A 57,671-nucleotide genomic window follows, 5' to 3' on the forward strand; every position below is an offset into this window, starting at 1 on the left:
TCAATGGTCAGGCCGATACGCTTGAGGGCTTTCTTACTGCTGGGAACCGGTCCATAACCCATAATGGAAGGGTCAACTCCGGCAACTGCCATGGCCCTGACCACCGCCATGGGCTGCAGACCAAGATCCTTGGCCCGCTGGGCAGACATCACGATCATACAGGAAGCGCCATCGGTAATCTGTGAAGATGTTCCTGCGGTCACTGTCCCCTTGGGGTTAAATGCAGGCTTAAGCTGTGACAGGGCTTCTACCGTTGTTTCCGGACGAATGGTTTCGTCCTGAGTGAAAAGACGAAGGTTGCCGTCTGCATCATGCCCCTGCATCGGGATAATTTCATCTTTGAAGTTACCCGCTTCGGTGGCAGCCCAGGCCCGCTGGTGTGACCGGGCACCAAATTCATCCTGTGCCTGGCGGCTGATGCCGTGCATACTGCCCAGCATTTCTGCGGTCAGGCCCATCATACCGGCAGCCTTGGCACCGTATTTGGACAACCTTGGATTCGGGTCAACCCCGTGCATCATGCCCACATGCCCCATGTGCTCGACACCACCGACCACAAAGACATCACCGTTATTGGTCTGAATTGCCTGAACGGCTGTCTGCAGGGCACTCATGGAGGATCCGCACAAACGGCTGACCGTCTGGCCTGCGGAAGTATTGGGAATGGGTGACATCAGCGATGCCATTCGGGCGATATTCCAACCCTGCTCCAGGGTCTGGTTGACGCAACCCCAGATGACATCTTCCACCTCAGCCGGGTTCAGTTCAGGATTGCGGTTAAGTACGCCGGTAATCAACTCGGCAGACAGGTTGTCAGCACGGACATTACGATACATGCCGCCCTTGGAACGACCCATGGGGGTACGCCCGTAGTCAACAATTACAGCATCTCTTGGATTCAGGCTCATGATATTCTCTCTTTTATAGTCCCTGAAAATGGTTCAATAACGTAAGACAGACCCATCAACCGTAGAAGGTCTTACCTTCACGAGCCATTTCCCGAAGTTTGTCAGTGGGCGCATACAGTGGGCTGATATGAGCGTACTTGTCGGCAAGCTCGACAAACTCCGCCACACCTATGGTGTCAATATACTTCAGGGCACCACCACGGAAGAGAGGGAAGCCAATACCCATAATCAGTGCCATATCCGCTTCAGCGACGGAATCAACAATGCCATCTTCCAGGGTACGAACGGTTTCCATGCACAGTGGGACCATCATGCGGGCGATGATTTCCTCATCGTCAAAAGGTTTTTGCTCAGCACACACCTCACTGAACAGGCCATAAACCGCCTCATCGACCACCTTCTTCGGCTTGCCTTTTTTATCCTGTTCGTACTTATAGAAACCGGCACCGTTTTTCTGGCCATAGCGCTGGTTTTCATACAACACATCAACAGCGGTTTTGAAGTCGCGCTTCATGCGATCCGGATACCCGTCAGTCATGACGCTTTGACCATGGTTACCGGTATCAATACCCACCACATCCATAAGATAGGCAGGGCCCATTGGCCAGCCAAAGCGCTCCATGACCTTATCCACCTGCTGGAAATCGGCACCATCACGGAGCAAGCCAGCGAAGCCACCAAAGTAGGGGAACAGGACACGGTTCACCATAAACCCAGGGCAGTCATTAACCACCACCGGCGTTTTACCCATCTTGCGGGCGTACTCAACCACGGTGGCTACGGTGGCATCACTGGTCTTCTCGCCACGGATAACCTCAACCAATGGCATCGCATGAACAGGGTTAAAGAAGTGCATGCCACAGAACTGTTCCGGACGTTTCAGGTCCCTGGCCAGTTCATTGATGGAAATAGTGGAGGTGTTGGACGTCAGAACAGCGTTCTCTGACACCTGGTTTTCTACGTCGGCCAGAACGGCTTTCTTGACCTTGGGATTTTCCACAACGGCTTCAACAACAACATCGACGCCCTCGAAATCACCATAGGACAGCGTAGGTACAATCTTATTCAGTACACTGCCCATTTTGCCGGCATCCATCCGCCCCCGGGAAACCCGCTTGGAGAGGAGTTTGGTGGCTTCGGAAAGACCAAGGTCCAGACCTTCCTGATTGATATCTTTCATCAGGATGGGCGTACCTTTCAGGGCAGACTGATAGGCGATACCACCACCCATAATGCCCGCACCCAACACCGCAGCCTTATTGGTTTCAGCGGCAATACTGGCGGACTCTTTGGCTTTTTTCTTAAGGAACTGATCGTTCAGGAACAGGCCAACCAGGGCATTACACACTGAAGACTTGGCCAGTTTAAGAAACCCTTTGGCTTCTACTTCAAGGGCCTTGTCACGGTCCATGAAGGCATGTTTCTGGATGGTTTTGACGGCCGCTATCGGTGCCAGCATGTGTGGCCCGGCCTGCTGTTTTACCACGGCAGATGAGGTTTCAAACACCATCATCGATTCAATCGGCGGCAGTTTCAGCTTGCCTTTCTTCTCCTGCTTTCTGGCCTGATAATCCAGTTCACCATCCAGGCAGCGACGCACCAGGGCTACCGCGGAATCTTTCAGCTTCTCAGGCGCAACCACTGCATCAACGGCTCCTGCTTTCAGCGCGGCATCGGGGCGATACTCTTTGCCACTGGCAATCCACTCAACGGCATTATCCGCACCAATCAACCTTGGCAACCTGACGGTACCACCCCAGCCCGGATAGATACCCAGCTTGACTTCCGGCAAGCCAACCTTGGCCGCTGTGGAAAGAACCCGGTAATCGGCACACAGGCAGATCTCAAAACCGCCTCCCAGGGCAATGCCATTCACGGCAGCGACTGTTGGTATGTCAAGATCTTCAAAACCGGAGAAGACCTTATTGACCGCCATCACTCCGGCCAATAATGTCTCATCATCCTGCTTGAAGGTCTGGGTGAATTCATTGATATCAGCACCAACGATAAATACATCCTTACCACTGGTGAGAATAAGGCCTTTAACCGTTTCGTCAGCACGGATGGCCTCCAGCGCAGCATCCAGATCCTCAATAGCAGAGTGACTGAACTTATTGACACTTTCGCCTTCGAGATTGAACTGCAGTTCGGCGATACCATCTTCCACAGGCAAAACCCTGAATGCCTTCCCCTGGTAGATCATGAACTTCTCCTTTCGGATTGAAGATAGACAGGCTAACCATACTGCGGCGACCAACCTTTCACAGGGCTGATGCGAGTGTTACATGAACTATGGCAGCTATCTGATTATTATTGCTTTACTTCCTGACTTGACCCTGGTCTTTACCAAGTGCATCCCAGCAAATTCATACGACTGTTTGAATTTAGTGCCTACCTTCTGTGAATTAGTATTTAAAGTCAAGCCTGAAACACCATGAAGATGCCACCTTTGTCACACAGTTACACAAGATTACTCATCCAGAAAATAGCCACTTCCGAATCCGGATCATGGCTGATGGAAAATTACCGGACAGACAGCTAATAAAACGATGAATAAAACCAGGATAGGCCTTACAATGGAAATGCCATGACTTTAGAAGCATTCATGCCCTCCATGAACTCCTCAATCCATCTTATTGATGATCCTGAGGAATCGCGACAGCGGTCTGGCCATCCAGATGTTACAGGGCGGATCACTTTTTGCATCTATTCAAGAAGGAAGACAGCTTATGAGCCTCTACAAGCATATTCTGGTTGCGATCGATTTGTCCGACGAAGCCGATGAGGTGCTCGAGAAAGCCAAATCCATTGCCGAAAAACACCAGGCGAGACTGACCATGGTTCATGTTGTCGAGCCACTCAGCGTTGCCTATGGCAGCGATATACCTCTCGACCTCACCACCTTGCAGGATGAAATCACCGAACAGGCAAGAGAACGCATCGCCCGCCTGGCCGATTCCATCCAGCTGAAGAAAGGTGAACAGCATGTGGTCTATGGCCGACCCGAGCGTGAGGTTCACCGGATTGCCGAAGAGTCAGACGTTGACCTGATTGTGGTTGGCAGCCACGGCCGTCATGGACTGGCACTGATTTTAGGTTCTACATCAACCAGCATCCTTCATGGTGCCGGTTGTGATGTACTGGCAGTGAGAGTCGGTAAAAACAGTTAATCCTGTTATCAAAAGAGCCACATTCAACATCTGTGGCTCTAGTGCAGCTAAGCGCTGTTACCCATACCGTTCGTCCTGAGCTTGTCGAAGGGCGGAAACTCCGGACTCTGATAGATCGTGCCAAGCACCCTTCGACTCCGCTCAGGGTGAACGTGGTGTACGGGTAATAACGCTTAGCTGCACTAGGAGTCTGACCGAGAATACCTACATATTATCCAACTCTTCCCACCGTTCCATTTTCTGTTCTATCAGCTCATTAAGCTCAGCCAGCCTGTTAAGCACAGTCTGGACTTCGGACTGATCTCCCTGATAAAAACTCGACTCAGCGGTTTGAGCTTCCAGCTGACCCAGCTCTTCTTCAAGTGCCTCAATCTCCTCCGGCAAAGCATCAAGCTCACGCTGCAGTTTGTAGCTGAGTTTCTTTTTCACCGGCTTGCTGGTGGCTTCAGGCTGACTGGGTGGCGCTTTCGCCTTTTCCTCTTTTTTCACCACCTGCGGTTCCGCTACCAGGCTGGAGATCGAACCGCCCTGGTGCAACCAGTCATCAAATCCACCCACATACTCACTGATATGACCACCTGGTTCAAACACCAGAGTACTCGATACCACATTATCCAGGAATGTCCGGTCGTGACTGACCAGCAGAATAGTGCCAGTGAAATCCACCAGCAAGGATTCCAGAAGCTCCAGAGTCTCAACATCAAGGTCGTTGGTAGGCTCGTCCATTACCAGCAAATTGGCGGGTTTACTGAACAAACGCGCAAGCAACAATCGGTTTCGCTCCCCACCGGAGAGCGCCTTGACCGGCACACGACAACGACCGGGTGGAAACAGGAAGTCTCCCAGGTAGCCAATCACATGTCGGCTTGAGCCATTAATTGTGATGCTCTCACGACCTTCAGCCACGTTATCAATCACGGTTTTTTCAAGGCCCAGCTGATTACGCAGCTGGTCAAAATAAGCCACCTCAAGCCTGGTCCCCATTTTGACAGACCCCGCTTCCGGCTTGAGATTGCCCAGAAGGATACTGAGCAGCGTTGACTTCCCTGCCCCGTTGGCACCAATCAAGCCAATCTTGTCACCGCGCATCAACCGGAGATTGAAGTCGTTGATGACGGTATGCTGATCAAACGACTGGGCAATATGCTTGGCCTCCAGCACCAGCTTGCCTGACGCTTCGCCCTGCTCCAGTCCAAAGCTGGCATTGCCCTGCACCTCACGGCGCTGACGACGCTCCTCCCGGAGTTTTTTCAGGTCCCGAACCCGCCCTTCGTTACGGGTACGGCGAGCTTTAATCCCCTGGCGAATCCACACCTCTTCCTGCGCCAGTTTTTTATCGAACAGGGCATTTTGCTCAGTCTCTACTTCAAGAGCATGAGCTTTACGCTCCAGGAAGGTTTTATAGTCACACTCCCAGCTGGTGAGCTGCCCGCGATCCAGCTCAATAATGCGGGTCGCCAGCGACTGGAGAAATGATCGGTCGTGGGTAATAAACAGCAAGGCTCCGGAGAAATCTTTCAGCTGTTTCTCAAGCCAGTCAATGGCAATAATATCAAGATGGTTCGTAGGCTCATCCAGCAACAGAAGATCAGGGTCGCCCACCAGCGCCCTGGCCAGTTCCACCCGCCGACGCCAGCCACCGGACAGTTCTTTCATCTGTTTTTCCGCCGGAAGCCCCAGCTTCTGAATAACCGTATCCACCTTCTGGCTGAGGCTCCAGCCATCCACGGACTCCAGCTGCTGCTGGACTTTCTCCAGTGCTTTCATATCCGCGTCAGTGCTGATATTCATGGATAGGGTGTGGTAACGACTGATCAGTTCACCAACCGCCTCAAGGCCTGAGGCGACCACATCATAAACTTTCTTTTCATCCTGGTCAGGAAGGTCCTGATTCAAAACCCCTACCTTCAGACCAGGCTTACGCCAGAGGGTGCCATCATCAGGCAGGATTGTGCCAGACACCAGCTTCATCAAGGTAGATTTGCCTGCGCCATTGCGGCCCAATAAGCAGACTCTCTCACCTTTTCGAATCTGAAACTCGGTATGATCCAGCAGGGGTTGGTCACCATAAGCCAGGCTGACCTTTTCGAATCTAAGTAACGGCATTATCCATCCAGGAGGTGAAGTCCTTTGCCAGCTATCCGCACCTGCAAAGGTTTAACAACCGAAAGTGTTGAAAAAAACAAACTAGAATAACGCCAACCACCGGCAATGGGTAGCATGTATCACTGTTTTTTCAGACAAATCGCGACAATCAAAGCCATCAACTGACAAAGCAATAACGGCACAAAAGCCAGCTGGTAGTCCTCAATGGACAAGGCACCCAGGCCATCATGCCCGAGCCCTTCCAGGATAAACCCGATAATCAGCTGCATAACCGGACCTGCCAGCAGCATGGAACCATTGGTAATCGCCAGCAGGACGCCAATCCGTTCCGGCGGACTGATGCTTTTCACCACAGAGAATGCCAGCATATAGCCAACACTGCTGATCCCTGCCATAAAGCAGATCATGGCCATAAGCATCATGGAACATGGGCAGAAGATCAGCAAACTGAACAACACAGGAGAAGCGATAGCGCAAACCACCATCACTTTACGCATTGACCCAACCAGGCAGGCCAGCCAGCCCAGCAGAGGAGCACCAATAGCGGCACCGACAAAAATCAAAGCAACCATATCAGCCACCGCTTCCTGCTCGCCGGGAAAACGCTCATAGAAGAAAGGGATCCCCCATAAACCAGCAAAACTGGTGATGACGGCAAACAGGCCAAAACCATACAAACAACACAGAATTAAAGAAGCCCGATCAAATGGCGTCTTTTTGCCGGGGTCAGTCTCAGAACCACCTCCACAGGTCACATCGTGTAACCTGGCATCACTGACGGAGACCGGCGGCGTACTTTTCACAAACACGGCAATCAGGGCAGCAAGTACAGCTCCAAAAATGGCGGCGGCCTGCATGGCACCCTGCCACCCATAGGCTTCCATAAGATTTGGCAGTATCAGTGGGCCAAGCCCACCGCCGGCCAGACCAAACGCTTCAATAGCCCCCGCAAGGGTTGGAAAATAACGCTCGGGAAACCAGCGACTGGCCAGATTCATGCATACCACAATCACCGGGGAGGTCATCACGCCCATAAACGCCCGGGATGCACTGGCTGACAACAGGGTTTCAGAAACGCTGAACCAGTAACAGCCAATCGCCATAAATACACAGCAAACCACCAGCAATAGCCGGGCATTGCAATGATCTGCCAGGTAGCCTCCCGGAACCTGAAACAGCAGATAAAAGCAGAGGAAACTGCTGGTTAACCAGCCGATATCTGCCACATCAAGATCGAAAGCCGACATCAACTGAGGCACCATCACCGATGGTGCCCCCTGAAGCATGAATTGATACGAACAGAACAATGCTGCTATTGAGCAGATAATAATGCCTCTGAGGCTTATAGAACTTGTCGCCACCGTACTTACTCCCTAACTATCCCTAATACCCTTTCCCTATATAAAATGTCTTCAACATGGGGTCAGAGCAGGGTTAGATTAGATGACAATTAATAAGTTCATTAAAAAATCACCAGAGTAGACAGAAATTTAAAACTATTAACCATAAATGGCTTTAAGAGGCAGACTTAAAGCCCGAAAACAGGGGAAAAATAATATTTTCCACAATCAGAGCAAATGCTCTGGAATTCTGAAAGTAAACGGCTGTTCTTATGCGCAACAATAGTCTCTGAGGCTAAGGGATAATACGCTCAATGACCCTGCCCATTCCGGGAGCAAGAATATCCGCCTCCAGGACCAGAGCCATGCCGGTTTGGAAGGAAGGGCCAATCTTAGGGGTTCCGTCGCATAGTAAACCGGTCAGATAACCGACTATGGGCATATGACTGGCCAATAGTACTACACCGGAATCCGGGAGAGCGGCGAGCACTTTTGCCGGGTTACCATCAGGCTCCAGCTCGTCCAGCGTTGCAACCCTGAGCCCAAACGCCTCTGCCGCGATATGAGCCGTTTGCTGAGCCCGAAGATACGGGCTGGCAAGCACACAATCTACCCGCTGAGCAGCCAATAAAGCAACGGTATCCCTGACTTCACGGACACCCTGCTCAGTAAGCTCCCTTTCCTTATCCGAAGGGGCAGACCATGATGCCTGACCGTGGCGCATAATGATAAGTTTCATGATTTAATCATTATCCGATCCGTTCAGTTCTTTCTCATCATCGCCTGACGCTCTGTCTCCACCAGGGGCAGGCCAGTCTGAGAATGGATAGGGTTTTGTATCAGAGTTGTAGGTCAGGAACCCGGCAATCTGGTAAATGTACTGATTCACTCCGGCACTGAATTTTAACAGACGATCATTGGGTTCACTCATAATAAACCCGTGAACCGCCTGAACAATTGCCATCAGCATCACCAGAAAGGCAGCAAGATAAGCCACGACGCCGAAAACCACCATAAAGACCAGCCTCAACCAACGAGACTCTGATTTAAGGTTATTAACCACTTTCTCATCCATCACGCTTCTCTCCATAGTCTGTTAAGCCCATATTCTCTAAAAAAGGTATTATTCAGCTACTGCGTGGACATAAACTCCACATCGGTTTTCTGCTCCCGCAGCATCATTCCCTTAACCAGCGCACCAATGGCATTGCCCTCAAAAATAATGCTGTACAAACCATCCACCAGCGGCATATAAACTCCCAGCTGATCGGCCTTTTGCTTTACCTGCTTCAGGGTGTTCACCCCTTCCGCCACCTGTCCCAGTTTCGCCTCAGCTTGATCAAGCGAACAGCCTTGCCCCAGGGCATAGCCAACCCGGAAATTTCGACTCAGGTCAGACGTGCAGGTAGCCACAAGATCACCCACCCCGGCCAATCCCAAAAATGTCATGGGATTAGCGCCAAGCGTTACCGCAAAGCGACTCATCTCCGCAAGGCTCCGGGTAATCAGCATACTTTGGGTATTCTCACCCATGCCCAGTGCCGCTCCCATGCCAGAGACTATGGCATAAATATTCTTTAAAGCACCTGCCAATTCGACACCATAAACATCTGTGTTGGAGTAAACCCTGAAGTAATCACAGTGCAAGACCGACTGTATAATCTGGCAAAGGTCTTCATCGTCACTGGCAATCACCGTGGCTGTCAGAGCCTTGGCAATGATTTCACCGGCCAGATTGGGTCCGCTCAAAACACCGATACGAGGGTTTTCCAGCTCCTCCATCAGAATCTGACTCATCAGATCAAAGGTAACGGGTTCGATACCTTTCGTGGTACTGATTACTATTTTGCCACAAAGCAGTCCATTGGTTTTTTTGACCACCTCCCGGAAAGATTTGCTGGGAATAGCAATAAAAACAATATCAGCATCAACGACCACCGCCGACAGATCCGTGCTTGCGCTAACGGAGGGATGAATCCTGAACTCGGGAAGATACCTGGCATTCACATGGTCATCATTAATACTCCTGACCTGCTCTGCATCTCTCATCCAGAGCTTCACCCTGTGGCCATTGGTGGCGGAGATATCAGCCAGAGCCGTACCAAAACTGCCGCCGCCAAGAACAGCGATTGTATATTCCCCGGTACCGCCATTTTCTGCGGTGCCATGTGGCCTGTCTGTCATATAGTTAATCCCGTTTTACCCGCAAAAACTGCATCAAAATCTCTTTGAGGTCTTCGGTAACAGCTTTATTTAATCACACCAGTAAAAAGCGTTGCACAGAAGATAGCTACCAGGAGGCTGTCCGAGAAACTGAATTTTTTTCGATTCAAGGTAAGCCTCCTCAATATTGTACGATTGTACAATGCTAGAAAACCATTCCTGACTGTATTACCTTTACTTCCCGTGTAGCAATGTAAGCCATACGCCTTCACAGACTCTTTCGCCTTTGCCAGTACTTTGCCAAATTATGCCAGTGATGCAACAGGCCTGACGCTGATCAGCTCTCTGGTAATAAAATGCTATGACACTTATCATTGGCCACTGTTTCAGTGGCTCAGTGTTGTCTTTTTGTTACAAAAAGCTCAACAGCACTATGACAGATAAAAAGCAATGGTATAGTTCATCACCGGAACGATAGTAATGCATTTTGCAAGACTGTCAGGAATAAGCGGGGTCATCGGCCCCTGATGTGAATGCCGTATCGGCAGGGAAGTCCCGATCATCACTGGCCTGATACCATGCAGGTGCTGGACCTTCCAGGAACCAATAAACGAATGAAGCAACCATCGAAATCTGGCCTCAGACAAGAAGCCGTTAGCCAGCAAGAAGCTTTCAGCAAAGAAGATTTGTTACGCTGTTCACAGGGCGAGCTTTTTGGTGCTGGTAATGCTCAGCTACCGGCCCCTGATATGTTGATGCTTGACCGCATCGTTCGCATTTCTGAACAGGGCGGAGCCTATGGCAAAGGCGAGATCATCGCAGAACTGGATATCAATCCGGACCTCTGGTTCTTCTCCTGCCACTTCCCGGGAGACCCTGTTATGCCCGGATGTCTCGGACTTGACGCCATGTGGCAGCTGGTTGGCTTCTACCTGGGCTGGATGGGCAACCCCGGCCGGGGACGCGCCCTTGGCAGTGGCGAGGTAAAATTTACCGGCCAGATTCTGCCCACCAGCAAAAAAGTAACATACCGTATTGATATTAAACGTATCATCGCACGCAAACTGGTTCTGGGCATTGCTGATGGATCAGTCAGTATTGATGGCCGGGAAATTTACACCGCGGAAGGACTGCGGGTAGGTCTTTTCCAGAACACTGACGCTTTCTGATTCCCCTGTTCCCTCTTGCCCGCAGGACGGGAGGGAGTGCCGGGATCTGACTCTGGTTTTTTCTGACTTAAACAGGCTATTCAGGTTGACATCAATGAAACGTGTTGTAGTTACAGGGATTGGCATCACATCCTGCCTGGGTATCACCCAGGATGAGGTAGCCGAGAGCCTTAAACTTGGGCGCTCCGGTATTCGCTTCAACGAAAGCTATAAGGAGCATGGTTTCCGCAGCCAGGTGTCCGGCACAGTAGACATCGATTTCGAACAATTTATTGACCGCAAAACCCTGCGCTTCATGGGCAACGCCGCTGCCTATGCCTATATAGCCATGAAGCAGGCCATTGACGATGCGGGTTTGACTGAAGATCTGGTTTCCAACCCCCGTACCGGACTGATTGCGGCTTCTGGCGGAGCCTCGTCAGAAAATATTGTCGACTCTGCAGACATCATGAGAGAAAAAGGTGTCAAGCGCGTCGGCCCCTACCGGGTTACCCGCACCATGGGCAGTACCGTCTCGGCCTGCCTTGCCACCCCGTTTAAAATCAAGGGCGTTAATTACTCAATCACCTCTGCCTGTGCCACCAGCGCGCATTGCATTGGCAATGCCATTGAACAGATCCAGCTGGGCAAGCAGGACATCGTCTTTGCCGGTGGTGGTGAAGAAGAGCACTGGACGCAAACCGGGCTGTTCGATGCCATGGGGGCACTGAGCACCAAGTACAATGACACCCCTGAGCAGGCTTCCCGTGCCTATGATGCTGACCGGGATGGCTTCGTTATCGCCGGTGGTGGCGGCATGATTGTGGTGGAAGAGCTGGAGCACGCCAAAGCCCGTGGTGCCAGAATTTACGCTGAAATCACCGGCTATGGTGCCACTTCCGATGGCTATGACATGGTAGCTCCGTCTGGTGAAGGCGCTGCACGCTGTATGCGCATGGCCATGGAAACCATTAACGCCCCTATTGATTACATCAATACTCACGGCACCAGCACCCCGGTTGGTGATGTGGCCGAATTGAAAGCTCTTACTGAGGTATTTGGCGACCAGATGCCAGTGATAAGCTCCACCAAATCACTGTCCGGCCACTCTCTGGGTGCTGCTGGCGTTCAGGAAGCCATTTACTGCCTGCTGATGATGAAGCACAACTTCATCACCGCTTCTGCTAATGTCCAGAACCTGGATGAAGCGGCTAAAAATCTGCCCATCCTGACCGGTGAAGCCCGCGAACAAAAACTGAACCGGATTATGTCCAACAGCTTTGGCTTTGGTGGAACCAACGCCTGCCTGGTATTTGAACGTTACCAGTAATCATTTTTCCTCAGGGTTTTGCAACAGCCTCGGGACCCTGAGGATCTGGTTTCTATCCATGTATAAAGCAGTTAAGCCAATCAATAGTACATGGTTTCAATGAGTTTGACGTGCACAATCTCCGTTCAGCCTGAGCGTCCTTCGGCTCCGCTCAGGATGTACGGACGAAGGGTGCTTGGCACGATCTATCAGAGTCTGGATTTTCCGCCTTTAGGCCCTATGGGTCCTTCGACAGGCTCAGGACGAACGGAGTGCGGAGGCACGACAACACGTCAAACTCATTGAAACCATGCACCAGTCACTAGATATCAGCCCTGACGATACGTCCGGGCAGCTTAATCCTGTCATATAGCGACGGCCCGAACGGGTTCCCCCCGCGCTCCAACTCAAGCTCCAGACGGGTCTGGTATTCCTTGCTGCCGAACAACAGATCAACATGATAATTTTTCTGCCACTGCTGCCCGTCAAAAACAAACCGCAGCCAGGCCCATGGCCCAGAGTACTGTTGTTGCGCCAGCACCACTGAATCATTACTCAGAGTCACATTAATCTGTTCTTCTTCAGGACCCGGCCACTGTCGTTTTTGCCAGATCATGGGGCCGTGGCGATAAACAAAACGACCATTGCTGTCCCTGAGGGAAAATTCCGAAGCATGGTTACTCAAGGCAAGCATTCGCAAACGGTAATTAACCTGAAGCGTACCGTCAGGGTTAAACAGCTGCTGTTGCAAACGCTGGGCATGATTCATCTGCTGCAACAGCATCCCTTTAACCGGCAACTGCTGGCCTTTGACGGTTTTTAAATGCCAGACACCCGGTTGCCGCGCCGGTTGCGTCTGCAGAAATGGTTTCAGGATAGCCGCAAAGTCATCCAGCAGCCCACCGGGCTTAAAGAACGCAGTAAAGTCGTTGAGCTGAATATCGTTGCCCGCGTCTGTCACCAACGGAAAACGAGAATACAGATGCTGGCTCCAGAAAGGATAGATCTCCTGTTGCCACCGCCTTTGGCAATAACGGGCAGCACCAGCAATGGCACGGCTCCAGACCTCTCCCGCCAGCTGGTTGAGCCATTGACCGGCCCGGGTATCATCACTGTCGGCCTGATGCCAGAGACTCTGCAGAATATTCTGCTTATTGCCCATCACCGTTGCTGCCAGCTGATACAGGGCAAAATCCGGATCAAAATGCCCGTTAATGTCCTGCAGCTCCTGCAAAAGCTGGTCCAGAACCGGGGTGAGCCGACTTTGCAGGTCCGCTGCATAGCCGGTGTATTCGGCAAAGGCCTGGTTGACAATGGCTGGATTATCCGGGGACACTTTTCCCACTTGCCCGGCTGGCAGCAATCGGGCAGCCTGATTCAGGATACGGTTGGCTTTAATAGCCGCAGGCGGTACTGCTCCGGGCTGCTGACCCAGAACCTTTGCACTGGCGGCTGGTGACTCTTCGGCCAGTGATGTCTCACTGGTGATCATATTGACCAGAGCCTGCAGTGCCGCGCCCCCTCTGGTCAGCAGTTTGGTTTGCTGCTCAATCTGGTCAAGGCTGATGGCCGGTTGCAACCGGATACGATGGATAAGATTATCCCAGGTGCGGATATAATCCTGAAAATAAAACTCCCGAACCCGTCGACTGATCCGCGACAGCTCAATGGCTGATATTTCTGATTCACCTTTCTGAATCCGGTTCAGGCTGATGATTTCCCGTTTCAACATCGGAGAGCTTGCCGAGAGATCCAGACGGCTATAAAGATTCCTGGTATAGAACCTGGGAATCCTGGTATTGCCACTGTCGTCTTCAGCCGTAAACAGAGTGCCGAACTCATTACCAAACAGATCCCGGGTATCCAGTGTACCGCTGAATTGTGGCAACCGGCGAAGATGGTCGTATACCAGCCGCTCCGGAGGCTTGGTTGACAATGCTTCACGGGCCCGCTCTATCAAAGCCTGATCCGGGAGAATACTTGCTGTTATCCTGTCACCCTCAAGGTGCCAGATATCCGTCAGCAGACTATCAAGCTGCCTGCCTGCCTCACCCTCCGGATCGTGCAGCAGCAATTTCCGGATATGACGGTGCAACAGCTCGATATTGCGGACTTTCGGATCAAGCAACATCAGGTAATATTGCAGGTCATCAAACAGTCCTTTGCTGTGCCGGCTCAACGCTTTGTGCAAACGGTCATGGAGATGCCGGGCCAGGGGTGATAACAGATAGTGTCGCAGCTGCTGCTGGTAAAAAACCTGGATATCATTCGCTGTCTCCCAATCCAGAAGTCCTCCATAATACATCCACCGGGAAGACTGCCGGTACATACGGTGCAATAACTGAAGACCATCCAGCAGTTGCAGCACATCACTGACAGGGATGGTATCCCCGGGAGCCTTCGGCTGGTTTGGAGCCTTCAGCTGGTTGAGAGCCTTCAGCTGGTTGAGAGCCTTCGGCTGATTCAAGGACACCATCAGCTGTTCCATGGAGTACCGGTAATCCCTGATGATCATTTTCTGCTGCGCCAGCAGCTGTTCATTGTATTCTATCTGTGACCAGCAGAAGCTCAGCCCGACAGCCAGAATGGCAACAAGAGCCCCTGACACCAGATAGATACGGGCCAGCCAAAACTTTCTGGCCATGGAATCTTCCCTGACATTCCCCATATCATTAAACAGAATTCTATTGAAAAACTGCTGACTGAAATAGCTCTGGTTGCCAGGGATCTGGGGCTGCACAGGCTGGGCCCGGAAACCGTGCAACCGGGCAATCTCCCTAGCCAGCAGGTTGATCGTACTGCCATGCTGACCACAGGAGCTGAACCAGACACCTTTCAGCTGTAGTGTTGAGACACCATAACGGGGCAGAAAAATCTCATCACAGAAAAAATGCAGGCGTTCACCCAGCAGGCTGAACTGCAGAACATAACGGACCTGTGCCTGACGGGCATTACTGTCTTTTTCCGGGTGGAGACAATCAAACAATTTATCAGACAGCTCGGTGTGGCACAGGTCAAAAGCCTCACGAAACTGTTCAGGATGGTAACCTTCCTTCAGGTAAAACCCAAAAGGCAACATCTGCCGTTGACTGCTCATACGACGGATCAGCTCCATAAAACCATTCAGCCGATCCGCCTGGGTCAGCAAAATCCAGACAGGGAGGGTATTGGCAAAACGCTGGTTAATGTACAGTAACCGCCACCGCAACTGCCGGGCCTGTTCCAGAAGGCCATTGGGATCACGCAGAAGCAACTGTTCTGTAGAGAGCGCAGCAAGAATGCCATTAAGGGGCCTTCTCGGACGTTTCTTGCGGACTAGCACCAGCAGGTGATCAAGGAGAAATTCGTCCAGCTGTTCTTTATCACGGGTATAGTACTGCCCTACCAGTTCAACGATAACCGCATGCTCACTCAGCCAGAATACGATACTGGACACCCGGTTTGGGGAAGCCGTGGCCACCTTTTCAAAACCGGCATTAATTAACCAGCTGGATTTACCGGAACCTGCAGTACCAATCATCACCAGCCAGGCCAGGGTGTAGGGCGTTTTGCCATGGCGACTGTTCAGAATTTTCCAGAGCTGGTTCCAGTCATACATTAACTGTTGTTTATATTGCGCCTTATTCTGTTCTGAAACGCCGCTTGCAGAACTGTCATCAGAGCTTGTTTCGAAAGCATGCCCGGTGGTGCCACGAGCTTTCTGGCGACGCAACACTACCCATAGGATCAGACAGCAGGCCAGCACAATAATTAACGACAGCACCCACTGCCAGACAGCGGTAAGCCAGCTTAACCACTCACCGCTGACCAGGGGGGCAAACCAGACCATTGACAGCAATAATACCGACAGCGATGCGACAATAATGATCGGATTAGTCATGACGTCATATAAAAAAGTATCAGGTCTTCTTATCAGGGCCTGCCACTGTGATCCCGGAAGATTCGGAGGGATTGCGTAAAATAGACAGCTGCACAGGTGTTGCCTGCCCCTGCTGCAATTGCAACTCAGACAGCCCGGTATAAGTGTGATTGATATACTGTATACAGAAATGGGTAACCGCCCCCGACAGCATCAGGATTGCGATAACCATTGGCAGATATTGCCGGACTCTGATCACCTTCAGCGGTCGCCAGGGTGCGCTGAGAATGGCCATGGTCTGATGCTCTCGGGGTTTCTGGTGCTCGCGGATTTCCGTGAATATGTTATCAGCAAGCTTTGCCAGCTCATGTTTATCGGTGTGCTGATAACGGCCGCAAAATCCCAGTCGCAGGAGCAGATAAAGCAGTTCAATAAAGTCAATCATTTTGGGGACATTCTGCCGCGCCTGTTCCAGCAGGACAAAAAATACTTCACCGGCATTGCGCTGCTGAAAAAGCTGCGCCACCAGGGCATGATTTTCCCAGCAGCCCGACTGCCCCCAGCCGGTATTCATTATTTCCTCATCAACGGCGGCACAGAGCGCATAACAGGTTTTCTCCATCATTCTGGGGGGGTATCCGGCTTGCAACCCACGGTTATGAAGTTCGTTAACACTTCTGACCAGATACTGGTGCAGCTCAGGCAGATTACTGACTTCCTGCTGCTGTGACAGCGTGCTGAGAATAGCCAGCAGTTCTGCCGACAGGTTGATAAGCGTATTGCTGCTGATATTGAAATTACCGAACAGGCCACTCTCGTCACGAAGCTCAGCACCAGAGCCATCCTGCGGGGCTGCCTGTTGAGTTTCTGCGATAGTTAATCCTCTATCCGCTACTAACTCATTCCCAACAGCCTGAAACCCAATACTGGACGATGTCATACTATTACCTGACTACAAAACAGTTGATAACGGTGTCTTCCGGCATCTGCTCATCCACATGAAGGGCCAGCAGGTCATGGGTTCGCACCATCTCCTGCCACAGTTCATTATCAGTGTCGATCTCGAAATAGACCGTGTTAACCTTTGCCCTCAGCTCAATGGGCGGCCCCGCCATGGCGGTGATGGGTACTGCGGTCAGTGCATTGCGAACCCGTTCAGCAATACGGTTATGACCACAGAGTTTGGCCGAATTGATAAATACCGTGCGGGTAAGGGACTGATTCAGGCTGGAGGCTACAGAAAGAATAAACCGGCCGTCGTTAAACAGGGTTCGGTCATCAATCCTGGTACGCAGTAAACGACGGAGTTGAAACAGCCGGGTATCCCAGACAAGCTCAACCACCTTGTCCTTACTGGCCTGACGCAGATTGAGCAGCAAACTGGACAGCACAGGCGCAAAGCACCCATAAATATCCAGCTCATTAAAATCGGGAAATTCTGGTGCCAGTGTCGTGTTAAAGGTGGCCAGATCCGCAGCCATAATGGCCAACATCCGGTAAAGCTCGCAGGCTGAGATACCTGACTGTTTTTCCACCAGTTTGAGCCAGGCACCATGTCGATTCAGTGCCTGCAGCCAGAGATACTCAATCTGCAGGGTCTGAAAGCTTTTCTGCTGCCCTTCTACCCCGACCTGGGTGGCAATAAATGACGCCCGTTGTCTGACCATGGCGCGAAGGTTCTGGACCTGTTCAAGCAAGTAGCGGGAGGCGCGGTAATCAAGACAGCGGGGAATAAAGGTACTGTCCAGGACCACTTCACCATCGGGATGAAATTCCTGAATATGGGCCATCGCCAGAGTGGAATAGTCATCCCGGGCCTCACCCTCAGCCATAAGGCAGGGATTCAAACGCGACAGTTCCAGCTGCACCGGTTCATTTTTGCGATCAGTACCATCATAAACACTGTGAGCCGAACTGATATATCGAACTGCTCTCGTCTTTTTCTCTTCCGGTGCCGTGTTAACACAACCGGGCTTATTCAGGGGAATGGCCAGATAGACCGTCCTGCCACAATGGCTGCTGTCCAGATCCATGGACAGTGAGACCGTCAGTTGAAAAGGCGTTCCATCGGGAAACAGGCCGCTGGCTTCACGAATAAACAGTTTGCCAGCCCGGAGTTGTTCACTGTCAATACCCAGGGAGGTAAAGCCAGCCTTGCCCGGCGCATAAATATTAAACAACTGCCGGTTATACCATTCCAGGTAGCGCTCCTGTTGCTGGAAATGCTGGGGGCTGAGAAACATCCCCTCAAGCCAGACGGCTCTGTCAACGCTATGATCCATGGGGTAGCCTGCCAACAAGACGAAGATGGTTACCGTTGATCTGTAATACCATCGAATTCTGACTGGCAGGAACAATGGATTCCAGCACCCACCAGATAGCTGACTGATAACTGGCAAACTCGGCAAAAATAGCGATAAACCGTGTTGTCCTGTCCAGCTGCAAGGTCAGCTGGCTGCCGGTATCCGGCCATACCGTGGGCAACCGGTGTTTCTTGACCAGCGTCCCCTGGAGAATGGCCACATCCTGCAGGTAGATATCCAGGAAGTCAGCATTGGCAAATAGTTCGGCACTTTGCAGTTCATACATGCGCAGCTGTAAAGGTGCCGCATCAACCTGCTGACCGCTGTTCATACCGGTGCCGTTATTGCTATCACTGTCTGCCACGATCTCCAGCGATAGCATGGTCTCAGGCTCTGGCCGAACTTCGCTGCCAGAACAGCCAGTTAATACCAGGGCCAGCAGGAGAAGAAATGAGCCTGAAATAGCATACATTGAATCAAGTCCTACCGGTTCACCGCCTCTTTCAGCCGCTGAAGAAACAGCGCCTGATAATGTCTGCCATGCATCAGGCAGCGATAGAAATTCTGATACTGTTGCCAGAAGTCGGCACAGGCTGTTTCTGATGTTTCTTTTGCACTCCCGGAAGCTGGCTCCTGCCGGTAATTCATCGGAGATAACAGCTGCTCGAGGTTATCCGGACAGAAGTCAGCCATCATTAAATCAACCGCCACCAATATGGCATCCAGCACTGCCGGCTGTTGCATAAGTTCCAAGAGTTGCCATGCTTCTGCCTGCGACAGTTCAGGCTGATGCGGTTCGGATGGCTCAGCTCCCGTTAAATTGGGGGGATCCTGTTCAATGGCTTCCGCCTGCGGCACCGGTAGCATTCTGAGATTCCGGTTTATGCTCCACTCACTCTCTTCATCATCACTGGCCAGAACATCAATAAGCGGCACTGGATGACAGCTGATCGGGGCTGTGTCAGCCGTATCAACGACGAAGTCGGAAAACGGTGATTCAATTTGCAGCTCTGGGCCATCAGGTCCGATAGATAGCGAAGATTCCTGTCGTTGTGCCTCGGGTGGTAAAAACGGATCATCAAGATGCTCTGTCCGGGAAGCTTCTTCAACGGACATAGTGTCTTCCGCGGGCAAAGGGCCCTCAAAATCCCAACTCTGAGGGGAAGACTCCAGCCCGTTATTCTCAAGCGCCAGATCCGTTTGCTCAGTGGCCAGGGATGCCATGCCGTCCCTCTGCCAGGGAGAAAAATCACTGGCCATCAGACAGTAATTGCCACAGTAGATCATATCGCCATCGCTCAACAAATAATGCCTGCTCTGCCTGGGCTGTATCGGTGTGGTATTCACCATCAGCTCACCGGATGACATATTTTCCAGGTACCATTGATTATCATCCCGGAAGATACGGATGTGACACTCAGCGATGGATTGCTGGCGATCAGGCAGAATAATCTGACAACGGTGACCCCGGCCAATCAGCACTTCACCATCAATAACATAAGACAGTGAACCAAGGGTCTCCCCTGCGGGGATACTGAGAACCATAAGTTGCATAAGCGATCTGATATGGTCGTTTGACAATCAAGTGTAGTTGCCTTGGTTTATTTCGCACGACGATTAACAGCCATATTTCGGTAGCCATTTGAAAAGAGGTCTGTTTCCCGGGGTGGGAACCGGACAATATCCAGCGCCATCAAGGTGCTCACCCCCCAATCAAAACCGTTGGCCAGCCCAAAATTACCGTTCCCCCATGAGCCGTGGTATCCCCCATACGTACCGCAGGCCGACCATTAATCAATACCGTCAAACTGCCTTTTACTATGCTATCTGGCGGACCTACACAGATACATGGCTGCCCCAGGGTCGCAGCTGGCAGGCCGCCAATCAGTACCGTTGAGGGCAGTGGCAGAATTGGCCCGCCCACATGGGGAACAGGCACGACTGCCGGCGTCTGCATCGGACAGATATGCATATCCCCGACCCTTGCTGCTGGCCCCATGATTACCTCCCCTTGCCGCCATCGGCAATATCAATACCCATGGCAATAAACTGCCGGTAACGTTTATTACCTTGTCGGCCATCGGGCAGCACCGCTGCCAGGCAGATAGCCCCGGCCACCGCATGGGCATAAAGCCAGGGCGGAGCGGGACTTTGTGGCCCGTTCACCGGGGTCAGGCTGCCGCCACTCCAGAACACGCCCTGGGCCAGCCAGCCACAGGCATTATCCAACCCGGCCTGTTGCGCCATGATGTCTGCCAGACGACGATGAGTTTCTATCGGTTCCTGAAGCCATCGCCTGACCACATCGAGTGCCTTCTGCTCCGTTTCCGATAGCGGGATACCGGCCTTTTCAATGCATAAATATCCCCACCAGATACACTCAACGGCCAGCAGACTGTGGCTCAGAAAGATGACCAGTTCCTGATGCATTGTTTCCCCGGCCAGACGATTGATAAACGCCACCGGTGTCAGGGAAGGATCTACCCATTTCTGAAAAGCACGATCCTGTTCATAGCGCTGTAGAATGTCTGTGGCCAGGGGTTGAGGGATTTTTTTCAGGCTCGGTTTGGTCACTAACATAGTCAATTAATTTTCACAATGGCACCGGAAAGATCGACCATCGCCCCGGCTTTTACAGCGGTCATACCGTTGCCCTTGATATTAACCAGCGTGCCCTTAAGCTCAGCATTGACAACACCTTCCACCGCTGCGCTGACCCCGCCCTTCACCGTTGCTGAAACTTTGCCGTCTATGTTCACCTGTACCCCCGAGATCTCTACCCCCGATGGTGACAGGGTGACCGTGCTGGGACCACATTTGATCTGCACCGAACTGCCAGACAGGCTGATACTGCTGGCCCCGACACTGAGCTTGATGGCGGTTTTGCCTGTGGCACTGATATTGCCGGCATCCATATCAAGACTGCCGGTGGCGCTTTCTGAGATACTTCCCTTGCTGGTGATATTCACATCGCCGGTACTTCGGGTATCCGTTGCACCCCGAACCTCAAGGCTGTAGCTACCATCCGTTTTCTGCTGGTAATTACCGGCAGTATCCAGCATGCAGTCTGCCCGGGTCCGGGTGGTGATATTCCCGGTGACTTCCGTGAGTTGCTCGCCCTCTATCTTATGGCTGTCGTTTTCCTTGACGGTTCTTTCCGATGTTTTCTCCACAAGTGTCGTATCTTTACCTTTGATCACACGGCTATTGTCGTTTTTGATCAGGATGGAACGATCTTTTTCCGCCTGAACATACATCAGTTCTTCACCCTTGTGGCAATTGAAGCGCAACTCACTGAAATTATCGGCTCCCCCTTTTGGCAATGATTTGAGTTTTATCCCCTGTTCCATACCGGATTTGTAGGGCTGACGTCGCTGACCATTATAAACTGTGCCCACAACCACAGGCCGGTCCGGATCATGATCCAGAAAACTTACCAGCACCTCATCACCCACCCTGGGGGTAAACTGGCAACCAAAACCATCCCCGGCCAGAACCTGGGCAACCCTTATCCAGCAGGAGCTATTCTGATTGGCCTGCCCCTCCCGGTCCCAGTGGAACTGGACTTTTATCCGGTGAAACTCATCCAGGTAGACTTCATCCTTTTCAGGCCCAACGACAGTGGCACTGTGCAGTCCGGGCATAGGCGGCTTTGTTACAGCCTGCCTGGTTTGCCAGGGGGTTTTCAGGGGAATACAGGAAAAACCGTTGCTGTACTCCAAACTGCGCCCGTCTTCTGCCGTCACCATGACATGATTGACCAGCCTGAGCAGGTAGTGTTGCTGTTCCTGACTGTCCGGGTGATGTTTCAGGGCAAAGGTTGTCCCTGCCGCAAACCCGGTCAGGGTACTTTCTCCCTCCACTTCACTGAGCCGGGTATCCAGCGCCTCCTGACGTTTCTCCACCACTGCCCCGCCCTGTTCCCGGCTGGCAAAAGCGCCGGGGTAAAAATACTGCTGCAACCGTCGGCGATGGGGCATGCTTTGCTGGCTTTTGACTTCATCAGTCAATATTGGCCACCCCGTGGTCATATTGTAATCTGCTGACTGTACCGAGCCCGCCACCATCCAATAACCGTGGACCCAGCGGGTAATGGCCCGCTCCAGCCGGGTACTGTCCACAAAATATTCAATATCACTCTCCCCGCAGTCACTGAACACCCGGTTCGTTTCTCCGACAACCAGCTGATGTCGGCCATTATCCTGCCTGAAATAATAGAACCAGCCCCGCGCAGCGATCAGCCGACAGATAAAATCCCAGTCACTTTCATTGAACTGAACACAGTACTCAAGGCGACTGTCGTTGTTGGTTTTCAACTGAAGATCCGATTGAAAATCATGTTCACGACAGATCGAAGTAATAATGTCACCGGTCTTCTTTTGTTGAAAAATACGACAATTGGTCCGCTGCTGGAGAAACCAGCACCAGGGGGAAACCAGCAATTCATAGTGAAGGTAGCCCCGACTGGCCATCAGGCCTACCTGGCGAACCTGGACACAATACCCATGAAAATACCTCTGCCGGACACGGTCTGAACCCCTGCCGGGCTGATAGCAGAACGTGATTTGCTGCCCCAGCAACGCAGTTTCTGACAGTTTCCTGGCCAGAATCACCGCGCGGTGCTGAAAAAGGTCATCCAGCTGTTCGCTGCTGTGCAGCTCTGAGACAATCCACTCATCTCCCTGTTCCGAGCGGGCAGTCAAAGGCCGGGCATGTATCTCAAGGTCTTTCATTGGCTAACTGTCCGAAAGATTCAGGCATAAGCAAGCTGCCCGGTCTTGATATCCCTTTTAATAACGTCAAAAGCAATGCATTCCCCGGTCTGCAGAGTCTTTTTCAGTCCGGCATAATCCTTTGCCGCCCGCAAAAGAGCCGTCATATCCTCTGCCACAACCTGTTTCTTACGCTCTCCCCGGACTGTTTTACTCTGCAATACCGTCCCGTCATCCTTGGTTATCTGTTCAGTGGCGTATTGAAAATATTTCGACTGGGCATTGCCGACAAACCCCTCAACGGCATTGATCTCATTGATCCCCATAACATCCCCGTAACCATTAAAACCGGGCACCCGTGCTGCCCGTTTCTGTACCGCATCGGCCTCCAGGTCAAGATTACTGACCAGGGCTACCATACGACCACGACAGTCCATATAGACCTGACTCAACTCGGCATCTGAAGCCCTGTCATTCAGAAATTGAGCAAAGGTGATCAGCCGCCGGGTATGCACAGAACCGGGGTTGTAGTGCTTCATGGTTTTTGCCAGTTTCATCAGGGCCGGCATGGCAATGGCGTCATACCCCACCAGCAGAAGGCCTCTGGGAGAAATGATGCAGCTGGCGCTGATACTGGAACCTACCCCCAGCGTGGCCCCGGCTGAGGTGTCAAAGCTGACTTCATCGATGGACGCCTTTGCTGCCAGTTTTGCGGCTATGCCGACCCCGAATGACATCGACTCCCTGGCCTGCAGGGTAAAGATATTCACCCCCCTGCCGGGGTGTTGCAAAGCTACTTTCTGCTCAGAACCAAACTCAAAGCCGGCAAACAGTTTGCCCCCGATATCCATCCCTACCCCCTGGCCATTGACGAAGCACTGCAGGTTGCCCGCGGCAATACCACCGGCAAACAGGTCGCCACCCAGTTCCACTTCCGCCATCTGGCCAACGGTCACACTGCCCTGTCCATTCATCACGACAGCGAGGGAAACCTCCCCTTCAAGATCGGCTTTAAGTCCATGAAATCCCCGGGTAGCTGACGTAGAATTTTCGATCAGGTCAGTCTCCACAGCCGATTCCTGATAATTGTTCACCACTCCTGCGGTTGTCCCTGCACTGCCCCCGGCCCTGGCGTGAACTTCAGCACTGCCACTGGCGTGGACTTTTACCATGTCCAACTCACCACCCAGCAGACGACGAAGGTATTCTCCTTTGACCTTACAGGAGTAGGTCAGTTCATAATCAATATCTGCCCGCAGACTGGCCTCAGCGCCAATGCCTGCTGCCGCACTGGCCCTCAGCTCATCCATTCGGGCTGCGCCAGACGCATGACCGGAGGCCTGACCACTGGCTTGCAGGTTACCTTTCAGGGATTGTTTCAACCGGCCCTGCTGCCACTCCTTTTCAACAGACAAATCAGCACTGCCAGCGGCCGATACCGATGCCTCACTTTGTGCACTGCCCTCGGCCAGCCCGATGATCCCCTTGCCAAAGCCGGTGGTGGTGCTCCCGGCACTGCGTGCTACCGAGGTGCTGCCCTGGTACAGCCCCACGGTGTTGGAATTCCATTCATACCAGGTGGTCCAGTCCGTATCCACCTCCGTCATATACTGGTCATGGACCCGTGTGGCACTGGCCGCCAGCAGCTCGTAGCGGAGCCGGGAAACCGCCAGTTCCGCCAATGTCCAGGAGTGGTCGGTTTTGTCTTTTTTGATAATGTCCAGAAGATCAATTTTATTGGTGATAATCCGGGTTGCCAGGGTATTGCGGATCATGCGCTTGACCCTGGTCTGTTCCACGGGCGATGGCTGGTAAGCGGCCAGATGTTCAGGAAAATTTCGACTGGCACAACCCACCAGGATTTTCCATTTGGGGTGCGCCAGTATTTTTCTGGGGTCCGTGGTCTGGAGTTCACCTTCCAATGTCGTATAAACAGTATCAACCGCTTCCTGAAAGTGTTCGACACGGGTAGCTTTCTGATAGCCAAACAGCTTTTTCTCGCCCATCTCCCGGGTCCAGCCGTCAACCAGCTGCTCAAAGAGTGAATCATTGATATTAATCAGCTTTCTGGTGGGACCCAGTTCCAGCAATTCGGTGAATCTCATGGTGGCTGTACCTTACTCACGCCTAACCAATGGTATAAACAATCCGCTGGTTATCCAGCCCAACGGTAACTGAAGCAATGTGTTTACCCTCTGCCATAAAGGCCAGACATTCCGCCGCCAGCTGCGGCATCAGGTTCCTGTTGATCTGTTGCTCGATAGCCCGCGCACCGATCTGTGGATTGCTGTGCCATTGCACCAGCTGCTGAACCACGGCATCATCCACCCGCAGACTGGCACCATATCGGCTGGCCAGGTTGTGCTCTATCCTCCCCAGGGCCAGACGACAGATTCTGGTCAGATCACCTTCGTTCAGAGGCAGATAGGGAATAATGGTTACCCTGCCCAGAAAGGCCGGTTTGAAATAGCGCAGCAGTTCATCATTGATGGCCGCCAGAATGGTATCCCTATCCGGAATACCTTTACCCTGCCGCTGAAACTGAGCCACCAGGTCGCAGATTAACCCGTCAGCGGCATTGGCAGTCATAATGATAATGGTCTGGCAAAAATTCACTTCCCGCCCCTCACTGTCCGTCACACGGCCCTTATCAAAGACCTGGTAGAAAATATCGTGGACACCGGGATGGGCTTTTTCCATTTCATCCAGTAACACTACTGAATATGGACATCGTCGTACGGCTTCGGTCAGTACACCACCTTCACCATAGCCCACATAACCTGCCGGGGCTCCCAATAACATTGAGACTTTATGTTCCTCCTTGAACTCAGTCATATTCAGTACAGTCAGATTCTGTTCACCGCCGTAGAGCTGATCGGCCAGGGCCAGGGCTGTTTCTGTTTTTCCCACACCAGAAGGACCGCACATCAGGAAAACCCCCACCGGCTTGCGTGGATCTGATAATCCGGCCCGGCCAATACGGACACTTTGGCTGATCCCTGAAATGGCATCGTCCTGACCAACCACCCGCTGGCACAGGTTCTGTTCCAACAACATCAGTCGTTCTATTTCATCCCTGAGCATGTCGCCTGCGGGAATGCCAGTCCAACCGGATACCACTTCCGCCACGCTGCCGACATCCACCCGGGCAAACACCAGCGGCCGATCCTTACGACAGGCCTCAAGTTCCTGCTGTAACGTACTGAGTTGATTCAACTCTTCCGTTGCCACCGGCACCTCGTTGGTTAACAACTGCTGATCCACCCGGGCCGACAGGGGAAGCATTTTTGCCACTATCTCCTGTTCCTGCCGCCAGCGTTGTTCCAGCACCTCACCCTCGGTTTTTGTGGTTGCTATTTCCTCCTCCAGCAGTGCAATACGTTCAGCCACTGCTGCCCCGGTCACCCGGTCTCGTTGCAGCTCCCGGAGTTCACTGGTCAGGGCCTGCTGATGCTGGCGCAGGTGCTGCAACTCTGCGGGGGTGGTATGGCGGGAGAGACTCACCCGGGAGCAGGCAGTATCCAGCAGGCTGATGGCTTTATCGGGTAACTGTCGTTCAGGCAGGTAGCGGATCGACAGTTGCACAGCGGCCTGCACCGCGTCCTCATGAATCCGCACCTGGTGATGTTTTTCCAGCAGTCGGGCCATCCCACGGGTCATCCGGATGGCACTGGTTTCGTCCGGCTCCAGTATTTTCACCGGCTGAAAGCGGCGGGCCAGGGCTGCATCCTTGTCAAAATATTGTTTGTATTCCGACCAGGTGGTGGCCGCAATGGTTTTAAACTCTCCCCGCGCCAGGGCCGGTTTCAGCAGATTTGCCGCATCATTCTGACCGGCAGCGCCACCGGCCCCCACCAGGGTATGGGCTTCATCAATAAAGACAACAATGGGATGATCGGACTGCTTGACTTCATTAATGACATCCTTAAGCCGGTTTTCAAACTCCCCTTTAATACTGGCACCAGCCTGAAGCAACCCCAGGTCAAGACTGAGAATTGTCACTCCCTGCATAGTTTCCGGCACATCACCCAGCACGACCTGCTGGGCCAGCCCTTCCACCACAGCGGTTTTACCGACGCCGGCATCGCCCACCAGGATCGGATTGTTCTGCCGGTGACGACAGAGAATATCAATGATCTGCCGTATTTCCCGGTCACGGCCAATAATGGTGGGGGACCTATTGCTTAATGAACCGGATTCTTCCAGAGCCACACGGGCGGCATCGGTCATATTGATGGTGTATTTATCCAGTGCTGACTGACTGCCAGGCGGTGCCCTTCCCTGTTTATCCGGCACTTCCGGTTGCCGGGCCAGGCTTTGCAGTTTTTCCCTGGAAATTTTCCCCAGCTCCCGGGTGAACTGGGTCTCTGTCAGGGTAAAACTATCTTTGGCCAATAGCGCCAGAATCAGGTGGTAAGAGGTCATGGTATTCTGCTGGAAATTCACCGACGCCAGCAGCCAGGTATCCTGAATCAGGCTCACCGTGGTTTGGGCCAGGGCCGGGGTGGCCTGATAGCCTGTGTTAAGTCGATCCAGCCGTTGCTCCAGATCATCCACGATCACTTCCCGGGCCAGCTGCTGGCTATGGATAATCCGATCCATATCACGGCCCGGTTCCCGGAACAGTTGCAGCAGCCAGTGATCCGGTTCAACCGTCTGATGCCCACGGTGAACACAGAGTCCGGCAGCCATTTCCAGAGCCTGGCGCAGCTCCGGTGATAAATGACCAACCAGGGTTTTCAGTTCCACCTGTTGCATAAATCGAACCCTTGGGAGTTGTCTGGAAATAACTTCCCTATTTTCATTGCCTGACTCCGTTCGGACTGAGCTTGTCGAAGTTCGGTGGCACGCCCCTTCGACAAGCTCAGGGTGAACGGAAATCGGGAACTTATTAAAAGACAATTCCTTGGCTGTACTCCAGCTTAAAAAAAACGGCTGCCCCACTTACTGGATTGATGTTCCGGGAAATCCACCGTGACTCTCTGCTCTGGATACAATTTCGATAGCAGACAGCTGAGACGCCCAAGACGGGCAGTGTGGATAGCCGGTCTGGCAGACAATTGCGGTGCAGACAGGCAGTGACGCGGGCAATTAATCTGCAGTCGGAAGCGAACCAGGTTGGCAAAATAGATGCCGCACATCTCCATAATGGCCGGTGCCAGCTGTCGGTCCCGGGTGATCGCCTGGTACTCTGCCCCGGTATTGATCACAATCACCACGTAAACGCAGGAATACAGCAGATAGCCGGAATGGCCCAGCAGGCAGCTCGCTCCCAACCGGCCCACACAACGGCTGCGATAACCCACCCGGGAGTGCAATTGTGTACGACAGTCTGGTGCCACTGGTATTCTCATCGGGGGGGGTGACTCCAGACGGAATTTCAACGAAAAATAGTCCTCCAGGATTAACGACAGTAATTTCAGGTTGGAGGTTTTCCGGCCAATAACGGCGATGTAGCGCACCAGGTTATTCACCGGGATAGTTTTCGGTGAGGGCAATCCGCCCAGTGCCAGCAGCCGTTGTCTCGGGCTCTGGGCACTCCCCGGTTTCTGTTCAAACAGCACGGACAGGCTGGAATCCAGGGTAATCTGGCTGGTGTGTCTGAGGATCTGGTCATTAAAGAGGGAAAAAAAGCCTGATATGCTCTCAGGCGTGTCCTCCCGGCCTCCACTCAGCCGCATCTGCTTTTCCAGATCCTGGTAAACATAAGGCAGTGTGCCGTAATAACCGTGCAATGCCGACTGGGTAGATAGCAGACGCCAGCCGCTGGCAACTCGACACACCTGGTACAATTCCCCACAGGGAAAGCGATAAGCCGGATCACAGGCAAAGCGCAGCGACACCTGCGCCAGACCATCGCCACGGTGTTCAATGGGCTGGGGAATCTGCCCCAGCACCCGCAGGGCCTGGGCGGCCTGCCAGCGCCAGGGTTCCTGCTGCAGGGAGGTAATCAGCGATTGATCTGATAACCATGACGGCGTGTACATCGAATATATTCTCCCTGATGCCCTTTCAGCTGAATGACCACCTGGATAAAACTGTGGAAGCCGGCAAAACGAACGGCCAGATAGTCCAGCAGGTTGCTGAACATCATGATGCTGGATTGTTTCAGTTTGATCGGGTCCAGCTCAAACACCACTTCACTGCCCTGCAACAGGCACTGGTGGCCATCAATACGAATCTGCGCCACCTGTGGCTCTACCCGAATGGCTGACATGGATTCCAGCCAGGCGACCCCTGTCGTTGTTTTCCGCTGCGCGTACATGGACAACAGGTTACGGAATTGTCTGGCCGGGTCCCGGGCCTGAAATATTGAGACAATGTTTTCGCTGAGCAGCACCAGCAGATTGAGCCGGGTCTGAATATCCAGCTTGCGAGCGACGGGTGCCGTAGGCCGCATCAGCAGCCTGACGTCGGTGGGCAGAATAATATTATCCAGACACTCAAGCCCGGGATTGGCCGGCAGGTCCAGCACCTGATTACCGTTGCTGCAAGTCACATGGGGAGACAGCACCATCACCTGATTCCGGCCGGGGTCCATATCCGTGTGGCTAATCTCCAGATGACCATAACGCCCGGTATCCACATCCACCGGCCGGTGCAGCCAGAAGCAGTGATGCTCACCGTCGTTATGTTTCAGGCCATATAACGGCGGCAGAACCACCGGCTGCTCACCGGTAATATCCAATACCTCTGTGACCGCCTGGATCTCCACCGTATTGGGACTATAGCTATCGGGGATCAGGGGATAGTCCAGCTGCCGGTGATCAACCACCACCGGTTCGGCAATATGGTCAAACAGGTTGACCAGAGGGGCGCAGCCCTGCAGAAAGCGAAGCTGGTCTACTCCCAGCAGCATTTCATCGGGCATATTTTCCAGGCAGAACAGCAGGCTGACCTCACGGCTGTCGAACTGTTGCAGTTGTGTCCCGATCCCGTTCAGCCGGAACCCGAAAAACAGCTCCGGCAGCGAGAGCAGTTCAGTCACCATCTGGTAGTCAGAAAAAAAAGTATGTTCCTGGCTTAACAGCCGGTCGCCTTCGCCAAAACCCACCGGTGCAAATGATGCCAGGGGTAGCTCATGGTAGCGGCCCTGCCGGTCCACCAGCAGAATCCTGCACAGATCCCGGCATAGCAGGTCATACATCAGCGTCTGCAGGCGGGCGGTACCCCGAAAATAGATGGTCAGCCCGTAGTCATCCGCCAGTTCATTGAATCGCCGGGACTCATCAATCATGGCAAGATCCAGCCCGAGCATGGCCACCGCCAGTTCCGGGCAGGGAATGTTGTCCCGGCCAAAGGGGCGACGCTCAATATGGGTACTGACAATATCAAACGGGCAAAGCTCCAGCTGGCGGGTAGTCCGGAACTGGCAGTAGCGATCATCATCGATATAAGCCCGGAAGCGGGTGCCCTGTGGCAGGGTCTTCACGGATGACTGGTCAATATCGGGAGCAACCCGGATCATACTGACGGAAGGCAATGGCTGCACACACAGGGGAAAAACCACCTGGAGCAGGTCAATGGAAATCTTACCGGACTCCCGGGCTGCCTGACGTGCCATTCTGGCGGTCAGCAGGGCAAACGATTCCATCACCCTGGCCACATGGGGATCATCCACCGTGTCATAGCTGATCCCGAGGCTCTGGGCCTGCTGGGGATGCTGTTCGGCAAAGTGCCGGGCCCCCTCCCAGAGCAGGGTCAGTTCCCGTTCGTACCAGGCCAGCAATGAATCAGGCAATGCCGTTCTCCTCTTGACCCGAAATAACCCCCATACCCAACTCCTCAGTGTTGACAATATCCACCCGGGCATCCGTCAGGTTCAACACTGAATCGAAACCCACCGGGACCCGCTGCTGCCGATCCACCAGTACGCCTTCAATATGAAAACGGATACTGTTGACCCGCTCATTGAGGGCCACCATCTCCACCACAACCTCCGTGAGCCGTGGTTCGTAATACCGCAGCAGCACCTCAATCTCTCGCGATAACCGACTGGCCTGAAAGTAGCTGCGACCGAGATGATCAACCGACAGGCCATAGCGCAGCAGCGACCGCCGGGCGAGCGGATAATCATCACCCGGAGCCAGCAGCGGCTGGCGGGATTCCAGCAGAAACCGGATATTTTCCAGCACCGACAGGCGCAGGTCTGTGGTGCGCTCACCGGATGGCTCTCGGGCCAGCAACAGCTCCAGCAGACTGACGCTCATTCCGTCTCCCTCAACTCGCTGGTATCGGTTTTCAATAGCAGACTGCTGTTAATGACATCGAACTGGTACTGGGGCTGCAGCTCAACTTCACAGTAATAGATACCCAGGCTCTCATTGCCATGAATCGTCACCCTGGATTTTTTCAATGGATAACTGGCCAGTACCGAGTCGTCGGCGTAATCGGCATTGGAGGTGTAGCCCTGCAGCCAGGTGTTCAGCTCCCGCTGGCAGGATACGGCGCTATCGTAGCTGCCAATATGCTCCCGGATCAGCACTTTCAGATAGTGCCCGAAACGGCAGCCGATCAGTGTCGTCTGCAACATATTAATAATCCGTAAATCATCGCCTTCCCAGCCGGACTGATGGAGCGAGCAATTGCTGAAAAAGGCCAGATCGCCACTGAGATAAACGGTGGTCAGGGGGATAAAACCCTGACCGCTGTAAAACTCTTCCAGAGAGTCAGTGAGCCGCAGCCAGGCGGCGGCGGACACTGTCGCACGTTTTTTCACCAGTGCCCCACCCCGCTCACCCGGTACCCTGAGGAAGCCAAACCAGCGAATCCGGTTAAACTCCTGCAGGACATTACCAGCAAAGGCAAAAGCGCTATTGCCCCACAGGTAATCACTGCCAACGCCGTATACCGGGTGCTCATTAAAAAGGATTCCCTGGTAACAGTGCTGCCAGGGTGTCCTGAGCAGCACTTTGGGAAAGGCCAGCCCGAGAAAACGACTGCAACCCAGGCTGCGCAGTCGACGCCAACCGGCAAAATCCTGACTGTTGAGAATACGCTGAACCCGTTCCGGATCGGTCCAGACATCAATATCGCTGGTGCCGAGAAAGTTTTCTGACACTGTCATCACCACCGGACAGAGGGATTCCTGGCCCAGCTCCGCCAGCAGCTGCAGGGTATACAGATCATCGTAACCAGTGACCTCATCCACCTCCGTGGTAATCGCCTGGTCCACCACCAGCAGCCCAAACGGATGGCCGCCAAGGGTATTGAGCTCCTGCCGGTTAACCAGCCGGAACAGCACTGACGTCTGTATACTGGTACTTAAATTCAGATCATGGGACAGTTCAGCCCAGCTCATACTCAGGAGCCGCACCCGTACCGGAGCCACACCGGGTACCGCATCCATCATATACAGCAGACCACGCCACAATGACTCCAGTGCTTTAAAACGAGGGTGCTGAATGATAGTACAGAGCTGTTCGGCCACCTCTTCATCAATAGCGGCCACCAGTTTTTGTACCAGTGCCTCGGCCTGTAGCGAACCATTCATTAGCCCGGAATATTGGCCACCATCCGCAAAGAGGTGGTCAGCTCTTCCATCTGCAACCAGGGGCGCAACCAGGCGATGGCAGAATAACAGCCGGGGCGGCCTGCCTGTTCCTGTACCATTATTCTGGCTTCCCGCAGCGGCGTTCTGGCCCGGGCTTCATTACCCACGGCGTTGGGGTTGGTGTAGAGACCGATCCAGGTGGACAGGTCTTTCTCCACATCCACCGGGTCCATGGCCGAACCGATTTTGTCCCGGCCCATCACCTTGAGATAGTGGGCAATCCGGGAACTGGCCATCATATAAGGTAACCGGGCCGAAATGGCCGCATTGGCCGTGGCATCAGGATTGGTATATTCCTTCGGCCGATTCAGGGTCTGAGCGCCCATAAACACCGCGTAGTTGGCATTTTTGTAATGCACCATGGGCAGCAGCCCCAGGTCCGACAGCTCCTTTTCCCGTTCATCGGTCAGGTTAACTTCGGTAGGACACTGTTGTACCCGGTCACCGGCTTCAGAGACATAGGTGTAATTGGGCAGGTTCTCCACCTTGCCACCATTTTCCAGCCCACGAATGGCGGTGCACCAGCCAAAAGCGGTAAAGGCATTGTTGATCAGCAGCCCCATATCATAGGCAGCATTACTCCAGGTGAAATCGCGGTTGGAGCGTGGCCGATGCACACCATCCCGGCCTTTGGGAAACTCCTCGAAGTTAAACCCCCTGACCGGACTGGCAGCCTCGCCATAGGGCAAACGGGCCAGGGTCCGGGGCATGGTCAGGGCAACATAACGGGCATCATCGCTGTCCCGGAAGGCATTCCAGCTGGCGTAGGCAGAAGCATCAAACCCTGCGGCCACCGGCCTGCCTGCCCCCAGCTTGCGGATATCATCAAATTCAAACAGTCCGGGCGATGCGGCGGCAATTAAGGGTGAATGGGAAGCGGCAGCCACCACCCCCAGGTAGCGCAGCAAAGCGACATCTTCATCATTGTGGCTGAAGGTATAGTCAGCCAGCAGGACACCGTAAGGTTCCCCCCCTGCGGTACCAAACTCATGCTGATAAACCATATTGAACAGACGACTGCGGTCAATAGCTGGGGCCTCTTCAAACTGCTCCAGTAACTCATCCCGGGTGATATCCAGCACCCTGACCTTCAACCGGGAACCCAGGTCGCTGTTACGGATCAGCTTATTAAGACCACGCCAGGAGCCTTCCAGCTTCTGAAATCCCTCCTGATGCAGTACCTCACTGAGTTGCCGGGATATCTTATCGTCCAGGGCCGCCACCGCCTCTTCAATGGTTTTGGTCAGGTTTTTGCTCCAGACCACCGTCCCTTCCAGGGCCTGGCGGGTCAGGGTAGCCAGCAGATTCCTGGTGGTATCCGGTGCCGTTTGCCCGGTAGCGGCTATGGCCCGGTCCAGAAAGCTTTCTGCCAGTTCCGGGGTTGCCTCAGTGGCAGACGCCTCAGCCTGTTCATCGCTCATATCAGTTCACCATGTTTTGCACCACAGAGATTGCAAAGACCTCTATGGAAAAGGAAAAAATCTCACATTTTCCTGTTTCCTGCTGTTCCCGGTGACCGGTTCAATCCTTACCCTCACCGGCATCACCAGAGGCACCGAGGTCATTAGCATCAATACCCAGCTCGCCGGATAGCCCGGTCAGGGCATCGGTACTCTGCAGTACTTCCTTCAGCAGGGCCTCCAGATCCCGGGAACGGTCCGCATGGGCCAGTAACTCCCTCAGCTGATTCCGTACTGCCATCAGTTTGCGCAGGGGTTCAATCTGCTGGACCACATTGGCCGGCTCAAAGTCTTTCATGGAGGCAAACGACAGGTTGACGGCAAACTCAGTATCATCCTCGCTGCCTTCATCACCGGCACTGGCCAGTTTATTGGCCACTTTCAAATTCAACTGGGGACCAATGGTGGCCATGACCGAGTCAAAGTTATCCTGATCGATATCAGTGAAGTTCCGGAAGTCCACTTCTTCTTTGTGGCTGTCCGGCTTATCGCCGGAAAACTCACCAATAACCCCGACCACAAAAGGCAGCTCCCGTTTTTCCAGGGCACCGTTGGTTTCCACATCGTAGGTAATGCTGACCCGGTTTTTACTGATGCGTTTATGCTGTGTATTCAACGCCATAATCTTTGCCCCTGTTATTCCTCAACTGGCCCTAACCTTTACTGGAATGGGATTCCGCCTTGCCGGTAGGCAGGTCGTAGGTGACATCGCCACCAGGTTCCAGCTTACCGCCTTCGCCTTCATTCCAGTGTTTCACCTTGACCTTGCTGTAGGCCAGGGCAATGCTCTCAAACGGGGTAGCACCGTCGGACGCACTGAGGCTGTAATTGACAATCCGGGCATTGGTTAACTGCAGCTGCAGGTAAACCTGTGCCCCCTGACCGGAGCGATCAGGCTTGGTCACAATAATATCAACGGTGTCGCCTGTATCCCCGGGCACATACATCCGTGAGAGAATATTTTCCGAGGCACCATCCATCTCCTTGCTGACAGTGATTTCACTCATGGCCACCATGCCGGCATCACGATTCATACCATTGCCAATATCCATACTTACCGACCGGGCGGCACCCCAGTTGAAGGAGCGAATGGCAAACCAGCCCTTGCCAGCGACACTGTCTCCACCGGTATATTCAGCCGTAGCATCACCTTTACTCGTGGCTTCGCCCAGCTTCATGTACATATTGGCCATAACTTTTTCCTCAGAAACGGTGCTGGTTACACAAGGTCATCCAGATTACTGATATTGAGCCCTCCGGGGGGATCGGAAACGGAAGGGACAGGTTCAGTAATAACCTCTTGTTGACGACTTACGTTGTCTGCATAGTCAGGTGGTGATGTCGGAGGCTCAGGTTCCGCAGCGGCCTGCTCAGGGGCCAGTGTTTCGGTCAGGACCGCAGGAATATGGCTGAGCCCTGCTACACCGGGGCCGGGAATGGGGACCTGATGGCTGGTATTCATGCCGGTTAACTCCATAATCCGGCCCATAAGGTTATTGTTATCCTGCAGCAGCTCATTCATTAATTCAGGCAACGGCGTATATCCCCAGCGGATCGCTTTCTCCAATAAATACGACACCGGACTCTGAGGTTCGGTACGCTGAAAATAATCGGACAACAGCCTGAGCTGCTGGAATGCCTGGTTGCGGTTAAACGATGGATCAGTCCCGGCGGCCTGCTGCTCGCCAGCGTTGCCTGTTTCATTCTGGACGACAGTTTCCTGCACACTCGCGTCTGGCTCGGCAGTGTCCCTGGGGAAATCTGTGATACCGTGGTTATCCCGGGCAGCCTTGCGAACATCCGGTGGCCAGGGGGTAATCAACCCCTCGGTGAGGTCAGCAATGGCCTGCAGGTTGGCCTCCAGGGCCTGACGCAGAAACCGGCTGCCCGGCGCGGGCATATTTATTTTTTTGAAATGCTCTATCAGGGTCTTATCCAGGGCATCAAGCCCATCAAGAACATCCTGAATGTCGTTTATTTGCGTAACAACAACGTTAATGTCGTCTGTGTCGTTTTGCTGGGAAGATGAAAACGCTATCTTAACCTTCTGTTTCAGCTCGTTGCGGCTGGCCTCTTCATGCTGGTAGCAGACATAGTCAATATCACTGACCAGGGGCAACATGCGCAGGGGCACGGCAATCTGGCAACTGTCCTCTGATTCACCGAACAGCAGCTTCAGGGCCCGCCCCTGAACCTCAGCCCGCTCCATACCGGCGTTATCCGGGTCTGCTGAGCGAAGCTTTTCCACCGGCAGAAAAGGCTGTATCTGCTCGCCAAATTGATTGATACAGAGGTCAATCAGCTGAATCACCAGGGCCAGTTGCGCAAAGGGACGGCTGGTAAACAGCTGAGCCATGGCCAGCCATGCCAGGCACTCCAGGTCCCGGGAAGATTTCTCCAGAACCTCCAGCAACAGGGTGCGCAATTGCAACCAGTTCTCCCGGTTTTCGATCTCCAGAATATCCAGCTCTGTGGGATCCGGATTCAGGGAGAGTTTCTGCAGACTGGTTTGGGCGATGTTGTAGGCATTGCGCAGGGGACGATACAGTTCACGATTGCTTTTCAGGTATTCTCCCCCCGGTGACTCCTCCGACAGAGGCACCAGAAAGGCATCAAACTGCTCGACAGATAACAACCCTTTCATTGCAGAAACATGCTGGTCATTTTCAATAAATTAGAAGACAGATTAGTTCCACTTTTATTGATCTGCCAGATTCTGTCGCTTAACTGAAATTGCCCGCTTCTAAATCCGTATATACCGAAAGGATATAGAGTTGCTGCGATGCTACAAGCGTCGAACTCCCGGTAGCCTTGATGAAGGTGACGGGGGGAGCCGGACAATAACGTAGAACATCAGATCATAAAGCCCCTAAAACACACCACCACACTACAAAACAAAAATAATCATTTTGACATACATCAAAACACACAATGCATTAATTCTGTACAGTCCGCGCAACTCATTAAATAATGACTGGATAACACAAAATGTCACAAACCTTCACTCAATCCATTGCTATAAATAATGCCTCGACGGGCGGTTGGGAGAAACGTGATACACAATGGATGCTGACACTGTTTGGCACAGCTATTGGTGCCGGCGTTCTATTTTTACCCATTAACGCAGGTCTTGGTGGCATCTGGCCCCTGATTCTGATGACCATCCTTATCGGCCCCATGACATTTTTGGCCCATCGCGGTCTCAATCGCCTGTGCCTGTCCTCCAAAAATCCCCGGGCCGATATTACCGAAACCGTTACCGAACATTTTGGTCAAAAGGCTGGAAGCCTGATCACTCTGGGCTACTTTGCTTCCATCTACCCTATCCTTCTGATCTATGGCATTGGTATTACCAACACTGTCAATTCACTGATGGTTAATCAGCTGGGGATGGCAGAGCCAAACCGTGCAATCCTGAGCTTTGTGCTTGTGGCCGCCATGGTCAGCGTTATGGTCGCCGGTCAGAAGACCGTACTGAAAGTCACCAATGCCATCGTATACCCGCTGATCATTGTGCTTTTTGGGACCTCTGTGTATCTGATTCCCCAGTGGAATACTGCCCAGTTTGATGTTTCTGTTTCCGCTGGCGACTTTCTGAAAACCGTTTTCCTGACCATTCCGGTGCTGGTATTTGCCTTTAACCACTCTCCTGCCATCTCTTCTTTTGCCTCAACCTATCGCAGCGAGCTGGGAGATAACGCCGAACAGCAGACCAGCAAGACACTGAAGCGCACCACCATGATGCTGGTCGGTTTTACCATGTTCTTTGTTTACAGCTGCGTTCTTACCCTGTCGCCAGCAGAGCTGCTTCAGGCCAAGGCTGCAAACCTGCCAATTCTGTCCATTTTTGCCGAGCGCACTGACAACCAGATCTTTGCCTGGCTCGCTCAGGTTGTGGCGATTATTGCCATCTCTTCATCCTTTTTCGGGCACTACATGGGAACCCGCGAAGGCCTGCAGGGCATGATCGTTAATCGTGCCAGGGCACAGGGGAAGCAGGTAAACCTTAAAGCCATCGATAAAGGGGTTATCGTCTTTATCACTTTGTCAGTATGGGCTGTTGCTTATGCCAATGTCAGCGTCATGGGCATGATCGAATCACTGGTTGCCCCAATTCTGGCCATGATTCTGTTCATCCTGCCGGTATACGCAACCCATAAAGTACCAGCAATGGCCAAATACCGCTCAAGGGCCAACATCTTCACCGTGGTGATGGGCTTGATTGCCATTACTGGCTTTATTACTTCCCAGTTGATGTGATCCCCCGCCGGGGCCCTGCGGCCCCGGAACAGTCACAATCATCATTCGGAATACCGGCAGAGCCGATGGCACTCCCGCAATATCAGTCCCAAACAAATGACGGCACAATAGGACAAGAACTCTTCAGGTACTTCAGGTAAAAGTGCCCGAAACAGCCATGTGCTTCAAAGCAGCAATACCCTGACAGGCATCAGAAATCCGCCGCTTACTTTAACCTTTTTACCGAACCAGCAAACTATGCTCAGTATTTTTGATATTTTCAAAACAGGCATTGGCCCATCCAGCTCACACACAGTGGGTCCAATGTGGGCAGGACACCGCTTTCTGAACGAGCTTGAAGAAAAAGGCATCCTGTCCAGTATCTCATCCATTCGTGTTGGTCTTTATGGCTCACTGGCGCTCACTGGTGTTGGCCATGGCACCGATAAAGCCACCCTGCTCGGCCTGGCCGGTTATCGCCCGGACACTATTGATCCCGATGAAGCTGATCAGATTTTTGCACATATCAAAACCAATAAAGCCCTCAAGCTGGCCTGTAAACACGCCATTGACTTTGATTACCACAAGCATCTGATTTTCCATAACGGAGAAACGCTGCCTGAGCACCCCAATGGCATGCGCATTTTCGCTTCCGACAACAATGGTGTGGTGATTTATTACAAGTCTTATCTTTCCATTGGCGGTGGCTTTGTGGTCTGTGCCGATGGGTACAATCAGCCAGAGGCGGCCAACAGCTCGGAAGACTCCTGTCAGATCCCTTATCCTTTCAGAACCGCCGCAGAGCTTCTTGACCTTTGCCATGAGCATAACCTGACCATTGCCCAGTTGACTATTGCCAATGAAGTTGCCCGGCATCAGGGTGATGGAGACCTGGTAAATGACAGGATTGATGCCATTTGGGCAGTCATGCACGCCTGCATCGAACGGGGCCTGCGTATGGAAGGAACCCTTCCGGTCAGTGGCCTGAAGCGCCGTGCCGCGAATATGCATAAAAAGCTGACCAGCAACCCTGAAGCCATGCTGATGGATCACTTTGCCATCATGGACTGGGTAACCCTGTTTGCCATGGCCGTTAACGAAGAAAATGCCTGCGGGGGCCGTGTGGTCACGGCTCCGACCAACGGTGCTGCTGGCGTTATCCCGGCGACGCTGGCCTATTACACCCGCTTTATCTCGCGAAATAATCAGCAGGGAATTCGTGATTTTATTGCCACAGCCGCTGCCATTGGCTCGCTGATCAAGATGAATGCGTCGATTTCCGGAGCCGAAGCGGGCTGTCAGGCTGAAGTAGGCTCTGCATGCTCAATGGCTGCCGCAGCGTTGGCTGCCATTCAAGGTGCCACCATGGAACAGGTGGAGAATGCCGCTGAAATCGGCATGGAACATCATCTGGGCATGACCTGCGACCCCATCGCAGGGTTAGTGCAGATTCCCTGCATTGAGCGCAATGGCATGGCCGCCATCAAGGCCATCACTGCGTCCCGTCTGGCCATGCGTGGCGATGGTGACCATGCGGTGTCGCTGGACAGCTGCATTGAAACCATGTATCGGACAGGGTTGGATCTTCAGGCCAAATACCGGGAAACCTCATTGGGTGGCCTGGCCGTGTATGCCAGGGCACAACCGATCAAAATCGTTAGGACAGCCTCCTAGTTCATGCTCTGTTGTTAACCGCGAAAACCTGGGTCTTTTTCGCTTCCTCAGCACTGGAGATACATTTTTCAAACCACTGATAATGCAATGCTTGGGAAGGGAGAACGCGTAATGACGGGTTTGGGTGTAAAAGATCATTGATTAAGCAAACCATCGGCTCAAGGTAGCTTTTTAAGGCCTCAGCCGTTTGGGTCAATGTATTGAAATCCTGGATATTTGGATGGCTTACCGAAGCTACTCTCAAGCACAGTTGCTCCAGGCTTTTTTTATCATTGGGTATGGCCTTATGGTAAGTGTTATCAGGCTTTACGGTTTCGTATCTCTGCATGGCGTGGGAAAGTGCCAGAGCCCGGGCTTGACGCTCTGAGGGAAAAAAGGTGCATAGTTCGGCATCGTGACAGAAGCTGACGGCTGTTCCGGTTTCCAGCTCTTTCAGAACTCTGTAGAGACTTTGACCATAAGCAAACGCATCGTCTGCTGTTTTTGCCGGGATATGTGCGTTCAGGTCTTGCAGTAATTTGAACGTATCCGGTGCGGCGAAATCCTCACTGCCAAAATGCGAACTTTCTCCGGCTACTGCCGCTTGTCCGAAGTCCAGCTGTTTAACGCTTTGGGTATTCTGGTCAAACATACAGTTAAATGGTTTAACATCAGAGTGAACAATGCCTTGTTTTTCAAGATGCGCCAGGGCAAACAGTTGCTGTTCTTGCAGATGGGCATAGGCATTAAAAAATTCGTCAGGCGTGATAATCCCAGTTTTCAGTTGGTGTATGAGTGTGATGGTCAGCGTTTGAAGATTTTGCCCATCTATGAACTCAAAAAGTAATCCTGACCGGTTATCGACCTCCACAAAACCATAGCAATTTACAATGTTTGGATGGTCGCCTACTTTTTTCATTATCTCTGCTTCCCGATTCAGAGACTCTATAGCCGCTTCGTGACGGGAGTTTGTTATTGGCCTTTTCAGGGCAAACTTTTCAGAGATTCCATGAACATCCATTTGTTCGACCAGGTCAACAATCGCAGTGGCACCGTGTCCAAGTGTTTTAGTGATTGAAGCCTGTTCGCTCAGTATTGAGTGGTCACTGTTTTCCCAGAAAACTGAATCTTCCGAAACCTCAGAGCTTGGGGTCAGGAGTATTCCGGTATCTTCGACTGATGACCCGGAGCGACTGGACAAGGAGGTGCTGCGACTTTCATAGCCAACGTCATTTTCGGTTGTGGGGATGTGTTTTGTGACAGGTGGGGTTTTGGTTGTATTCGTGGGCAGCCGGTCAGCCTGGTCGGTATGGGCTTCACTCCCCTCCTTTTCAGAGTTGATAGTGGAAGGAGTTGAGGCAGAAGGGTTGAGTGGTTTCATTGCCTGTAAAGTTTAGTTGCCCTGATAGAGCAACTTATCGACATGAAAGGCAACGACTTTGCCAAAAAAGCCGGATTCGGTCTGAAACTTCCTGCATATCAATGAATTACAGTTCATCATCATCGCAAATAACCGCTGCTGCTGGAAATTTACCGGATCCGCCCCCAAGGCAGGAAGTGTAACAGCACTGGGCTCAGGGCATTAGCAAGAAGTTAATTATGATGTTTCCGGGCCAGGATATCTATCGTAAGTCACCTTCTTATCCAAAAGTTTTATTTATAATAATCATTAAAAAGACCAATAATTAAATGAATTAGAAATTGGCGCAATAAAAACAATCAACCATGGAAGAGCTTAAGTACTCGAACGGAGAAGTTGCCATGATAACTGCATCGAAAATCACCCAGGCTTTACATATTGCGAATAAATCAGAAAATAAAAATACTGAGCCTAAAAAAGGAAGCTTTAAAGACCATTTAATAGCTTGTTGTGCAAATACTATTTATATGCCTGCCAGTTCAGATATCTCCAAATTCGGCAGTTACTCCCGAACGTATAAGAGCATGCCGAATATTGCACTTTCTGTCAAAAAACCATCAACCCCTCCCGCTGCACCGCCGCCGCCACCAATAATGAAACAACCTGACACATGGGCGCAGATTAAACGCAACATTAGTGCTGAACAAAAGGGAAAGAATAAAAAACACGAAAAATCAAATAAAGAATTTACAGAAGAGCTTTTTGAAAGACTGAAAGAACGCAGAAAAGAAACAGAAGGAACGGAAAGGGTTCTGGAGTCCAAACCACGAAAGTCAGAATCCCAGTCCGTGGAACCTGCCGGGGTTGCTCCAAAGCAAATTGAAACGGTTCCTGTGGGTCCTGGTATAATTCCTCCACCACCCCCTCTTCCTGCTGTTTTATCGGGTAAGAAGGTGATAAAAAGCGACAAAAAACCGGCAATAGCACCAAAACCGGTGGTGATGGGATCTAAATTATCCCCCCCTCAACAATTTCAAATGTCTAAGCATGTACTCGAAAGTATCAAGTTGAAGAGGACTGGGAGGAATTTAGAATCTTGAAAATTCAGGCAGAGATGACCCATCAAAATTGTCAACATGTCATCCGCTTGATAGTCAAAAAAGGCGAAGTCATGACTTCGCCTTTTTGCTGCTTAATCCACTATTTTCAGACAGCCATTTCCAGCAACAGCTTGTTAAGACGCTGAACATAAGCCGCCGGATCGTCCAGTTGACCACCCGCCGCCAGGCTGGCCTGATCAAATACCACCCGGGTCAGGTCGGCAAAGCGATCTTCGTCCACTTCTTTATCCAGTCGGCCAATCAATGGGTGTTCCGGGTTAATCTCAAAGATCGGTTTGGATTCTGGCATGCTCTGGCCGGCAGCTTCCATAATGCGGCGCATCTGCATCCCCATATCGTTCTGCCCAACCACCAGACAGGCTGGAGAGTCCGTCAGGCGATGGGTCACCCGAACCGATTCGACATCAGCACCCAGCACATCACTGATGCGCTTGACCAGATCTTCATGCTCTTTAGCCGCCTCTTCCTGGGCCTGCTTCTCTTCTTCAGAGTCCAGCTTACCAAGATCGAGATCACCACGGCCAATATCCACGAACGATTTGCCGTCAAACTCGAAAAGATGGGACATCAGCCACTCATCGACGCGGTCAGAAAGCAGCAGAACTTCCAGCCCTTTCTTGCGGAATACCTCAAGATGTGGGCTGTTGGCCGCCGCTTTGGGCGTCTCTGCGGTAATGTAGTAGATCTTGTCCTGACCCTCTTTCATCCGGGAAACGTAGCCTTCCAGGGATTGATCCTGCTCAAGTCCCTGGCTCTCAGTGGATGAGAAGCGCAGAAGTTTGGCAATCCGCTCACGGTTGGCATAATCTTCCGCTGGCCCCTCTTTGAGCACCTGGCCAAACTCTTTCCAGAAACTGGCGTATTGTTCAGGTTCTTTCTTAGCCAGTTTCTCCAGCATATCCAGCACTCGTTTGGTCAGCGCGGTTTTCATGTTGTCAACGGCCGGGTCTTTCTGAAGGATTTCCCGGGAAACGTTCAGGGACAGATCGTTAGAGTCCACCACTCCCTTGATAAAGCGCAGGTACATGGGCAGGAATTCCTCTGCCTGATCCATGATAAAGACACGCTGAACGTAGAGTTTCAACCCTTTCTGCATATCGCGGTTATACAGGTCAAAGGGCGCTTTGGCGGGAATATAAAGCAGGCTGTTGTATTCCAGCTTGCCTTCTACCCGGTTGTGGCTCCACTTCAGCGGGTCGGTATGGTCATGACTGATGTGTTTGTAAAACTCTTTATACTCTTCATCCGAGATATCGCTGCGGGACCGGGTCCACAGAGCTTTCGCCGTATTCACCGTTTCCCACTCGGGCGCTTTGTCTTTCTCTTCTTCGTTTTCTTCCTCCGTCGCTGGCATCTCTTCCTTGCGCATCAGAATTGGCATGGAGATATGGTCAGAGTATTTGCGGATGATATTACGCAGGTGCCAGCCATCCGCATACTCTTCAGCTTCAGGCTTCAGGTGCAGAATAATGGTGGTACCCCGTTTGTCCTTCGTGATTGGCTCAATGGTAAACTCACCGGAACCATCAGACACCCAGCGCACCGCCTCTTCTGTTTCTACCTTGCGGGTTTCAACGGTCACTTTGTCTGCAACAATAAATGCTGAATAGAAACCGACACCAAACTGACCGATCAGCTGGGAATCTTTCTTCTGGTCACCGGTCAGTGTTTTCAGGAAGTCCGAAGTACCGGATTTGGCGATGGTACCCAGATGGGTAATCACATCGTCACGGTTCATGCCAATGCCGTTATCGGCGATGGTGACGGTGTTGGCGTCCTTATCGTAATCCACCCTGACGTCAAGATTTGGGTCACTTTCCAGCAACTCACTGTTCTTGAGTGCCAGGTAACGCAGCTTGTCTGCAGCATCGGAAGCGTTGGAGATCAGCTCCCGTAAAAAAATCTCCCGATTGGAATAGAGAGAGTGAATCATCAGGTGCAGAAGCTGTTTCACCTCAGTCTGAAAGCCCAGCGTTTCTTTTTTCGTTTCGACTGCCATTAGAACCTCAATCCAGGTTAATCAACACATTGAGTATTTTGATAGTCAGGAGATATGGGCAGTGGTGGAGATTTCAACCCTCTTTCGGTCTTTGGTTATTAAATTTCATTTTATCATCAGCGGCTGTTTTCATATGGTGGTCAATTGATGCAAAATGCACCCTTGGTTATTTGGTTAACTACCTACCAGCGCCACCTCCTGACAACACCAAAGGATGGCGGTAAATAACATTAACCGCCATTGGTTCAATGGCGGTTGTTGGAGAGTCAATGACGGAATTGCAGTATTTTTGGGGCTGGGCAGTTTACCTGGCAGGAGCCTTCGGCTGCCTGCTGAGCCTGTGGTTTATTGTTGGTAATTGGCATCCGCGGCTAAAGCGGCCTCTGATGCTGGCTTTTGCTGTACTGTTTTTCCTGCCCGGTACTGTTCACCCTGAGCAGAGCTATCTTGGCCCGGCCTTCCTTATCAGCCTTTATGATGGCCTTAGCCTGGGAGTTGACGCCATGTGGCGAACGGGGCGGACTGTGGCAATTGCCGCTGGTGTTGCAGTGATTGCAGGCTTGTTATTACCCGTCGGCAAGGCAAAAAAAGCAGCTTCTGACAAAAGGCAAAAGCCCAACACAAGCCACGCTAAACATCAACGCAAAGAACCCGCCCTGGGCCCTGCTTCAAACCAGAAATCCTGAACTTAACCGCGATTTATCAAATAATGTGTGAACTTCTTGGAATGAGCGCCAACACGCCTACGGATATTGTGTTCAGCTTCCGTGGCCTGATGCAGCGCGGGGGCAAGACCGGCCCCCACAGTGATGGCTGGGGAATCGCGTTCTATGAAGGCAAAGGGTTACGGGAATTTCGTGATCCCAACCCAAGCTGTGATTCTGAAATTGCCAACCTGGTCTGCCGCTACCCGATCAAAAGCACCATCGTGATCAGTCATATCCGCCAGGCAAATGCAGGCAGAATTGCCCTGGAAAACACCCACCCATTTACCCGGGAACTCTGGGGCAAACACTGGACCTTTGCTCACAACGGCCAATTGAAAGGCATTAAGAAGTTCCCCCTGAAACACTACTTGCCGGTGGGAACCACGGACAGTGAGTACGCTTTTTGCTGGATCATGGACCAGGCGCGTGAGCGCTTCCCCAAACCACCCAAAAGGGTGAGTACGCTGCAACGCTTTATCCGCCAGCTCTGTGACGAACTGCGTGGGCTGGGCGTATTCAATATGTTGCTGAGCGACTCCCGCTATCTCTATTGCTACTGCAGTACCCGGTTGCACTGGATAACCCGCAGAGCGCCGTTTAATCAGGCCAGTCTCAAAGATGACGACATTACGGTGGATTTTGCCAAAGAAACCACAGAAAACGACATCGTTTCTATAATAGCTACTGACCCGTTAACCATTAATGAGACTTGGCACCCTATTCAGCCCGGCGACATGGTGGTTTTTGATAATGGCGAACTTGCTGCCTGAGTAAAAAAATCGGCATAACTGAAAACCAGTCATCAACAAGCAATTACACTTAGCAGGTCTCTATCCAGTTCAGCGACTTATAGGTTAGCCAAGGGGGGTAATGATGAGTACACCGATCAGCAGACCTGCGTATGATATTAACACCGGCCAACTTGATGACAGTCGGTATCAAGCCCAAAAAACACGAAGTTCAAAAGATTCTCTGTTCCATGGCAGAAGTACCAGAGAGCTTCTTGAACCGGTTAACATGTCAACGTTCAGAGATGAAACCGTAGATCCTGGCCAGGCATTGATTAATGACCGAACTTTTGCCGCACGAAAAGAACACGTTGCCTCCCTTTCCTGCTTAACCTCAACCCAGTCAAAAATGGCGGATGATAAAAGTGCTGTGCGCCAGAATCGGCTGACTGCCCCCCTCCCGGGCCCATCATCTTCATCCCGGCAGGATAATCGGGATGCCTACATTATCAATATGCACACCTTAAGGCTGGAAAACGACGCATTACCTCGTGAAGGCGCAGAACCTGCCTGCCTGAAGCATAATAACTGGTGGGAACGCAATAAAAAGTGGAATAGCACCTTTATCCTCAGCACGCTGGCCACCGCAACAACAGTGACCGCTTCGCTGATTTCAGACATAACCCGCGATGATGATCAGGCACTTTTCCAGCGATCAGGGTCCGTCGTCGTCTGCTGGGCCATGTTGGTGACATTTATCACCCTGAGAAAAAGAAGTGAAAAACTGCCAAGCCGCGAGCTGATGATTGAAGCACCCAACCATAAATTACCCCGGGAAGGGGACGTGAAATTAAAGGACCTGGCTGAACAGATCGGCAATGCCAGCATCACCGAAAGGAAAGTAAAAAGAACAGCCAGTGAGTGCGACTGGGTGATCCTGCTGGCAAGTATCATCGGTACCCTGATTTGGGGGTACGGAGATTTAATAGCCAGGTAAACACAACCAGGAGGCTGACCAAAATAATAGCCTGGCTTTCGTTCCGGGATCAGGGCCAGAGTCCACCGGAGTCAGCCAGTACTTTGCCGAGAGTTCGCAGCCATCTACCAACGTCGGGACCAGTTCCGCTTAAGGCAATTTTGATGGTTTCAGACCACCGCCGGTTCCGATAAACGAAAGAGCGATTATCCCTCTGCCCGGGTCTGTCATTGTAATAAACACATTAAAAAAAAGGCTTATTGCAAGTTAATCCAAACATTTGGAGTTGAAAGATTTTATCGGAACAAGAACTTTCAGGATGGTCTGCTCTCTGAAGAAGCAAACCAGGAACGATAGTAATAAAAACTCACAATGCCCTGGATAATCGATATATGATTCCACCATGCCAGCCAGTTTATTCAGATAGATCATCTGCCTCTGCGAACCATGGGAAACTGGAGTCTCCTGATCCGTCTCATATCGCTAAACCCGATACCGTGGTTGCAGTAAATTCTCGTATTAGTGTTGGTACCAGCCATTGCACAGTAACAGAGCGCCCTCTCATCACAACCGCCACTCTTGAGCGAACTGTCCGGAAATTACCCTGTGTTGAACATCCCATTGCTGCTGCTTTTGAGCGGGCCATTGAGGAAAAAAATCCGGAACAGTTACTACGTCTAGTTGCCCGGCATCCGTCGCTTATTGAGCAGTATCCGGCCTGTCTTTTGTTGGCAGACGAAGAAGGCAAGACATTGGTTCATCGGATGGGAGCGTCAGATTATACACTTTTGCTCCGTAAAGCGCTCAACACTGAGCAAGGTAAACATGCATTGTGTACAAAAGATCATAATGGCGACACGGTATTACACCATGCAGCACGGGCTAAAACATCCGGAAGTCTTGATGTGATCATTGCCTCCGGTGCCGGTGCACAGTCTTTGCTCGAACAAAATAAAGAAGGATTGTTACCGCTGCATATTGCTGTTTTACGGGGGTATATCAGCAGCAGCATCAAGATGATGAACTGTGTACCAGAAACCTTGATAACCATGGATAACAGTCATAAAACGCCGCTGCACTGCCTGGAATTTACCCAGGCGTCAGAGCGGGCGCAGCTGGCATTTCTCAAAGTTGCCATAGAGAAGCCCTGTGTCCGTGAGAGACTGAATCACCTGCTGTTCTTTCTCAATTTACACAGCACCGATGCCCAATGTGAAAAAAGAATCCAGCAGTTAAGAACATCGGTTTTGCCAGCCTTCAGGCCTGTTATTGCTTATAGGCCGAATAAAGAAACAGCCATCTCAAAAACGGGTTCCGGGACATTCCGGTGCTCACCTGTCGGGGAGCTGTTTGCCCCTCTATGGAACTGTCCTGAAGTAACTTCCACACTTCCGATGTTGGCCAGCAAAGAAAAAACCTTGCCACAGAGTCACGGAGAAACGGAGAAAAGAAAAAATCTTTGCCTCTGTGACTCCGTGTCTCCGTGGCAAAAAGAGACAGTTACTCAGGGACAATTCCTATTTGCCCAAAAAGACAATCCTCTGGGCAGTACATTCATTCAGGCCATGGATTTATCGTCGACGGTTTCATCCGGTAGCCGGGCATTACGCCATAGGGCAAAACAGGTGCTTCAGTGGCTTGGAGAGGTGGGGGTGTATGGCACCTTTTTCTGCATGAAGAGGGAGCAAGCGCACAGCTTTATCGCTCTGGGTGATGAAAATGTCAGCGTACAACTGGTCAACCAGCTGGTTGGATTGGGCGCTCCAAAAATTCAACTGCGATTATCGCCCCCATGGCATCAACCCACCGCTACCCGGCAGTCGGAAGCAACAGGTCAATCAGACAATAATGCCGACCCGGAATCTGCTGAAGGGCTGAAAACAGAACGATTAAAGCGGGTGGAGCTCAATAAGCTGGCGCTGTTATTGCCCGGCTTTGATCCTGACAGACGCCTCCCGCAATGTTTCCGTATGGGGCAAAGTACACTATCCATCGTACAGTGCGATGATGGAGTACCAGAACCTGCTGTGGTGTTTTCATTTCTGGATCTGCCCGAAAAACACCAGCAACACACTGTCCATTGCGATCATTACATGGTGGTAAAACCCTACCGATTTGACAGTACATCACCGGATGGTCGGGTGTTGTACACCGATTTTGATGGTTTGAACCTGCGAAAAATCCCCCTGCACCTGCCACCCAACAGCCTGCTTCCGGAGCCTGGCACCATCAGAACTTTTACATGCGACCGGGATGAACGACAGTGGATCAGAGAAGCCTTGAATGCCTCACCCATAAACAGTCCCTTACAGGCGAAAACCCTGGGCAGAATCTGTACTTTGTGCCGACAAGGGCATATCCATTTGAATGTCATTTATGGGTTAAAGCATCAGGACGTTTTACCCAGAAGAGAACAGCTGCTAGGTCGATGGATCGATGCCCTGCAAAAAGTCACCCAAGAGAGCAAACCCACGCTGATTTTGACGGGTAAATCCCAGATACCCAACGAACTGCCTGATAACCCGGGCATGGCCAAAACACTGGTGATTATTGATTCTGAGTCGGAAGAGGTTGAGGCACAGCTGGGACAGTTCAGCAAACATAAAGCCGTTGCCATCTGTTTGCTGCCAGACCTGCCAAAACCGGTGTTTCATCATCTGATCACGGCTTCCGATCTGCCTGTATTGACCGAGGGAGCCAATACCACATCCTTTCTTTTGCAAACAGGCCACCCCTATTTGTCCACACTGCCTGATGGTGAAACCCCGATTCCACAGGATATGGGGTATCCCCTTGAGGCGCTGAAAATTGAGGCTCTTTCCTATAAACTCAGGATAAACGAAACGGAACAGCAGCTTTTGCAAGAGGTCTATTCACTGATTTGCCACGGGCATTATCAGGAGGCGATGGACTATCTGGATGACCATAAAACAGCCCTGGCCGATTTGCGATTTATCAATGACCAACAGCATCAGGCCATTTCTGCCGTCACCGTCCGGAGCCTGCTGAAAAAAGGGGTGCAAAAGCGCCTCGGCACCCTGGAAAGGGTGGCACTACTGGCGGCCACTAACCCCTCAGTGGATGCATTGGTTGAATATATTCATGATTGCCTGGACGGCTCATCCGTTGTCGCCCACCATTTTGCCCTGCAACGTATGCATGTGGGGCATGATTTTAACAATGCACTGATCGCCACGTTAGTGAAATTTGCCCGGATAAAACAGGTGCTTTGATCAATGTCTTTTGTCCTGCACCTGGCCTGCTCAACCACAATAGCAATGGCTTTACGCTTAAATTCCGGAGAATAATTCTTACGCTGCTTTGTCACTTTCTACCTCGTCATCAATGGCACTATTGTGCTTAACAAGGTGTCCTAAGTCATTAAACCACTTCATTAGCTGAATGGAATGACTGAAGATAACGCGCTCTGGCGATCACAGCCTGCTCTTTAGCTTCTTCCTTGTTGGAGGTTTGTATTTTGATTCTTTGGTAGATCTTTTTATAGATCTTTTGTCCCTCGGCGTAAGCGAGATCTGTCAGGTAGCGCTTCCTTTCGCGCTCTTTTTTGCGCTCGGCGTAAGCGAGATCTGTCAGGTAGCGCTTCCTTTCGTTCTCCCTTTTACGCTCGGCGTAAGCGGGATCTGTCTGGTAGCGCTCCATTTGGCGCTCCCTTTCGCGCTCCCTTATACGCTCGGCGTAAACGGGATCTGTCTGGTAGCGCTCCCTTCGGCGCTCCCTTTCGCGCTCGACGTAAGCGGGATCTTTGCGAAGTTCCCTTTGGCGCTTTCTTTTGCGCTCGGCAAGTGAAGAACGGCCATCAACATTAACTTCTGCCCGGGTTGTCTGGTTATCACGTGTAGCCTGGTGCATGTATAACGGATTAACGACAGCAACTGGCCGTAAATCTTGTGAACTATGAATTCCGGCAGGAAGATTAGTTAACTGTAAACCTGAATTTGTATGATTCGCTGTTGTGTGCTCTCTAATTTCAAGCTCGTCCCACATTATTAGCTGCTGAAAGGGAGTACCTGGTGTTAGTAATAATGGATTTTTAACGTGTTCATACTCATTCTGGTAAGGAACATATTCATCAAGAATGGATTGTGGTATCTGCATATTCTGGTAAACGTGAACGCTAATTCTGGTAAGCGTGAACACCTCCGCTTACCCAAGCACTGCCCTCCTTTATTTGTAGCCTGAGTGTTCACGACCCTCCAGTTTTGGTCTGATTTTTTCTCATGGACTTTCCCTTGAGTTCCAACCGGTGGGCGTTATGAATCAGCCGGTCCAGAATGGCATCAGCCAGCGTCGCGTCACCGATGCTGTCATGCCACTTCGATACCGGTAGCTGGCTAGTGACGATGGTAGAACTCTGGTTATGCCTGTCATCCATAATCTCCAACAGGTCATTGCGCTGGCTCTGGGTCAGGGGCTCAAGCCCCCAGTCGTCCAGTATCAGCAAATTGACTTTCGCCAGTTGCTGCAGGAGCTTGCTGTAGCTGCCATCACCGTGAGCAATGGTCATGGCTTCCAGCAACCGGGAGGTCCGGTAGTAGCGCACACTGTAACCGCGCAGGCAGGCACTGTGGCCAAAGGCGCAACTAAGCCAGCTTTTGCCAGTTCCACAGGGTCCGGTGATCAGCAGGTTCTGGTTTTTGCTCAGCCACTCACCCGGTATCAGTGAGGCCATCTGGGAACGGGTAATCCCCCGGGGCTGCTCATAATCAATATCCTCCAGGGTGGCTGCCAGTTTGAAACGAGCTGCTTTCAGTAACCGGGCCAGTCGTTTGTTGCTGCGGTCCGCGTCCTCCTGGTCAATAAGCAGGGCCAGCCGCTCTTCGAAGCTGAGCCCTTCATAGGTGCCGGGTTGCTCACTCTGCAGGTTCAGGGCATCCGCCATGCCTCCCAGGCGCAGGCTGCGAAGGCGAGTCAGGTTTTGATTGATCATGGTCTCGCTCCTCACTGGTAAAAGCTGGCGCCGCGAATGTTTTCATGGCTTCTGGTCACACGATCATCGTCGCTGGTTTCTGCCTTGTTCAGCGGGATTTTGTCTAATCCGGACTGGAGGATCGAACGGACATTAGCAACTCGCCGACCACCGGTGTTTCTGGCCCGGTGGCAGGCCGCATTCAATCGGTCAGCGCCGTATTCACGCTCCATGTTGAGCAGTCCAAGACAGGCACGGTAAGCCTGTTCCGGATGCTCTTTGCTATCGAGCAGTTGCTGAGTAAACCACAGGACGTCGGGGCCCAGCTTTTTCGCCCAGTTCAGGAGTCGTCCCGGTGTCCACTGCTGCTGTTTCTGGTGGCGCTCTGGCATATGCTCTGTGCGGGTGGTGAAGCCGGTTCCCCATTTGCGGGGATGGCTGGCTACCGGCTTCCCCTTGTAGAAGATCTGCACCAGTTGCTGTCCTGCCCGGATTTCCACCTGCTCACGCACCAGCTGATGGGGCACTGAGTAGGAGTGGTTTCCATACTGCACGTGGTAGTCAATATTGACCCGGGCATACTTGAATTCGATGTATTCAAATGCCTCCCGGGGTAAGGGCCTGAGCGCCGGTTGATCCAGCTGCTCATACAGCGTACGACGGCAACCGGGTTGCTGCTTGAAAGGTCGGTTGTTGAGGTCTTCCAGCAGGCGTCGTATTTCCTGGTTCAGCTCCGCCAGCGAGAAGAACGTAGTATGGCGCAGGCGCATTAATATCCAGCGCTCAACGACCTGCACGGCGACCTCTACCTTTGCCTTATCTTTCGGCTTGTAAGGCCTGGCAGGCATGATGGAGGTGCCAAAGTGTTCGGCCAGGTGCTGGTAACTCCGGTTGATCTGTGGCTCGTAGCGGCAGGCTTTGGATACTGCGCTGCGCAGGTTATCCGGAACCAGCAACTGGGTCACGCCGCCAAAGAACTGAAACGCCCGGGCCTGGGAGCAGAGAAAGTCCTGCAGGCCCTGGGTCCAGCTGGCTTCAGCATAGGTGTAGCTGGATGCCCCCAGCACGGCAACAAAGATCTGTGCTGGCGCGGTTTCGCCGGTTTCACGGCTGACAATGGGGACGGTCAGACCCGCATAGTCGATAAACAGTTTTTCGCCGCCCCGGTGCTCCTGGCGCATGGAGCGTTTCTGCTTTTTGCGCCACTCATTGTAGCGATGGCAGAACTGGGCATAGCTGTAATGGCTGTGGGGGTAAACGTCACAGTATTCCTCCCAGAGCACCTGTTTGGTCATTCCCTTTTGCTTGAGGGAACGGTGAATATCGATCCAGTCAGGATCAATCAGCCCTTGATATCGGCGGTTAATGGCTTCAGGAGTGAGCTGGTTGATCAGTGACGTATCGTCCATCTCATTCGGCAGTGGCCAGCTCAGCCCGGATTCACTGAACAGGTTCAGGTATTTGGTGATGACACCCGTGCTGATTCTGAGGCTGACAGAGATCTGTCGGATGGTTAACCGGCACTCGAACCGGAGTCGCAAGATGTCCCTGATTTTACGCATTGGTAACCTCGTTTCCATTGGCATGGCCGCTGCTCCTTTTGATTGAGAGTTAAGGGGAGCGGCACAAGTTGAACGAAATCAATGCTTAAGAAAGGGAAATAGTTACGTTACCGTTACGATTCTGGTGTCGTGAACATGAATTCTGGAGTCGTGAACGCGATTCTGGAAATCGGGCAAAAATGTTCACGATCAGCCAGAATCCATGTTCACGCCTGGCCAGAATTCGTGTTCACGCTTTGCCAGAATGAGCGTTCACGATTAGCCAGAATATGCAGTATCTCTTGAATACCTGCTCCAGAAGTGTTTTCTGCATCGAAGTCTGTTAGAGATTCGATATTATATTTAATTAATGAATTAGAATAATCAGATTCATTCTGATATGTATCTAGTCCGCTATTGTAAATAGAAACAGGGTTCAGCACTCGAACTGGTATGCCTTGATAAACAGGCTGCTGTTCGGTGGCACCAAATTGCAGTTCTTGATCTACTAAACCTAATGCGCTGGACCAAAGATAAAAAAAAGAAGCATCATATGAAGGTAATTGATTGGCTTGATACATCGAATTATTGAATTGTTGAATTACAGCTTAAGACTACGCCTTCTCAGCTACTCCCGATGAATACACGTCAGCTGCCACAACCAGAAAACTGACATACTCATAATTTCTGAAAACACAAGAGAACCCTCAACTTTCGCTGCTAAGAAAAATAACTATCATCACCCTGAAAAATTCTGGCTATCTTGCCAAATCATGATGTGTCAAAAGCTATCTTTTGTGCTTTAGCACCATGGGCAATGGCTTTAAACAAACTGTCCCAGCTATCAATCATTAACGTGAGAAAGAAGCTGGTGATTTTCCTCCATAATCGCTTTCGTGTAGGCTTCTTTGGTTTATTTAAAGCCTGCTGAAATTTTGGACAAGAAAATTCCTGAATCTGATCAACCAGGAATGCGAGAAAAGTAAGGTAGGCGAAATTCGTAGCCAGATGTTTTTCGCCATGACCGTAATTGTGTTCAAGTTGATAGCCTTGATTTTTCAGGGTATTAAACGTTTCATTTTCAATGCGCCATCTACAACGGCCTCCTCGCATCACGGATTCAACGGTATCATCGGTTAATTCAAGATCAGTTACCCAGCACCAGACATGCTGGATCCCTTTTTTGTCGATTTCAATGTAATCCAGAACATTAACCCGCTCTGTTTCATCCTGAAGATTGAGGGGGACGTTATTGGCGTAGCGGAATTTATGAGTCGTGTTATTTTTCTCATCAACGATTTTGTGGTGATGAACCTGGCCTTCGTCATAAAGGGCATTCATGGCCTCAATAAGCGACACATGGTTACCATCTTTGGCCACGATAATATAGTGCCAGCCATGCTCTCTGATCAGAGCAATGGTAGGGTTGTCCGCATATAGACCATCCAGAAGAATCACCAGTTTCAGGCGTGGATGGTCATGTTTTGTCTGCGCCAGAAAACGTCTTATTGCCGCTTTTTCACAATCATTTTTTGTGGAACCATCCTGTCGGCAAATTGCTTCCGGCGCTAAAGGAATGACGGTTTTTCTGGAAGGGTGGACAATACAGCCCCCCATAATATTGTGGTAAAAGGTTTCACTTTTTTTGCCCTCGTTTTTAATGCAGCAGTCATCACAGCGGCAGGTTCCCGAATAAAAGAGACCCGTACCATCAATAGGAAGCAGATAAAGATCTTTCAACTTGCCACATTCGAATGCATAAGCTTGCAGAGCACCATTGCGCTGAACGACAGAAAACAATTCTTTAAACGGCGTCTTCAACCCGAGTGGATTAACCGGGTCAACAACCTCTCTCATTCTGGTATCGGAGGGAACTTTGCCATCTTTTACGTGATAGAGCTTTTCAAGATTATGACAGCAGATTTCATCAAGCCGCTCTTCATCAAACCCTAATAGTGAATCGAACTTTTGATGCATCATCGCAAAAGCAGATTTCAGAAAGTTAGGAAAGGGTATCACGCATTTATTTGGACGATGATCTGGAATGCTGTCGAAGCATTCTGATACCTTTTTTATCAAGTAAGAAGCACTGAATTGCCTGACATTTTTCTGAATAGCCGTACCCATGACTGACTCGACGACAATGATTGAGTAATATGCAATTTTAGTCGAAGAATTGTGCGGGCATGATTTTTTTACCTCTTCTGTATCTCTCGTGGCTGTAGTGCTTCAGGATTCATCGGGAATTACTGACGCCTTCTTGTAAAAGTTCCTCTCTTTCACAACTCATTCTTTATTTATCAGTTATCAGTCACTTTTTTAATACATTAGTTCCATATAAAAATAATTGTCCGGGGGGGGATAAAAAAGGGGAAATAAATGTCCAACGGTACTGTTAAAACTGAATTGGGATCAAAAAATGTATGGTGCAGTTTCCAGTCCTGATGGTCAGGGTGCATTCATCGGCACATCCTCCGACAACAAGCCTTCTGGCCATGATGCCACCGATAAGTCGTCAGCTCCTGTTCTTCCTGTCTTGCCAAAAGAGACGTCCCCTGCCCACAGCCCTGCCTCCGCCACTGCCTTGATAGAAAGAACCATCGCACCATCAGGGCATCATAGCCTACAGCCCCTGCCGGAAAACTGGCAATGGCAATTGGTGTCTGGAATTTTGAACGGAGAAATTGATGCCATTTCAGCATTGCTTCAACAGAGTGTCGATGTGAATTGCGACCTCTCCAGCCAGCTTGCGACATTGGATCAGCAACCTGTCAACATTAGCGGGGTAGCCCCCTCAATTGCCGCCCAACTGGCCAGGGTTTTTAAGCAAGAATCGCAATACACCCCACTCCGGCTGGCCGCAACAATTGGCAATCCTGAATTGGTAAAGCTTCTGCTGTCTTCGGGGGCACATCTTGAGTGCAGTAACCCTCTCCATGCACCACTGACAGGAGCTGCCGCTGCCGGGCATCGGGAGATAGTCCAGATTCTGCTGGAGCATCATGCCGAAATACAGGCTGGCAGCACCACAGGTGTCAATTCGCCACTGTACTGGGCCATTAAAGGTGGCCATCAGGATCTGGTGGCGTTGCTGGAACAGAACGGTGCCCGTTTGCAAATCGGTTGCCCGGGCAGGGGTGCCCCGATTCACCATGCCGCCAAAGTAGGATCCTCCAGAGTCGTGGAGTATCTGCTCAATCGGGGCGAGGACATTGATAACCAGAGTACCGGGAAGCATACCCCGGTTTATGCCGCGGCATTCAACGGCCATTTTGAGCTGGTCAGGTTACTGCTTGAGCGAGGCGCAAACAATAGCCATGGTGAAACCGGTGAAAATACCCTGATCTGGGCAGCCTGTTACAGCGGTAGCCTGCAAACGGTCAAATATCTGCTTGACCAGGGGGCGGACATCAACGCCGGTTGCGGGGACTTCGACGCCATCAACAGTAATACCTGCCCCTGGAAAAAAACCTCCCCTATTGAGGCTGCTGCCTATTCTGGCAGTTGGCAACTGGTGGAGTACCTGCTTGAGCGTTATAAGCTGAGAATTGATGCTCCCGGCCTTGGCACCGCCCTATTCCGCCACGCTGCTGAGGGAGGCAAGGTGGTGATGATGGATTATATTGCCAGCAGGACAACCATCAACATTGATGAGAAGGGTTACTATTCCCCGATCTCTTCCGCAGCCCGCAGCGGCTCCATCGCAGCGGTGGCGTGGCTACTGGACAAGGGCGCAGACATTCACGCCCACTGCCGAGGCCATCAATCCCCAATATGCCAGGCCTGCGCCTGGGGGCACTTTGAACTGGCCAAATCCCTGGACAGCAAGGGCGCAAGACTTCAAGGTACTGGGTGGGGTTCGCCACTCTATTGGGCGGCCAGCGCTGGCAGTATGGATATCGTGGCATACCTGCTTGACAGGGGCGTCAATGTTAATGCCAACGATAGCGGGCGCACTACGCCTGTCGTCGAGGCCGCAGCGCAAGGGCACCTTCGGCTGGTCAAATATCTGGTACATAAATCCGCAATAATTGAAGCAGACCTTTTGCTCAATGTCGCCGCAAACGGAGGTCATTGCCCCGTATTGGAGTACCTGTTTGAAAATAAGGCGATACTGCAGCATATCAAGCCGTCACACATCTCTATGGCACTCACTGAAGCGACCTGTCGAGGCCAACTGAACGCAATAAAGTACCTGCTCGGCGCATTCAAGACCCATTTCAGTGCTAACCCCAGGCCTGACATCTCCGACCTTCTCTGGTTAGCGGCACAAAGAGGCACTATTGATGTGGTGAAGTATCTTGTTGAGCAGGGGGCTGACGTTAATGTGGAATGCCAGAGTCTTGGCAGCGCACTCTGGACTGCATCAGAGTCTGGTCGTCTGGATAC

The 57,671-nt window shown here is 51.8% G+C and carries 43 protein-coding genes (2 of these 43 cut by a window edge); 11 read left to right on the forward strand and 32 right to left on the reverse strand.

Annotated elements, in window-relative coordinates; all coding sequences use genetic code 11:
* Positions 1 to 908 carry the 5' portion of an acetyl-CoA C-acyltransferase FadA gene (gene fadA / locus ACO6UX_RS12485; protein ID WP_422448042.1) on the reverse strand. The gene continues 265 nt to the left of window position 1, outside the view, so the window shows 908 of its 1,173 coding nt (coding positions 1–908); it begins with the start codon at positions 906 to 908; its stop codon lies beyond the left edge, outside the window.
* A gap of 55 nt (positions 909 to 963) precedes the next feature.
* Positions 964 to 3,111: a fatty acid oxidation complex subunit alpha FadB gene (gene fadB / locus ACO6UX_RS12490; protein ID WP_422448044.1), complete on the reverse strand. Its 2,148-nt coding sequence runs from the start codon at positions 3,109 to 3,111 to the stop codon at positions 964 to 966.
* A gap of 526 nt (positions 3,112 to 3,637) precedes the next feature.
* Here fadB and ACO6UX_RS12495 point away from each other — a divergent pair.
* Positions 3,638 to 4,078 (forward strand): universal stress protein, encoded by a 441-nt coding sequence (locus ACO6UX_RS12495; protein ID WP_269674173.1) that lies wholly within the window; start codon positions 3,638 to 3,640, stop codon positions 4,076 to 4,078.
* 204 nt (positions 4,079 to 4,282) lie between these two features.
* On the opposite strand, the gene ACO6UX_RS12500 is transcribed toward ACO6UX_RS12495, so the two are convergent.
* The 5 genes from ACO6UX_RS12500 to ACO6UX_RS12520 all read right to left on the reverse strand — a co-directional run bounded on the left by ACO6UX_RS12500 (position 4,283) and on the right by ACO6UX_RS12520 (position 9,708).
* Positions 4,283 to 6,184 carry an ATP-binding cassette domain-containing protein gene (locus ACO6UX_RS12500; RefSeq protein WP_422448047.1) on the reverse strand — a complete coding sequence of 634 codons (1,902 nt, stop codon included), beginning with the start codon at positions 6,182 to 6,184 and terminating at the stop codon, positions 4,283 to 4,285.
* Between the two features lie 119 nt (positions 6,185 to 6,303).
* Positions 6,304 to 7,545, reverse strand: a complete 1,242-nt coding sequence (locus ACO6UX_RS12505; RefSeq protein ID WP_422448049.1) for an MFS transporter — start codon at positions 7,543 to 7,545, stop codon at positions 6,304 to 6,306.
* A 274-nt stretch (positions 7,546 to 7,819) separates the two neighbouring features.
* Positions 7,820 to 8,263 (reverse strand): phosphohistidine phosphatase SixA, encoded by a 444-nt coding sequence (gene sixA / locus ACO6UX_RS12510; protein WP_422448051.1) that lies wholly within the window; start codon positions 8,261 to 8,263, stop codon positions 7,820 to 7,822.
* Between the two features lie 3 nt (positions 8,264 to 8,266).
* Entirely contained in the window at positions 8,267 to 8,614 is a 348-nt protein-coding gene (locus tag ACO6UX_RS12515; protein WP_422448053.1) for a DUF4389 domain-containing protein, read from the reverse strand.
* 41 nt (positions 8,615 to 8,655) lie between these two features.
* The gene (locus ACO6UX_RS12520) at positions 8,656 to 9,708 is read right to left on the reverse strand and encodes an NAD(P)H-dependent glycerol-3-phosphate dehydrogenase (RefSeq protein WP_422448055.1); all 1,053 of its coding nucleotides are present in this window, start codon (positions 9,706 to 9,708) and stop codon (positions 8,656 to 8,658) included.
* 593 nt (positions 9,709 to 10,301) lie between these two features.
* Here ACO6UX_RS12520 and fabA point away from each other — a divergent pair.
* Complete coding sequence (gene fabA, locus ACO6UX_RS12525) at positions 10,302 to 10,856, forward strand: 3-hydroxyacyl-[acyl-carrier-protein] dehydratase FabA (RefSeq protein WP_422448057.1); 555 nt, start codon at positions 10,302 to 10,304, stop codon at positions 10,854 to 10,856.
* Positions 10,857 to 10,950: 94 nt separating this feature from the next.
* Positions 10,951 to 12,165: a beta-ketoacyl-ACP synthase I gene (fabB, locus tag ACO6UX_RS12530; protein ID WP_101747654.1), complete on the forward strand. Its 1,215-nt coding sequence runs from the start codon at positions 10,951 to 10,953 to the stop codon at positions 12,163 to 12,165.
* A 301-nt stretch (positions 12,166 to 12,466) separates the two neighbouring features.
* Here the strand turns inward: fabB and ACO6UX_RS12535 are convergent, their stop codons facing one another.
* The 18 genes from ACO6UX_RS12535 to ACO6UX_RS12620 all read right to left on the reverse strand — a co-directional run bounded on the left by ACO6UX_RS12535 (position 12,467) and on the right by ACO6UX_RS12620 (position 36,675).
* Positions 12,467 to 16,024: a type VI secretion protein IcmF/TssM N-terminal domain-containing protein gene (locus ACO6UX_RS12535; RefSeq protein WP_422448059.1), complete on the reverse strand. Its 3,558-nt coding sequence runs from the start codon at positions 16,022 to 16,024 to the stop codon at positions 12,467 to 12,469.
* 19 nt (positions 16,025 to 16,043) lie between these two features.
* Positions 16,044 to 16,943: a type IVB secretion system protein IcmH/DotU gene (gene icmH, locus ACO6UX_RS12540; protein ID WP_422448061.1), complete on the reverse strand. Its 900-nt coding sequence runs from the start codon at positions 16,941 to 16,943 to the stop codon at positions 16,044 to 16,046.
* A 4-nt stretch (positions 16,944 to 16,947) separates the two neighbouring features.
* Entirely contained in the window at positions 16,948 to 18,285 is a 1,338-nt protein-coding gene (gene tssK, locus ACO6UX_RS12545) for a type VI secretion system baseplate subunit TssK (RefSeq protein WP_422448063.1), read from the reverse strand.
* Positions 18,275 to 18,778: a type VI secretion system lipoprotein TssJ gene (gene tssJ / locus ACO6UX_RS12550; RefSeq protein WP_422448065.1), complete on the reverse strand. Its 504-nt coding sequence runs from the start codon at positions 18,776 to 18,778 to the stop codon at positions 18,275 to 18,277. Before tssJ ends, tssK begins: the two co-directional genes overlap by 11 nt.
* A gap of 11 nt (positions 18,779 to 18,789) precedes the next feature.
* Positions 18,790 to 19,851, reverse strand: coding sequence for an FHA domain-containing protein (locus ACO6UX_RS12555; protein WP_422448067.1), 1,062 nt, complete (start codon positions 19,849 to 19,851; stop codon positions 18,790 to 18,792).
* 157 nt (positions 19,852 to 20,008) lie between these two features.
* On the reverse strand, positions 20,009 to 20,305 hold the full coding sequence (locus ACO6UX_RS12560; RefSeq protein ID WP_422448069.1) for a PAAR domain-containing protein: 297 nt from the start codon (positions 20,303 to 20,305) through the stop codon (positions 20,009 to 20,011).
* A 2-nt stretch (positions 20,306 to 20,307) separates the two neighbouring features.
* The gene (locus tag ACO6UX_RS12565) at positions 20,308 to 20,886 is read right to left on the reverse strand and encodes a DUF6931 family protein (protein WP_422448071.1); all 579 of its coding nucleotides are present in this window, start codon (positions 20,884 to 20,886) and stop codon (positions 20,308 to 20,310) included.
* A 2-nt stretch (positions 20,887 to 20,888) separates the two neighbouring features.
* Positions 20,889 to 23,039, reverse strand: coding sequence for a type VI secretion system Vgr family protein (locus tag ACO6UX_RS12570; RefSeq protein WP_422448073.1), 2,151 nt, complete (start codon positions 23,037 to 23,039; stop codon positions 20,889 to 20,891).
* A gap of 20 nt (positions 23,040 to 23,059) precedes the next feature.
* Positions 23,060 to 25,123, reverse strand: coding sequence for a hypothetical protein (locus tag ACO6UX_RS12575; protein ID WP_422448075.1), 2,064 nt, complete (start codon positions 25,121 to 25,123; stop codon positions 23,060 to 23,062).
* 22 nt (positions 25,124 to 25,145) lie between these two features.
* Positions 25,146 to 27,776: a type VI secretion system ATPase TssH gene (gene tssH, locus ACO6UX_RS12580; RefSeq protein WP_422448077.1), complete on the reverse strand. Its 2,631-nt coding sequence runs from the start codon at positions 27,774 to 27,776 to the stop codon at positions 25,146 to 25,148.
* Positions 27,777 to 27,940: 164 nt separating this feature from the next.
* Positions 27,941 to 29,005, reverse strand: coding sequence for a type VI secretion system baseplate subunit TssG (locus ACO6UX_RS12585; protein ID WP_422448079.1), 1,065 nt, complete (start codon positions 29,003 to 29,005; stop codon positions 27,941 to 27,943).
* Positions 28,969 to 30,759 (reverse strand): type VI secretion system baseplate subunit TssF, encoded by a 1,791-nt coding sequence (gene tssF, locus ACO6UX_RS12590; RefSeq protein WP_422448081.1) that lies wholly within the window; start codon positions 30,757 to 30,759, stop codon positions 28,969 to 28,971. The genes ACO6UX_RS12585 and tssF overlap by 37 nt, the downstream gene beginning before the upstream one ends.
* Complete coding sequence (gene tssE, locus ACO6UX_RS12595; protein ID WP_422448083.1) at positions 30,752 to 31,228, reverse strand: type VI secretion system baseplate subunit TssE; 477 nt, start codon at positions 31,226 to 31,228, stop codon at positions 30,752 to 30,754. Before tssE ends, tssF begins: the two co-directional genes overlap by 8 nt.
* The gene (locus tag ACO6UX_RS12600) at positions 31,225 to 32,511 is read right to left on the reverse strand and encodes a type VI secretion system contractile sheath domain-containing protein (RefSeq protein ID WP_422448085.1); all 1,287 of its coding nucleotides are present in this window, start codon (positions 32,509 to 32,511) and stop codon (positions 31,225 to 31,227) included. Before ACO6UX_RS12600 ends, tssE begins: the two co-directional genes overlap by 4 nt.
* Positions 32,511 to 33,992, reverse strand: a complete 1,482-nt coding sequence (tssC, locus tag ACO6UX_RS12605) for a type VI secretion system contractile sheath large subunit (protein ID WP_422448087.1) — start codon at positions 33,990 to 33,992, stop codon at positions 32,511 to 32,513. The genes ACO6UX_RS12600 and tssC overlap by 1 nt, the downstream gene beginning before the upstream one ends.
* 100 nt (positions 33,993 to 34,092) lie before the next feature.
* Positions 34,093 to 34,653, reverse strand: a complete 561-nt coding sequence (tssB, locus tag ACO6UX_RS12610; RefSeq protein WP_422448089.1) for a type VI secretion system contractile sheath small subunit — start codon at positions 34,651 to 34,653, stop codon at positions 34,093 to 34,095.
* A 31-nt stretch (positions 34,654 to 34,684) separates the two neighbouring features.
* Positions 34,685 to 35,224 (reverse strand): Hcp family type VI secretion system effector, encoded by a 540-nt coding sequence (locus ACO6UX_RS12615; RefSeq protein ID WP_422448091.1) that lies wholly within the window; start codon positions 35,222 to 35,224, stop codon positions 34,685 to 34,687.
* Positions 35,225 to 35,250: 26 nt separating this feature from the next.
* Entirely contained in the window at positions 35,251 to 36,675 is a 1,425-nt protein-coding gene (locus tag ACO6UX_RS12620) for an ImpA family type VI secretion system protein (RefSeq protein WP_422448093.1), read from the reverse strand.
* 344 nt (positions 36,676 to 37,019) lie between these two features.
* Here ACO6UX_RS12620 and ACO6UX_RS12625 point away from each other — a divergent pair, with 344 nt between their 5' ends.
* Both ACO6UX_RS12625 and ACO6UX_RS12630 read left to right on the forward strand, forming a co-directional pair.
* The gene (locus ACO6UX_RS12625; protein WP_422448095.1) at positions 37,020 to 38,291 is read left to right on the forward strand and encodes an aromatic amino acid transport family protein; all 1,272 of its coding nucleotides are present in this window, start codon (positions 37,020 to 37,022) and stop codon (positions 38,289 to 38,291) included.
* Positions 38,292 to 38,528: 237 nt separating this feature from the next.
* Positions 38,529 to 39,944, forward strand: a complete 1,416-nt coding sequence (locus tag ACO6UX_RS12630) for an L-serine ammonia-lyase (protein ID WP_422448097.1) — start codon at positions 38,529 to 38,531, stop codon at positions 39,942 to 39,944.
* Position 39,945: 1 nt separating this feature from the next.
* On the opposite strand, the gene ACO6UX_RS12635 is transcribed toward ACO6UX_RS12630, so the two are convergent.
* Complete coding sequence (locus tag ACO6UX_RS12635) at positions 39,946 to 41,304, reverse strand: protein kinase domain-containing protein (RefSeq protein WP_422448099.1); 1,359 nt, start codon at positions 41,302 to 41,304, stop codon at positions 39,946 to 39,948.
* Between the two features lie 344 nt (positions 41,305 to 41,648).
* Between ACO6UX_RS12635 and ACO6UX_RS12640 the strand changes: the two genes are divergently transcribed.
* Positions 41,649 to 42,383 (forward strand): hypothetical protein, encoded by a 735-nt coding sequence (locus ACO6UX_RS12640; RefSeq protein ID WP_422448101.1) that lies wholly within the window; start codon positions 41,649 to 41,651, stop codon positions 42,381 to 42,383.
* A gap of 106 nt (positions 42,384 to 42,489) precedes the next feature.
* Here ACO6UX_RS12640 and htpG read toward each other — a convergent pair whose 3' ends face one another.
* A complete protein-coding gene (gene htpG / locus ACO6UX_RS12645; protein ID WP_422448103.1) occupies positions 42,490 to 44,403 on the reverse strand; it encodes a molecular chaperone HtpG in 1,914 nt (637 codons plus the stop codon).
* A gap of 386 nt (positions 44,404 to 44,789) precedes the next feature.
* On the opposite strand from htpG, the gene ACO6UX_RS12650 reads away from it, so the two are divergent.
* From ACO6UX_RS12650 to ACO6UX_RS12665, 4 genes are all read left to right on the forward strand, one after another.
* Complete coding sequence (locus ACO6UX_RS12650; RefSeq protein WP_422448105.1) at positions 44,790 to 45,089, forward strand: hypothetical protein; 300 nt, start codon at positions 44,790 to 44,792, stop codon at positions 45,087 to 45,089.
* Between the two features lie 23 nt (positions 45,090 to 45,112).
* Positions 45,113 to 45,880, forward strand: a complete 768-nt coding sequence (locus ACO6UX_RS12655; RefSeq protein ID WP_422448107.1) for a class II glutamine amidotransferase — start codon at positions 45,113 to 45,115, stop codon at positions 45,878 to 45,880.
* Positions 45,881 to 46,127: 247 nt separating this feature from the next.
* On the forward strand, positions 46,128 to 46,835 hold the full coding sequence (locus tag ACO6UX_RS12660) for a hypothetical protein (RefSeq protein ID WP_422448109.1): 708 nt from the start codon (positions 46,128 to 46,130) through the stop codon (positions 46,833 to 46,835).
* A 371-nt stretch (positions 46,836 to 47,206) separates the two neighbouring features.
* On the forward strand, positions 47,207 to 50,047 hold the full coding sequence (locus ACO6UX_RS12665) for a hypothetical protein (protein ID WP_422448111.1): 2,841 nt from the start codon (positions 47,207 to 47,209) through the stop codon (positions 50,045 to 50,047).
* 148 nt (positions 50,048 to 50,195) lie between these two features.
* Here the strand turns inward: ACO6UX_RS12665 and ACO6UX_RS12670 are convergent, their stop codons facing one another.
* The 5 genes from ACO6UX_RS12670 to ACO6UX_RS12690 form a co-directional block, all read right to left on the reverse strand.
* Positions 50,196 to 50,684, reverse strand: a complete 489-nt coding sequence (locus tag ACO6UX_RS12670) for a hypothetical protein (RefSeq protein ID WP_422448113.1) — start codon at positions 50,682 to 50,684, stop codon at positions 50,196 to 50,198.
* 334 nt (positions 50,685 to 51,018) lie between these two features.
* The gene (gene istB, locus ACO6UX_RS12675; RefSeq protein ID WP_422444680.1) at positions 51,019 to 51,762 is read right to left on the reverse strand and encodes an IS21-like element helper ATPase IstB; all 744 of its coding nucleotides are present in this window, start codon (positions 51,760 to 51,762) and stop codon (positions 51,019 to 51,021) included.
* Positions 51,763 to 51,773: 11 nt separating this feature from the next.
* Positions 51,774 to 53,303: an IS21 family transposase gene (istA, locus tag ACO6UX_RS12680; RefSeq protein ID WP_422444748.1), complete on the reverse strand. Its 1,530-nt coding sequence runs from the start codon at positions 53,301 to 53,303 to the stop codon at positions 51,774 to 51,776.
* Positions 53,304 to 53,509: 206 nt separating this feature from the next.
* The gene (locus ACO6UX_RS12685; RefSeq protein WP_422448115.1) at positions 53,510 to 53,863 is read right to left on the reverse strand and encodes a hypothetical protein; all 354 of its coding nucleotides are present in this window, start codon (positions 53,861 to 53,863) and stop codon (positions 53,510 to 53,512) included.
* Between the two features lie 190 nt (positions 53,864 to 54,053).
* A complete protein-coding gene (locus ACO6UX_RS12690) occupies positions 54,054 to 55,409 on the reverse strand; it encodes a transposase (RefSeq protein ID WP_422444684.1) in 1,356 nt (451 codons plus the stop codon).
* 292 nt (positions 55,410 to 55,701) lie between these two features.
* Between ACO6UX_RS12690 and ACO6UX_RS12695 the strand changes: the two genes are divergently transcribed.
* Positions 55,702 to 57,671 carry the 5' portion of an ankyrin repeat domain-containing protein gene (locus ACO6UX_RS12695; RefSeq protein ID WP_422448117.1) on the forward strand. 190 nt of this gene lie beyond the right edge of the window, so the window shows 1,970 of its 2,160 coding nt (coding positions 1–1,970); the start codon lies at positions 55,702 to 55,704; the stop codon falls past the right edge of the window.

The organism is Endozoicomonas sp. ALB091 (genome assembly GCF_049310265.1).
In the GTDB taxonomy this organism is placed as follows: Bacteria; Pseudomonadota; Gammaproteobacteria; order Pseudomonadales; family Endozoicomonadaceae; genus Endozoicomonas.

What these genes read in the sequence shown, in the direction of transcription:
- tssH (WP_422448077.1), bottom strand. Translation starts at nt 27,776, where the DNA reads ATGCAACAGGTGGAACTGAAAACCCTGGTTGGTCATTTATCACCGGAG.
- ACO6UX_RS12640 (WP_422448101.1), top strand. Translation starts at nt 41,649, where the DNA reads ATGGAAGAGCTTAAGTACTCGAACGGAGAAGTTGCCATGATAACTGCA.
- sixA (WP_422448051.1), bottom strand. Translation starts at nt 8,263, where the DNA reads ATGAAACTTATCATTATGCGCCACGGTCAGGCATCATGGTCTGCCCCT.
- ACO6UX_RS12685 (WP_422448115.1), bottom strand. Translation starts at nt 53,863, where the DNA reads ATGTATCAAGCCAATCAATTACCTTCATATGATGCTTCTTTTTTTTAT.
- ACO6UX_RS12665 (WP_422448111.1), top strand. Translation starts at nt 47,207, where the DNA reads ATGATTCCACCATGCCAGCCAGTTTATTCAGATAGATCATCTGCCTCT.
- ACO6UX_RS12575 (WP_422448075.1), bottom strand. Translation starts at nt 25,123, where the DNA reads ATGAGATTCACCGAATTGCTGGAACTGGGTCCCACCAGAAAGCTGATT.
- ACO6UX_RS12535 (WP_422448059.1), bottom strand. Translation starts at nt 16,024, where the DNA reads ATGACTAATCCGATCATTATTGTCGCATCGCTGTCGGTATTATTGCTG.
- htpG (WP_422448103.1), bottom strand. Translation starts at nt 44,403, where the DNA reads ATGGCAGTCGAAACGAAAAAAGAAACGCTGGGCTTTCAGACTGAGGTG.
- ACO6UX_RS12520 (WP_422448055.1), bottom strand. Translation starts at nt 9,708, where the DNA reads ATGACAGACAGGCCACATGGCACCGCAGAAAATGGCGGTACCGGGGAA.
- ACO6UX_RS12625 (WP_422448095.1), top strand. Translation starts at nt 37,020, where the DNA reads ATGTCACAAACCTTCACTCAATCCATTGCTATAAATAATGCCTCGACG.
- fabB (WP_101747654.1), top strand. Translation starts at nt 10,951, where the DNA reads ATGAAACGTGTTGTAGTTACAGGGATTGGCATCACATCCTGCCTGGGT.
- tssJ (WP_422448065.1), bottom strand. Translation starts at nt 18,778, where the DNA reads ATGTATGCTATTTCAGGCTCATTTCTTCTCCTGCTGGCCCTGGTATTA.
- ACO6UX_RS12615 (WP_422448091.1), bottom strand. Translation starts at nt 35,224, where the DNA reads ATGGCCAATATGTACATGAAGCTGGGCGAAGCCACGAGTAAAGGTGAT.
- ACO6UX_RS12560 (WP_422448069.1), bottom strand. Translation starts at nt 20,305, where the DNA reads ATGGGGCCAGCAGCAAGGGTCGGGGATATGCATATCTGTCCGATGCAG.
- ACO6UX_RS12690 (WP_422444684.1), bottom strand. Translation starts at nt 55,409, where the DNA reads ATGGGTACGGCTATTCAGAAAAATGTCAGGCAATTCAGTGCTTCTTAC.
- tssE (WP_422448083.1), bottom strand. Translation starts at nt 31,228, where the DNA reads ATGAGCGTCAGTCTGCTGGAGCTGTTGCTGGCCCGAGAGCCATCCGGT.
- ACO6UX_RS12620 (WP_422448093.1), bottom strand. Translation starts at nt 36,675, where the DNA reads ATGAAAGGGTTGTTATCTGTCGAGCAGTTTGATGCCTTTCTGGTGCCT.
- tssC (WP_422448087.1), bottom strand. Translation starts at nt 33,992, where the DNA reads ATGAGCGATGAACAGGCTGAGGCGTCTGCCACTGAGGCAACCCCGGAA.
- ACO6UX_RS12495 (WP_269674173.1), top strand. Translation starts at nt 3,638, where the DNA reads ATGAGCCTCTACAAGCATATTCTGGTTGCGATCGATTTGTCCGACGAA.
- ACO6UX_RS12555 (WP_422448067.1), bottom strand. Translation starts at nt 19,851, where the DNA reads ATGGTTCTCAGTATCCCCGCAGGGGAGACCCTTGGTTCACTGTCTTAT.
- ACO6UX_RS12655 (WP_422448107.1), top strand. Translation starts at nt 45,113, where the DNA reads ATGTGTGAACTTCTTGGAATGAGCGCCAACACGCCTACGGATATTGTG.
- ACO6UX_RS12670 (WP_422448113.1), bottom strand. Translation starts at nt 50,684, where the DNA reads ATGCACCAGGCTACACGTGATAACCAGACAACCCGGGCAGAAGTTAAT.
- tssK (WP_422448063.1), bottom strand. Translation starts at nt 18,285, where the DNA reads ATGGATCATAGCGTTGACAGAGCCGTCTGGCTTGAGGGGATGTTTCTC.
- ACO6UX_RS12585 (WP_422448079.1), bottom strand. Translation starts at nt 29,005, where the DNA reads ATGTACACGCCGTCATGGTTATCAGATCAATCGCTGATTACCTCCCTG.
- istA (WP_422444748.1), bottom strand. Translation starts at nt 53,303, where the DNA reads ATGCGTAAAATCAGGGACATCTTGCGACTCCGGTTCGAGTGCCGGTTA.
- fadB (WP_422448044.1), bottom strand. Translation starts at nt 3,111, where the DNA reads ATGATCTACCAGGGGAAGGCATTCAGGGTTTTGCCTGTGGAAGATGGT.
- ACO6UX_RS12515 (WP_422448053.1), bottom strand. Translation starts at nt 8,614, where the DNA reads ATGGAGAGAAGCGTGATGGATGAGAAAGTGGTTAATAACCTTAAATCA.
- istB (WP_422444680.1), bottom strand. Translation starts at nt 51,762, where the DNA reads ATGATCAATCAAAACCTGACTCGCCTTCGCAGCCTGCGCCTGGGAGGC.
- ACO6UX_RS12660 (WP_422448109.1), top strand. Translation starts at nt 46,128, where the DNA reads ATGTCAACGTTCAGAGATGAAACCGTAGATCCTGGCCAGGCATTGATT.
- ACO6UX_RS12630 (WP_422448097.1), top strand. Translation starts at nt 38,529, where the DNA reads ATGCTCAGTATTTTTGATATTTTCAAAACAGGCATTGGCCCATCCAGC.
- ACO6UX_RS12565 (WP_422448071.1), bottom strand. Translation starts at nt 20,886, where the DNA reads ATGTTAGTGACCAAACCGAGCCTGAAAAAAATCCCTCAACCCCTGGCC.
- ACO6UX_RS12635 (WP_422448099.1), bottom strand. Translation starts at nt 41,304, where the DNA reads ATGAAACCACTCAACCCTTCTGCCTCAACTCCTTCCACTATCAACTCT.
- ACO6UX_RS12500 (WP_422448047.1), bottom strand. Translation starts at nt 6,184, where the DNA reads ATGCCGTTACTTAGATTCGAAAAGGTCAGCCTGGCTTATGGTGACCAA.
- ACO6UX_RS12600 (WP_422448085.1), bottom strand. Translation starts at nt 32,511, where the DNA reads ATGAATGGTTCGCTACAGGCCGAGGCACTGGTACAAAAACTGGTGGCC.
- tssB (WP_422448089.1), bottom strand. Translation starts at nt 34,653, where the DNA reads ATGGCGTTGAATACACAGCATAAACGCATCAGTAAAAACCGGGTCAGC.
- fabA (WP_422448057.1), top strand. Translation starts at nt 10,302, where the DNA reads ATGAAGCAACCATCGAAATCTGGCCTCAGACAAGAAGCCGTTAGCCAG.
- icmH (WP_422448061.1), bottom strand. Translation starts at nt 16,943, where the DNA reads ATGACATCGTCCAGTATTGGGTTTCAGGCTGTTGGGAATGAGTTAGTA.
- ACO6UX_RS12570 (WP_422448073.1), bottom strand. Translation starts at nt 23,039, where the DNA reads ATGAAAGACCTTGAGATACATGCCCGGCCTTTGACTGCCCGCTCGGAA.
- ACO6UX_RS12650 (WP_422448105.1), top strand. Translation starts at nt 44,790, where the DNA reads ATGCTGGCTTTTGCTGTACTGTTTTTCCTGCCCGGTACTGTTCACCCT.